Origin of the sequence: Myxococcus sp. MISCRS1 (assembly GCF_026626605.1) — a bacterium.
Taxonomy (GTDB): Bacteria; Myxococcota; Myxococcia; order Myxococcales; family Myxococcaceae; genus Myxococcus; species Myxococcus fulvus.
Map to the genome: position 1 here is coordinate 2,417,770 of NZ_JAPNKB010000001.1, position 57,671 is coordinate 2,475,440.

At 68.4% G+C, this 57,671-nt stretch carries 50 protein-coding genes, 1 tRNA gene and 1 pseudogene (1 of these 52 running past the window's edge); 28 read left to right on the plus strand and 24 right to left on the minus strand.

The features are described from left to right. A protein-coding gene (gene recR / locus OWM54_RS09210; protein WP_046712136.1) for a recombination mediator RecR crosses the window boundary here: on the plus strand, window positions 1–94 show its end. It extends 500 nt beyond the left edge of the window; 94 of the gene's 594 nt are visible here — the last part of the coding sequence; its start codon lies beyond the left edge, outside the window; the stop codon is at window positions 92–94. A gap of 43 nt (window positions 95–137) precedes the next feature. Here recR and OWM54_RS09215 read toward each other — a convergent pair whose 3' ends face one another. The 3 genes from OWM54_RS09215 to OWM54_RS09225 are packed head-to-tail and all read right to left on the minus strand — an operon-like array spanning window position 138 to window position 5,505. Then, the gene (locus OWM54_RS09215) at window positions 138–2,024 is read right to left on the minus strand and encodes a protein kinase domain-containing protein (protein ID WP_267697223.1); all 1,887 of its coding nucleotides are present in this window, start codon (window positions 2,022–2,024) and stop codon (window positions 138–140) included. 2 nt (window positions 2,025–2,026) lie between these two features. Next, the gene (locus tag OWM54_RS09220) at window positions 2,027–4,003 is read right to left on the minus strand and encodes a hypothetical protein (protein ID WP_267697224.1); all 1,977 of its coding nucleotides are present in this window, start codon (window positions 4,001–4,003) and stop codon (window positions 2,027–2,029) included. Then, window positions 4,000–5,505, minus strand: coding sequence for an MSCRAMM family protein (locus OWM54_RS09225; RefSeq protein WP_267701110.1), 1,506 nt, complete (start codon window positions 5,503–5,505; stop codon window positions 4,000–4,002). The genes OWM54_RS09220 and OWM54_RS09225 overlap by 4 nt, the downstream gene beginning before the upstream one ends. 351 nt (window positions 5,506–5,856) lie before the next feature. Between OWM54_RS09225 and mglB the strand changes: the two genes are divergently transcribed. The 15 genes from mglB (at window position 5,857) to OWM54_RS09300 (ending at window position 22,237) form a co-directional block, all read left to right on the plus strand. Continuing rightward, a complete protein-coding gene (gene mglB, locus OWM54_RS09230) occupies window positions 5,857–6,336 on the plus strand; it encodes a gliding-motility regulator GTPase-activating protein MglB (protein WP_002637270.1) in 480 nt (159 codons plus the stop codon). A gap of 11 nt (window positions 6,337–6,347) precedes the next feature. After that, window positions 6,348–6,935: a gliding-motility regulator Ras-like GTPase MglA gene (mglA, locus tag OWM54_RS09235; RefSeq protein WP_046712132.1), complete on the plus strand. Its 588-nt coding sequence runs from the start codon at window positions 6,348–6,350 to the stop codon at window positions 6,933–6,935. A 115-nt stretch (window positions 6,936–7,050) separates the two neighbouring features. Further along, window positions 7,051–7,779 (plus strand): dihydrolipoamide acetyltransferase, encoded by a 729-nt coding sequence (locus OWM54_RS09240; RefSeq protein ID WP_324289058.1) that lies wholly within the window; start codon window positions 7,051–7,053, stop codon window positions 7,777–7,779. 16 nt (window positions 7,780–7,795) lie between these two features. Next, window positions 7,796–10,204, plus strand: coding sequence for a tetratricopeptide repeat protein (locus tag OWM54_RS09245; protein ID WP_267697225.1), 2,409 nt, complete (start codon window positions 7,796–7,798; stop codon window positions 10,202–10,204). Beyond that, on the plus strand, window positions 10,204–13,590 hold the full coding sequence (locus OWM54_RS09250) for a tetratricopeptide repeat protein (RefSeq protein ID WP_267697226.1): 3,387 nt from the start codon (window positions 10,204–10,206) through the stop codon (window positions 13,588–13,590). Before OWM54_RS09245 ends, OWM54_RS09250 begins: the two co-directional genes overlap by 1 nt. Then, complete coding sequence (locus tag OWM54_RS09255; protein ID WP_267697227.1) at window positions 13,587–15,059, plus strand: tetratricopeptide repeat protein; 1,473 nt, start codon at window positions 13,587–13,589, stop codon at window positions 15,057–15,059. The genes OWM54_RS09250 and OWM54_RS09255 overlap by 4 nt, the downstream gene beginning before the upstream one ends. Before the next feature lie 7 nt (window positions 15,060–15,066). Next, a complete protein-coding gene (locus OWM54_RS09260) occupies window positions 15,067–15,366 on the plus strand; it encodes a hypothetical protein (protein ID WP_074957907.1) in 300 nt (99 codons plus the stop codon). Window positions 15,367–15,369: 3 nt separating this feature from the next. Further along, window positions 15,370–16,710: an AgmX/PglI C-terminal domain-containing protein gene (locus OWM54_RS09265; protein WP_267697228.1), complete on the plus strand. Its 1,341-nt coding sequence runs from the start codon at window positions 15,370–15,372 to the stop codon at window positions 16,708–16,710. Between the two features lie 34 nt (window positions 16,711–16,744). Beyond that, window positions 16,745–17,191 carry a cyclic nucleotide-binding domain-containing protein gene (locus OWM54_RS09270; protein ID WP_223750548.1) on the plus strand — a complete coding sequence of 149 codons (447 nt, stop codon included), beginning with the start codon at window positions 16,745–16,747 and terminating at the stop codon, window positions 17,189–17,191. A gap of 87 nt (window positions 17,192–17,278) precedes the next feature. Then, window positions 17,279–17,839, plus strand: coding sequence for a hypothetical protein (locus OWM54_RS09275; protein WP_141332047.1), 561 nt, complete (start codon window positions 17,279–17,281; stop codon window positions 17,837–17,839). Window positions 17,840–17,954: 115 nt separating this feature from the next. After that, window positions 17,955–19,220 (plus strand): hypothetical protein, encoded by a 1,266-nt coding sequence (locus OWM54_RS09280; protein WP_267697229.1) that lies wholly within the window; start codon window positions 17,955–17,957, stop codon window positions 19,218–19,220. Window positions 19,221–19,266: 46 nt separating this feature from the next. Continuing rightward, window positions 19,267–19,881: a polysaccharide biosynthesis/export family protein gene (locus OWM54_RS09285; protein WP_141332045.1), complete on the plus strand. Its 615-nt coding sequence runs from the start codon at window positions 19,267–19,269 to the stop codon at window positions 19,879–19,881. Between the two features lie 122 nt (window positions 19,882–20,003). Next, window positions 20,004–20,849, plus strand: a complete 846-nt coding sequence (locus OWM54_RS09290) for a hypothetical protein (RefSeq protein ID WP_223784979.1) — start codon at window positions 20,004–20,006, stop codon at window positions 20,847–20,849. Continuing rightward, window positions 20,846–21,790, plus strand: coding sequence for an ATP-grasp domain-containing protein (locus tag OWM54_RS09295; RefSeq protein WP_267697230.1), 945 nt, complete (start codon window positions 20,846–20,848; stop codon window positions 21,788–21,790). Before OWM54_RS09290 ends, OWM54_RS09295 begins: the two co-directional genes overlap by 4 nt. A 57-nt stretch (window positions 21,791–21,847) precedes the next feature. Next, the gene (locus tag OWM54_RS09300) at window positions 21,848–22,237 is read left to right on the plus strand and encodes a hypothetical protein (protein WP_223784981.1); all 390 of its coding nucleotides are present in this window, start codon (window positions 21,848–21,850) and stop codon (window positions 22,235–22,237) included. Window positions 22,238–22,240: 3 nt separating this feature from the next. Here OWM54_RS09300 and OWM54_RS09305 read toward each other — a convergent pair whose 3' ends face one another. From OWM54_RS09305 to OWM54_RS09330, 6 genes are all read right to left on the minus strand, one after another. After that, window positions 22,241–23,059 carry an inositol monophosphatase family protein gene (locus OWM54_RS09305; RefSeq protein ID WP_223750543.1) on the minus strand — a complete coding sequence of 273 codons (819 nt, stop codon included), beginning with the start codon at window positions 23,057–23,059 and terminating at the stop codon, window positions 22,241–22,243. Between the two features lie 15 nt (window positions 23,060–23,074). Continuing rightward, complete coding sequence (locus tag OWM54_RS09310) at window positions 23,075–23,632, minus strand: TlpA disulfide reductase family protein (protein ID WP_141332040.1); 558 nt, start codon at window positions 23,630–23,632, stop codon at window positions 23,075–23,077. A gap of 1 nt (window position 23,633) precedes the next feature. After that, window positions 23,634–25,106, minus strand: coding sequence for a UDP-N-acetylmuramate:L-alanyl-gamma-D-glutamyl-meso-diaminopimelate ligase (mpl, locus tag OWM54_RS09315; protein WP_267697231.1), 1,473 nt, complete (start codon window positions 25,104–25,106; stop codon window positions 23,634–23,636). Then, window positions 25,099–26,289: a serine hydrolase domain-containing protein gene (locus tag OWM54_RS09320; RefSeq protein WP_267697232.1), complete on the minus strand. Its 1,191-nt coding sequence runs from the start codon at window positions 26,287–26,289 to the stop codon at window positions 25,099–25,101. Before OWM54_RS09320 ends, mpl begins: the two co-directional genes overlap by 8 nt. Further along, entirely contained in the window at window positions 26,286–27,185 is a 900-nt protein-coding gene (locus OWM54_RS09325; protein ID WP_267697233.1) for a S66 peptidase family protein, read from the minus strand. Before OWM54_RS09325 ends, OWM54_RS09320 begins: the two co-directional genes overlap by 4 nt. 96 nt (window positions 27,186–27,281) lie before the next feature. Continuing rightward, a complete protein-coding gene (locus OWM54_RS09330) occupies window positions 27,282–28,361 on the minus strand; it encodes an RsmB/NOP family class I SAM-dependent RNA methyltransferase (protein ID WP_267701111.1) in 1,080 nt (359 codons plus the stop codon). On the opposite strand from OWM54_RS09330, the gene OWM54_RS09335 reads away from it, so the two are divergent. The 5 genes from OWM54_RS09335 (at window position 28,269) to OWM54_RS43365 (ending at window position 33,615) form a co-directional block, all read left to right on the plus strand. Beyond that, complete coding sequence (locus OWM54_RS09335) at window positions 28,269–28,553, plus strand: hypothetical protein (protein ID WP_267701225.1); 285 nt, start codon at window positions 28,269–28,271, stop codon at window positions 28,551–28,553. The genes OWM54_RS09330 and OWM54_RS09335 overlap by 93 nt on opposite strands. A gap of 67 nt (window positions 28,554–28,620) precedes the next feature. Further along, window positions 28,621–28,693, plus strand: a tRNA-Asn gene (locus tag OWM54_RS09340). Window positions 28,694–29,191: 498 nt separating this feature from the next. After that, window positions 29,192–30,544, plus strand: coding sequence for a DUF2079 domain-containing protein (locus OWM54_RS09345; protein WP_267697234.1), 1,353 nt, complete (start codon window positions 29,192–29,194; stop codon window positions 30,542–30,544). A 264-nt stretch (window positions 30,545–30,808) separates the two neighbouring features. Continuing rightward, window positions 30,809–32,962 (plus strand): hypothetical protein, encoded by a 2,154-nt coding sequence (locus OWM54_RS09350; RefSeq protein ID WP_267697235.1) that lies wholly within the window; start codon window positions 30,809–30,811, stop codon window positions 32,960–32,962. Between the two features lie 185 nt (window positions 32,963–33,147). Continuing rightward, on the plus strand, window positions 33,148–33,615 hold the full coding sequence (locus OWM54_RS43365; RefSeq protein WP_420715371.1) for a winged helix-turn-helix domain-containing protein: 468 nt from the start codon (window positions 33,148–33,150) through the stop codon (window positions 33,613–33,615). A 157-nt stretch (window positions 33,616–33,772) separates the two neighbouring features. Here OWM54_RS43365 and OWM54_RS09355 read toward each other — a convergent pair. The 3 genes and pseudogenes from OWM54_RS09355 to OWM54_RS09365 all read right to left on the minus strand — a co-directional run. After that, window positions 33,773–34,015, minus strand: a pseudogene (locus OWM54_RS09355) (transposase domain-containing protein); the annotation flags it as partial. A 10-nt stretch (window positions 34,016–34,025) separates the two neighbouring features. Further along, entirely contained in the window at window positions 34,026–36,128 is a 2,103-nt protein-coding gene (locus tag OWM54_RS09360; protein ID WP_267697236.1) for a recombinase family protein, read from the minus strand. After that, entirely contained in the window at window positions 36,115–36,303 is a 189-nt protein-coding gene (locus OWM54_RS09365) for a hypothetical protein (RefSeq protein ID WP_267697237.1), read from the minus strand. The genes OWM54_RS09360 and OWM54_RS09365 overlap by 14 nt, the downstream gene beginning before the upstream one ends. 180 nt (window positions 36,304–36,483) lie before the next feature. Between OWM54_RS09365 and OWM54_RS09370 the strand changes: the two genes are divergently transcribed. The 4 genes from OWM54_RS09370 to OWM54_RS09385 all read left to right on the plus strand — a co-directional run bounded on the left by OWM54_RS09370 (window position 36,484) and on the right by OWM54_RS09385 (window position 42,557). Beyond that, complete coding sequence (locus tag OWM54_RS09370; RefSeq protein WP_141332663.1) at window positions 36,484–36,876, plus strand: hypothetical protein; 393 nt, start codon at window positions 36,484–36,486, stop codon at window positions 36,874–36,876. Beyond that, the gene (tnpB, locus tag OWM54_RS09375; protein ID WP_267697238.1) at window positions 36,870–37,250 is read left to right on the plus strand and encodes an IS66 family insertion sequence element accessory protein TnpB; all 381 of its coding nucleotides are present in this window, start codon (window positions 36,870–36,872) and stop codon (window positions 37,248–37,250) included. Before OWM54_RS09370 ends, tnpB begins: the two co-directional genes overlap by 7 nt. 26 nt (window positions 37,251–37,276) lie before the next feature. Further along, on the plus strand, window positions 37,277–38,779 hold the full coding sequence (gene tnpC / locus OWM54_RS09380; protein WP_267697239.1) for an IS66 family transposase: 1,503 nt from the start codon (window positions 37,277–37,279) through the stop codon (window positions 38,777–38,779). 862 nt (window positions 38,780–39,641) lie between these two features. After that, complete coding sequence (locus tag OWM54_RS09385; RefSeq protein WP_267697240.1) at window positions 39,642–42,557, plus strand: cell wall anchor protein; 2,916 nt, start codon at window positions 39,642–39,644, stop codon at window positions 42,555–42,557. Window positions 42,558–42,675: 118 nt separating this feature from the next. On the opposite strand, the gene OWM54_RS09390 is transcribed toward OWM54_RS09385, so the two are convergent. From OWM54_RS09390 to OWM54_RS09410, 5 genes are all read right to left on the minus strand, one after another. After that, complete coding sequence (locus OWM54_RS09390; RefSeq protein ID WP_267697241.1) at window positions 42,676–44,154, minus strand: TIGR02996 domain-containing protein; 1,479 nt, start codon at window positions 44,152–44,154, stop codon at window positions 42,676–42,678. Window positions 44,155–44,361: 207 nt separating this feature from the next. Continuing rightward, window positions 44,362–44,988 (minus strand): hypothetical protein, encoded by a 627-nt coding sequence (locus OWM54_RS09395; protein ID WP_267697242.1) that lies wholly within the window; start codon window positions 44,986–44,988, stop codon window positions 44,362–44,364. Between the two features lie 59 nt (window positions 44,989–45,047). Next, the gene (locus OWM54_RS09400; protein WP_267697243.1) at window positions 45,048–45,875 is read right to left on the minus strand and encodes a hypothetical protein; all 828 of its coding nucleotides are present in this window, start codon (window positions 45,873–45,875) and stop codon (window positions 45,048–45,050) included. 657 nt (window positions 45,876–46,532) lie between these two features. Then, a complete protein-coding gene (locus OWM54_RS09405; RefSeq protein ID WP_248546929.1) occupies window positions 46,533–47,324 on the minus strand; it encodes an SDR family oxidoreductase in 792 nt (263 codons plus the stop codon). After that, window positions 47,321–47,626, minus strand: a complete 306-nt coding sequence (locus OWM54_RS09410) for a nuclear transport factor 2 family protein (RefSeq protein WP_223785975.1) — start codon at window positions 47,624–47,626, stop codon at window positions 47,321–47,323. Before OWM54_RS09410 ends, OWM54_RS09405 begins: the two co-directional genes overlap by 4 nt. A gap of 86 nt (window positions 47,627–47,712) precedes the next feature. Between OWM54_RS09410 and OWM54_RS09415 the strand changes: the two genes are divergently transcribed. Together OWM54_RS09415 and OWM54_RS09420 are read left to right on the plus strand one after the other, a co-directional pair. Continuing rightward, entirely contained in the window at window positions 47,713–48,615 is a 903-nt protein-coding gene (locus OWM54_RS09415; protein WP_267697244.1) for a LysR family transcriptional regulator, read from the plus strand. 343 nt (window positions 48,616–48,958) lie between these two features. After that, the gene (locus OWM54_RS09420; RefSeq protein ID WP_267697245.1) at window positions 48,959–49,735 is read left to right on the plus strand and encodes an alpha/beta hydrolase-fold protein; all 777 of its coding nucleotides are present in this window, start codon (window positions 48,959–48,961) and stop codon (window positions 49,733–49,735) included. A 69-nt stretch (window positions 49,736–49,804) separates the two neighbouring features. Here the strand turns inward: OWM54_RS09420 and OWM54_RS09425 are convergent, their stop codons facing one another. Then, window positions 49,805–50,989 (minus strand): hypothetical protein, encoded by a 1,185-nt coding sequence (locus OWM54_RS09425; RefSeq protein WP_267697246.1) that lies wholly within the window; start codon window positions 50,987–50,989, stop codon window positions 49,805–49,807. Between the two features lie 114 nt (window positions 50,990–51,103). Further along, window positions 51,104–51,949, minus strand: coding sequence for a helix-turn-helix transcriptional regulator (locus OWM54_RS09430; protein ID WP_267697247.1), 846 nt, complete (start codon window positions 51,947–51,949; stop codon window positions 51,104–51,106). Window positions 51,950–52,215: 266 nt separating this feature from the next. Between OWM54_RS09430 and OWM54_RS09435 the strand changes: the two genes are divergently transcribed. After that, window positions 52,216–53,352, plus strand: coding sequence for a serine hydrolase domain-containing protein (locus tag OWM54_RS09435; RefSeq protein ID WP_267697248.1), 1,137 nt, complete (start codon window positions 52,216–52,218; stop codon window positions 53,350–53,352). A 275-nt stretch (window positions 53,353–53,627) separates the two neighbouring features. On the opposite strand, the gene OWM54_RS09440 is transcribed toward OWM54_RS09435, so the two are convergent. From OWM54_RS09440 to OWM54_RS09460, 5 genes are all read right to left on the minus strand, one after another. After that, window positions 53,628–54,149, minus strand: coding sequence for a hypothetical protein (locus OWM54_RS09440; RefSeq protein ID WP_267697249.1), 522 nt, complete (start codon window positions 54,147–54,149; stop codon window positions 53,628–53,630). After that, window positions 54,146–54,703 (minus strand): hypothetical protein, encoded by a 558-nt coding sequence (locus tag OWM54_RS09445; RefSeq protein ID WP_267697250.1) that lies wholly within the window; start codon window positions 54,701–54,703, stop codon window positions 54,146–54,148. Before OWM54_RS09445 ends, OWM54_RS09440 begins: the two co-directional genes overlap by 4 nt. 74 nt (window positions 54,704–54,777) lie before the next feature. Then, complete coding sequence (locus OWM54_RS09450; protein WP_267697251.1) at window positions 54,778–55,149, minus strand: hypothetical protein; 372 nt, start codon at window positions 55,147–55,149, stop codon at window positions 54,778–54,780. 335 nt (window positions 55,150–55,484) lie between these two features. Next, on the minus strand, window positions 55,485–56,315 hold the full coding sequence (locus OWM54_RS09455; protein WP_267697252.1) for a hypothetical protein: 831 nt from the start codon (window positions 56,313–56,315) through the stop codon (window positions 55,485–55,487). Window positions 56,316–56,398: 83 nt separating this feature from the next. Beyond that, window positions 56,399–57,433 carry a DUF6345 domain-containing protein gene (locus OWM54_RS09460; protein ID WP_267697253.1) on the minus strand — a complete coding sequence of 345 codons (1,035 nt, stop codon included), beginning with the start codon at window positions 57,431–57,433 and terminating at the stop codon, window positions 56,399–56,401. Window positions 57,434–57,671 lie beyond the last annotated feature (238 nt).

Consider the following 57,671-nt stretch of genomic DNA (forward strand, 5'->3'; position numbering starts at 1 on the left):
CCGCATCGCCCAGGGCCTGCCCATGGGCGGTGACCTCGAGTACGCCGACCAGGCCACGCTGGCGAAGGCACTGTCCGCCCGCCGCGACCTCTAGTCGTACGAGCCGGCGCCGGAAGCTCCCGGCGCCGTGCTGCCGCCTACCGCGTCAGTCGCCAGGAGAACGGCACCACCACGTTCACCTCCTCGTCGAGGTGCGCCGGGAAGCGCAGTCGCTCCGCCTGCGCTTGGAGACAGCGGCCCACACCCGTCTGCGCGAGCGCCCCGCTCACGCCCGCCCGCACCTTCCCCGTCGAGGCGATGGAGAACTCCACCTGCACCTGGCCCTCGCTCGCCGGCAGGTCCGCGCGGTTCTTCTCGAAGCACGTGGTGATGCGCGAGCGCCCCTTCGCCACGACGCGGGAGATGTCATCCACGGTGAGCGACACCTTCTTCTTCGCCGTGCTCTTCACGGACTTGCCCTCCGCCACCTCCTCCACGGGCGGCGGTGGTGACAACGCGCTCCCCACCGCGCCCGCCTCACCGCCAGTCCCCTGCGCCGCCACACCCTCGGGAGGCTGCGTCCCGACAGGTGGCGGCGACACGGGCGACACGGCCTGCGGCGCGGGTTCGGCGACCCCTTCCGTCGAGGGAGCAGCGACCGGTGCCTCCACCGGCGAGGTTGCGACAGCCGCGAGGGGAGGAGCCACGACGCCCGCCGACACGGGAGCGACGAGCCGCGCGTAGCCCACGATGCCCACGCCCGCGAGCAACAACCCACCCGCGAGCCCCACGACGAGCGGACGCCATCCGCGAGCACGGGGCGCGGCGACGGGCGTCGGCGCCGACTCGGTGGCCGGAGTCTTCGTCGCCGCCGGCACCAACCCCGAGGACGACGCCGGCGAGCGCGCGCTCCAACCGCGCGCCGTGGCCACGTCGGTGGCGCCCGTCGCGGAGGAAGGCCCCCCCACCACGTCCGTCCCCATCTCCGCCACGCCCGTCGCCTGCGTCACCACGCCCAGCGCGGCGGAGAGCGAGGACAGCGTGGGGATGCGGGTGCGCTCGGTGAAGCGGTCCTCACCGAAGTGGCTGCGCAGGAACGCGCCGAGCTGCGGCGTGCCCGCGGCGCTCAGGTGCTCGCCGAGGAACGCCTCCAGGTCCTCGGCGAAGGCCTCCGCCGTGGCGTAGCGGTCCTGCGGCAGCGGCGCCATCGCCTTGAGGACGATGGCCTCCAGCTCCGCGGGAAGGTCCGGCCGCAGCTCGCGCGGACGCTTGAACTCGCCGTGCAGGAGCGCGTTGAGGACCGCCAGGTCGTTCTCCCGCGAGAAGGGCCGCACGTGCGTGAGCGCCTCGTACAGGCTGACGCCGAGCGCGAAGATGTCCGCGCGCCGGTCCACCCCCTGCCCCTTGGCCTGCTCCGGCGCCATGTACATGTACTTGCCCTTCACGACGCCGGTGCGCGTGTTGGCGAGCCTCGACTCGGCCTTGGCGATGCCGAAGTCCAGCACCTTCACCTGCCCCTGGTACGTCAGGTACAGGTTCGACGGGGAGATGTCGCGGTGCACCACGTTGAGCGGCTGCCCCAGCTCGTTGCAGAACTCGTGGGCGTAGTGCAGCCCTCGCGCCGAGTCGATGAGCACGCGCAGCACGATGGGGAACGGCAGGTACGCGCGTCGCCGTCCCGCCAGCCGCAGCGTCGTGGAGAAGTCCTCGCCCGCGAGGTACTCCATGCAGATGTAGTAGCAGCCCTCGGTGAAGCCGAGCTCCTGTATCTGCACGATGTTGGGGTGCGACAGCTTCGCGGCCAGCCGCGCCTCGTCCCGGAACATCTCCACGAAGTCGGGGATGTTCGACAGGTGCGGCAGCATCCGCTTGATGACCACGTTGCGCTCGAAGCCGTCGGCGCCGAGCAGCTTGGCGAGGAAGATCTCCGCCATGCCGCCCTCGGCCAGCTTGCGCACGAGGACATAGGGGCCGTACGGGCGAAGCAGCGGCGGAGGAGCCTCCTCGGTGCCGGAGCCGGGCTGTGTCGTCTGGGGGGGGGACATCCTCAGGGCCCTCGCTCTTTCAAGGTGCGCACCGTGTGGACATCCGGAGCACCCGGTCGCGTCATTCTAAACACCAGCAGCGGGGGCGAGCCCACCGGCTCCACCCACGTATCGAACCGATGCTTGCCGTCCAGGCTGGCGGGACGTCCATTGATGGACACGCGCGCGTTCACCGGCGCCACCCCCGTGGCCCTCACCTTCGCCGCGGAGCGTTGCCCCTGGCGCGGCTGCGACACGAGCAGCATCGGCACCGAGTTGTCGTACACCAGCTCCAGCTTGTTCATCCGGCCCCCCTTCAGCTGCTCACCCGACTCGGACAACGGCGTGACGGACCACAGGTAGCTGCCCTCGCTCAGCGCGCCCGCATCCAACGCCGCGCGCGCCTCCGTCACCGTGCGCTCCGCCACGGGCTTGTCCAACGCGCCCGCCCGGTACACCGCCACCCGGTAGCGCGCCGCCGACGTCTCCTCCGAATAGGTGAACGTCACGGCCGGCGGTTTGTCCTGGTAGAAGATGGTCGTCTTCTCCAGCCCCTCCGGCACCACGTTGCGCACCCGGTCCAAATCCCGACCGAGCCGCTCCGGCGCGAACACCGCGCTGCCCTTCGCCACCTCCTGACCGTCCTTGCCCTTCACCCGCCAGAAGAGCGTCCCGCGTGCGGGCGCCGGCACGTTGACGAAGGGCTGGAACACCGTGCCCGTCAGCAGGGGCCTGGTGAACTCCGCGTCCGTCGCCACCTCCACCGTCACCTCGCCCTCCTTCTCCCAGCCGAAGGCCACCTCGGGCATGTCCTGGTGGTACACCTCCGCGCCGTCTCCCGCGCCGAGCAGCAGGGGCGCGGGGCCGAGCGACTCGATGCGCGCCTCGCCCGTCTCACCCGAGACGACAGCCCGCTCTCCCGCCCGCAGCGGCTGTCGCGTCTCGCCGCGCACCAGCGTCACCCGCCCCGTCTGCGCGTCCACCAGATAACCCGACCCCGTGCGCCGCACCGCCAGCCGCGATGCGCCGTCCCCCTCCAAGGTAAGCCCCGGCAGCACCACGCGGCTCTCGCGGCCCTGCGCGAGCTGGAGCCCCAGTCGTCCCTGGCGCAGGTCCAGCCGCGCCTCATCGCTCGTGCCGCCCTGCCCCGCGCCCTCCAGCACCATCTCCGCCGAGGGGCCCAGGGTGAGCTGCGAGGACGAGTTCTTCAGCGCCAGGTCCACCGAGCCACCCGCGCGCGTGCGCACGCCGTCACCGGGCGCGAGCACCTCGCCGTCCGCGCGCACCGACCTCCAGCGCTTCGCGTCCTTCCCGCGCAGCTCCGCCCGGCCCGAGCCCACCCGCACCGTCACGTCGATGGGCTCCAGCTCCACCCGCCGCGAGCCCTTGAGCCTCAGCTCCGCCCGGCCCGCGGACACCTCCACCGAGTCGCCTTCGGAGGCGCGCAGCTGCTTGCCGTCCTTCGCGACGAACTCGATGGCGCCCAGCTTCACCTCCACGCGGCCGGCGTCCTTCGTCACCTGGACGGAGACCTCGCTGGGCTCGGAGCCCACGCGCGTGAGGCCGAAGGGCGTCAGCAGCGTGAGCGCCACCTTCTTCCCGGCCGGAGCCCCCGCGGGCTTCGCGGGCACGCGCGACAACACGATGCCGCGCTCCACCTTCAGCACCACGCCGCCTGCGTCCTGGCCCACGCCGACGCGCGCGTCCGCGCCCACCTCCACCGAGCGCCCGTCCGGGAAGCTGAGGGTCGCCGCGCCCGACGCCCCCGTCTCCACCGCGTCGCCCGAATACAGCGGGCCCGCCTGCGCGGGGACCTTCTTGCCGCCGCGCTCCACCTGCACGTCGCCGGACAGGCCCTCCAGTCGGGCCAGCTCCACGGCGGGGCCCGAGTCGGGGGCCGCGGCGGACTCGACGGGAGGAGGGGCTGGAGTGGCCGCCTCGTCGTCGCAACCCGACACGACGAGCAGGAGGGCCAGGAGCCAGGGACGCGTGTTGCTCACCGTTTCTGCCTCGGGAAGAGATCGACGTTGAAGATGGCCTGCTCGCCGTCCTTCAAGGTGACGAGCTTCGACTGCGTGAAGAACCCGCGCGCGGAGATGGTGATGCGGTAGGTGCCACCGCGGACCTTGAAGGTGAACGCCCCCTTCGCGTCCGTGCGCGCCTTCACCTTCGCCTGCGGAATCAGGAGCGTGGCGGCGATGGGCTTGCCACCGCGTGCGTTGCGCACCTGGCCGGTGAGCGTCGCGGGCTCGCCCTTGCGCTCGGAGGCGAGCGGCACCGAGAGCGCCGTCTCCTGCCCCGCCACGATGATGGCCGCCTCCTCCGCCGTGCGGTAACCCGAGGACGTCGCCACCACGGCCACGGGGCCCGGCGGCAACTCCTTCACGTGGACCTCACCGCGCAGGTCCGTGCGCGCCTCCACGCCGCCCACCATCAGCCGCACTCCGGGCAGCGGCACGCCATTACCCGCGCTCACCACCGAAATCTTGAGGCCCCCCGTGGGCGGCGGCAGCTTGCGCGCGCGCACCGCCAGCGCCACGCGGCCACCATCCTCCAACGTGACGCGGCCCTCGGCCGGCGCGTAGCCCTCCGCGCTCACCCGCGCCACGACATCTCCCGGAGGCAGCTCCACGCCCTCCACGTTGCCCTGGGCATCCGCCTCGCGAGGCGCGCCCTCCACGCCATTGGCGACGAGCACCACCTTCGCGGCAGGAAGCGGCGCGCCCGACTCCGCGTCCAGCAACTGGAGCACCAGCGTGCCCATCGGCACCCGAGGCGGCGGCGGTGGCGCTGCCGGAGCGGAGGGCGCGTCGTTCCACGCCACCTCCAGCGCCGCGCCCACCCGGCGCATCCGCTGCTCGGAGCGCGAGCCGTCCACGAGCGTCACGGTGTCCTGCACGTGCTGGAAGTCCAGGAGCACCGTCCCGGACCAGCTCCCCCCGCCCGTCAGCGGGAACAACAGCGCGCCGCCCGCCGCGAAGCCCTTGGCCTCCGCCTTCGCGCCCGCCGCGTCCTTGACCGACAGCGACACCGGCACCTCGCCCCGCGCCTCCACCGCCAGCCGGGTGAAGAGCGGCACCCGCACGCTCGCGCTCACCAGGGCCGCGTGCCGCACGCCCCGCGCCAGCACCGGCTCATCCGAGGTGCCGAAGACGGGCAGCTGCGCGTACCCGTAGCCCGCCCCCAGCTCCGCGCGCACCGGCCCCAGGAAGGCCCGGGCCCGGGGACCCACCGACGCCCTCAGGAGGCTGCCGCCGGTGATCCTCACCGAGTCCTCCTTCAGGTCGAACCCCTCCCGCTGCACCGACGCCCACCCGCCCAGCCACGCGCCCGCCCACGCCGTCCCCAGCACCGCCAGATCATTCGGTGTGAAGCCGTCATAGGTGAGCCCGGGCCCTACATCGGCCTGCTGTCCGTTTCGGAGGGCAATGCCGTAGCGAAGGCGCAGCGAGGCTCGCTCGCGCACCTCCTCCGCCCGGACGGACGGAGCGGCGACCAGCACCAACAGCAAGGGCGCCAGACGCGCCAGGATGGGGGCAAGGGGGCGTGGGGGCGTCAAAGCCCGGCGGAGTATAGAGAAACCCGCGAACACCCCCAAACCAGCACCCTCAGTCCACCTGGAAAGGCCCTGGAGGGGGTTGACCGGGGCTCGCCGGGGGTTCGAAGCGGGCGGACAAGCCCGGGACATCCTCGTTCTCACCGCCAGGAACGGATGGCTTCTTGCTGTGGTGGAGGGGCTTTGCTAAGCATCCTCACGGTCGGTAGCGCCTCGTCTAACCTCCGGGATTCACTCCAGAAACAACGGGGTGGCACCGTGAGAGGGACGAGCGAACGCTGAGGAGCGCATACGCCCATGGGCACGCAACTGGTGATGTACGAAGAGGAGTTCACCAAGATCAACGCCGTTTGCGACCGGCTCACCAAGGACGCGAACGCGAAGGTGGTCTTCCTCGTCGACAAGAACGGGCAGCTCATCTCCTCGGCTGGCCAGACGCAGAACATCGACACCACGTCCCTGGCCTCGCTGACGGCCGGCAACGTGGCGGCGATGGGCGGGCTCGCCAAGTTGATCGGTGAGAACGAGTTCCCCAACCAGTTCCACGAAGGGGCCAAGGACTCGCTCTACATGACGATTGTCGGCAGCCGGGTGGTGCTGGTCGTCATCTTCGACAACCGCACGAGCCTGGGCCTCGTCCGCCTGCGCATCAAGAAGGCCAGCGACGAGCTCACGAAGATCTTCGAGAGTCTGGTGAAGAAGACGGACAGCCCGGGTGCCGGGTCGCCGTTCGCCGAGATCTCCGACGACGATATCGACAACCTCTTCAGCGAGTAACCCGGGAAGCCATGTCCTTCATCAACTACTCATCCCGCGAAATCAACTGCAAGATTGTCTATTACGGGCCGGGTCTCTGCGGGAAGACGACCAACCTCCAGTACATCTACAACAAGACGGCGGCCGAGACGAAGGGCAAGCTCATCTCGCTCTCCACCGAGACGGACCGCACGCTCTTCTTCGACTTCCTGCCGCTGTCGCTCGGCGAGATCCGCGGCTTCAAGACGCGCTTCCACCTCTACACGGTGCCCGGTCAGGTGTTCTACGACGCCAGCCGCAAGCTCATCCTGAAGGGTGTCGACGGCGTCGTCTTCGTGGCCGACAGTCAGATCGAGCGCATGGAGGCGAACATGGAGTCGCTCGAGAACCTGCGCATCAACCTGGCCGAGCAGGGCTACGACCTGAACAAGATTCCGTACGTCATCCAGTACAACAAGCGCGACCTGCCCAACGCCGTCACCGTGGATGAGATGCAGAAGGCGCTCAACCCGCGCAACATCCCCAAGTACGAGGCGATTGCTCCGACGGGCGTGGGCGTGTTCGACACGCTCAAGGCGGTGGCGAAGCTGGTGCTCACCGAACTGAAGAAGGGCGGCTGACGAGGAAGCGGCCGGGCAACCGGCTCCCGTACCGCGGGTGACGAGACGCCCCGCGGTCAAGGGTGTTACAACCTGCTGCCGACGGGCCGGGCCGTCCGCCTCCTGAGGTCGCACAGTGCGTGTCGCAGCCACCCTCCGACTCCTCGCGCTCGTGAGCGCCACCCTCTGTGGGTCGGCGCTCGCGCAGGAGTCGCGCTCTCCCGCCCAGCCGCCAGTCGCCGCCGCCCAGGTCTCCGCGCCCGAGGGTGACAGCACCGCGGACGAGGCCTTCAACGCGCGCGTGAAGACGCTGGAGGAGCAGGTCGTCGACCTGAAGGAGAAGATCTACCGCTCCAAGGCGCGGCTCCTGCTGCTTCAGGAGACGGTGCTCGGCGGTGACGTCACCACGGGCGCGCGAGCGCACATCGTCCACAAGAACGAGATGGGCGGCTCCTTCATCCTGGAGTCGGTGACGTACGCGCTCGACGGCGCGCCCATCTTCACGCAGCTGGACCTGCAGGGCGAGCTCGCCAAGCGCGAGCAGTTCGAGGTCTTCAACGGGCGCATCGTCCCGGGCCAGCACCAGCTCGCGGTGCGCCTGGTGTACCGGGGCAACGGCTTCGGCGTGTTCAGCTACGTGGAGGGCTACAAGTTCAAGGTGCAATCCAGCTACACCTTCAACGCGGAGCCGGGGAAGGTGTCCACGGTGCGCGTGGTGGGCTTCGAGCAGGGCGGCGTGACCACGGACCACAAGGACCGGCCCGCGGTGCGCTACGACATCGAGCTGTCGCGCGACGCGGCGCCCCGCATCGACGGCGAAGCGGGGACGACTCCCCCGGCCACCACCTCCACTGAAGCGCGGTAGGGGCACGCCGGTGAACGTGTCGCTTCGCGCACTCGCCCTGGTGCTCGGCCTCGCGGGTGGCGCTGTCGCCCGGGCCGACACGCCCCCTCCCCCGCCCACGGCGCAGCAGCTGGAGCAGCGCCTGACGACGGTGGAGCGCCAGCTCCAGCTCGCCGAGGAGAGCCTCCGTCAGGTGGAGACGAAGTACAGCCAGCAGCCGGAGCCCGACGAGGCGCAGGCGCGCGTGCGCCGCTACTCCGACGCGGAGATTCAGTACCTCCTGGGCGACTGGACCGCGGCCTCCGTCCACTTCTACGACCTGGTGAGCGACCCGGAGTTCCGCGGCCACCCCCGGTACGCGGACGCGCTCTACTTCCTGGCGGACGCGCTGTACCAGCAGAAGAACGACGTGGGCGCGCGGCTGTACCTGCGCGAGCTGCTGTCGCTGCCCACGCCCTCGCCGCGCCACCGCGACGCGCTCACGCGCTACCTGGCCATCAGCGGCCGGCTGAACCTCTACGACGACGTGGACGCCTACGTGGAGCAGGCGCGCGGGCTGTTCGGCGGACAGCTCCCCGCGGACATCCAGTACGTCTACGCGAAGCGGTTGTTCCGTCGCACGGACCTGGCGCCTTCCGAGCGCATCGCCCACGCGAGGGCCGCCTTCGCGCCCCTGGCCCAGGCCCACGGCGGGCCCTACCAGTTGCAGGCGCGCTACCACATGGCGGTGCTGTCGATGCAGGCGGGTGAGCTGCCCATCGCCATCCTCCAGTTGCAGCAGCTGCTCACGCCCGTGGAGGGCGCGGCCGAGACGACGGCGCCGAAGACGAGGAACAAGCCCCAGGTCCGCGCCACCGCGGACACGGACACGGAGCGCATCCGTGAGCTGGCGCTGATGTCGCTGGGACGCCTCTTGTACGAGGCGGGCCGCTTCGACGAGGCGCTGGACTGGTACGGCCGGGTGCCGCAGGAGAGCGAGTCGTTCCCGGAGTCGCTCTACGAAATCGCGTGGACGCAGGTGCGCAAGGGCAACCACCAGGAGGCGAAGAACGCCGTCGACATCCTGCTGCTCGTGTCGCCCGACTCCAAGCTCGCGCCCGAGGCGAAGCTGCTGCGCGGACACCTGCTCCAGAAGCTCAAGCGGTACGAGGAGGCCATCGCGTCGTACGACGAGCTCATCGGCACCTTCCGTCCGGAGCGTGACAAGGTGGACGTGCTCCTGCGCGCCAACCGCGACCCGGTGGCGTACTTCGAGCGACTCCTGGCGCGCACCGACACCGTGCCGGACGTGCGCACGCTCCTGCCTCCGCTCGCGCTGAAGTACGCGTCGACGGAGCGCGAGGTGAGCAGCGCGATGAAGACGGTGGGCGACATCGACAGCGGGCGGAGGGACACGCTGGAGGCGCGGGAGCTGGCCGCGCGCATCCTCACGGCCCTGGACACGCGCAAGCTGCAGGCCTTCCCGGAGCTGCAGGAGGGCTTCACGCGCTCGGACTCCGTGGAGACGGCGAGCATCCAGGTCGAGGCCTCGCTGGTGGAGCTGGAGGGGCTGTCCTTGGAGCCCTCGCTCACCGCCGACGAGCGCGCCCGGCTCGCGCCGCTGCGTCGTGAGCGCGAGGCGCTGGCCGTCCGCTTCGCCTCGATGCCCGCCACGCAGCAGGACCTGGAGGAGCGGCTGCGGCGGATGCAGGCGCGCGTGGACGCGGTGGACCGAGAGGCCTTCCGGCTGGGCGCGGAGGTGCAGGGGCTGCACGCCATCGCCGCGGCGGTGCGCAAGTGGGTGGATGACACGCGGCTGCTCCGGCAGACGCCTCCCGAGGAGGAGCAGGAGTTCCTCGTGCAGCTCCAGGCAGAGGTCCAGACGCTCACGGATTTGCAGGGGGAGCTGGACCGCACGCGCGGGCGGCTCGCCGATGAGCGCAACGGCGCGGCGGCGGCCCTGGCCGGAGAGCAGGCCATCCGCGGCCGGTTCGCGCAGGCGCTGCGCGCGGAGCACGCGGTGCTCGAGGAGGCCGAACGACGACAGGCGCCCTCGGGCCTCATGACTCGCGCACATGCGGTGCGCCAGCGCGGCGAGGCCTTGCGAGGACGTGTCGCCCAGGCCCAGGGTGCGCTGCGCGGACGCGTGGAGCAGAAGGCCACGCGCATCCGGGCGAAGGTGCTGGCCGAGCAGCAGCTGCTCGAGCGCTACGAGGCCGAGGTGGCCGCGGTGGCCGGCAACGCGAAGCAGCTCGTGGGCCGCATCGCGTATGACAGCGTCCGGCGCGTGCGCCGACAGTTCTACGACCTGGTGCTCAAGGCGGACGTGGGTGTGGTGGACGTGGCCTTCACCGAGAAGCAGGACAAGACGACGTCCATCCAGAAGGTCTCCGCGCAGAAGGCCGAGGCCCTGCGCGCGCTCGACGCCGACTTCCGGGACGTGCTGTCGTCGGAGGAGAGCCGGTGATGCGGCGCGTTCTCGCGGTGCTGCTCTCGCTGGCCTCGCTGCCCGCCGCCGCCCAGGCGCCGGAGGCTCCCGCCCAGGCCACGAGCCCCTCCGACACGGAGGCCCCGAGCCCTTCGGGCACGCCCTCGCGCGACTACCTGAATGGGCTGGGTCGCTCGCCGGACGAGGAGCTGCTGCTCCAGGACGTCAGCCACGCCCTGCGCACGTACGACGAGGAGTCGCGCGAGTTCAGCCGCGACGTCCAGGGGCTGATGGAGCACAAGTACGAGCAGAAGCGGGACTCGCTCGCGTCCTCGTACGAGAAGGTCATCCGCGACTTCGAGGCCCAGGAGCGCAAGGAGCGGATGGAGGCCATCGTCCGCTTCGAGGAGTTCCTGCGCCGCTACCCCAGCGAGCCGCGCTACACGCCCGACGTGATGTTCCGCCTCGCGGAGCTCTATTACGAGCGCTCGCAGGACGAGCATCAGCTGGCGATGAAGGAGTACCGCGACCGGCTGGAGATCCACGACAAGAACCCCGACGGCACGGCGTTCCCCGTGGAGCCGAAGAAGGACTACGCGGACTCCATCGCGCTGTATCGCCGGCTGCTGAAGGAGTACCCGGACTACCGCTTCAACGACGGCGCGTCCTACCTGCTGGGCTACTGCCTGGAGGAACAGGAGCAGGTGGAGGAGAGCTTCCTCGCCTATCAACAGCTCATCGCGCGCTATCCGCGCAGCCGCTTCGCCACCGAGGCGTGGGTGCGCATCGGCGAGTACTGGTTCGAGAACTACAAGGACCCGCAGGCGCTGCCGCGCGCGGCCCAGGCCTTCGAGGCCGCCTCCCGCGACACGCTCCACCCGCTCTACGACAAGGCCCTCTACAAGCTGGGCTGGACGTACTACCGGATGGACCGCTTCGACGAGGGCGTGGAGTCCTTCCTCACGCTGGTGGACTTCTACCAGGCCCAGGCCGTGGCCCAGGGCAACACCGAGGTGGGCGGAGACCTGCGCGACGAGGCCCTGCAGTACGTGGCCATCTCGCTCGCGGACGAGTCGTGGGGCGGCCTGCCTCGCGCGAAGTCGCTGTTCGTCAAGCGCGCCGGGCGTCCGTACGAGGCGGACGTCTACCGTCGCCTCGGGCACGTGTACTTCGACCAGACGAACTACGCGTCCGCCATCGTGGCCTATCGCCAGGTGCTGGAGAAGGAGCCGCTGACGCCCGACGCGCCCGAGCTCCAGCAGCGCATCGTGCAGTCCTACGAGCGCGACCGGATGATGGCGGAGTCCTTCGCCGAGTCGGAGAAGCTGGCCACCCGTTATCAGCCCGGCACCGCATGGCACGCGAAGAACATGGGCGACCCGGACGCGGTCTCCCGCGCCAACGCGCTCGTCGAGAAGAGCCTCTACACCACCGCCACCTTCCACCATCAGCAGGCGCTGGTGTTCAAGAAGGAGGGCCGCTTCGAGCAGGCCCAGGCGGGCTTCGCCACCGCGGCCCGCTCGTATGGCACGTACCTGGAGCGCTTCCCGCGCAGCAAGAGCGCGGGCGAGATGCGCTTCTATTACGCCGAGTGCCTCTACTTCTCGTTCCAGTTCGCCGAGGCCGCGAAGGCCTACGAGCGCGTGCGAGACACGGGTGAGAGCGTGAAGCACCGCGACGACGCGGCGCACAGCGCGGTGCTCGCGTGGCAGCAACTCCTCGCCCAGGAGCAGCAGGCCGGCAAGGCGCCGAAGCTGGAGGTACTGCGCTCCAGTGAGCGTCCGGAGGGCTCCGCGGTGAAGCCCGCGCCGCTGACGCCCACCGAGGCGAAGCTGGTGTCCGCGTCGGACCGGTACGCCGCGCTGCTGCCTCGCGACGCGAAGGCGCCCGGCATCGCGTACAAGGCCGCGGAGCTGTATTACGCGCACGACGACTTCCCCGAGGCGCGCAAGCGCTTCGAGCGCATCATCCAGACGTGGCCGAAGAACGAGGTGGCCCGCTACGCCACCAACCTCACCGTCGAGTCCTTCCTCATCGACAAGGACTGGCGCAGCGTGGAGGAGGTCAGCGCCCGGCTGGCCGGCAACACGCAGGTCATCGAGCCGTCCAGCGAGCTGCATCAGCAGCTCGTGAAGTTCAAGCTCGCGGGCCGCTTCAAGCTGGCGGACCAGCTGCTGGCCGAGGGCAAGTACGAGGAGGCTGCGCGCAAGTACACGCAGCTCGTCGACGAGGCGCCCCGGCACGAGTTCGCCGACAAGGCGCTGAACAACGCGGCCGTCGCGCACGAGAACACACGGCGGTTCGACTCGGCGCTCAAGCTCTACGAGCGCATCTACCGCGAGTACCCGGCCTCTCCGCTCGCGGACGCGGCGCTGTTCCGCGTGGCCGTCAACGCGGAGAAGTCCTACGACTTCGACAAGGCCGTCATCAGCTACCAGAAGCTGGTGAAGGACTACCCCAAGTCGAAGGACCGCGAGGCGGCGCTCTTCAACACCGCGCGCCTGCTGGAGGGCCAGCAGCGTTATTCCGAGGCCGCGGCCACCTTCATCCGCTACGCGGAGCTGTTCCCCTCCGCCGAGGACGCGCCGAAGAACCAGTACCGCGCCGCCGTCCTGCTGGAGAAGCAGGGGGATGCTCGCGGCGAGGTGCGCGCGCTCCAGGAGTTCGTGCGCAAGTACGCGAACAAGTCCGCGCAGGTGGAGCTGGTGGTGGACGCGCACCGGCGCATGGGTGACGCGCACCAGAAGCTCGGCAACGAGAAGCAGGCGCAGAAGGACTACACGCAGGCGGCGAACGAGTTCGACCGGCGCAAGCTCAAGCCGGACACGCACCCGCTCGCGGCGAACGCGGCGGCGTATGGACGCTTCCAGTTGGCGGAGGCGCAGCTGCGCCAGTTCGACAAGCTGAAGATTGGCGGCTGGGGCAAGACGCTGGTGCGCAGCTTCGCTGTGAAGCGCGCGGGTGTGAAGACGGTGAAGGACGCGTACGCGCGTGTGTATCCGTACAAGCAGCTCGAGTGGTCGCTCGCGGCGGCCTATCGGTCCGGCTACGCGCTGGAGCGCTTCGCGAACACCATCATCGAGACGCCCGTGCCTCCGGACGTGAAGCGGCTGGGTGAAGAGGCGGTGGTGACGTACCAGGACCTGCTCGCGCAGAACACGGCGGAGCTGGAGGACGCCGCGGTGGAGAGCTACGCGGTGGCGCTGGCGGAGGCGCGGAAGAATCGCGTGTCCAACGAGTGGACCCGGCGCACGCTGGAGGCCCTCAACCGCTTCCGTCCGAAGGAGTACCCGGTGCTCAAGGAGCCCAAGCAGGCCCTCGCGTCCGAGGCCACCTATCCGGAAGGGCTCATCGGCCACGTGAGCGGCCCGCCCCAGCCCTCTCCCGAGGACGAGCGCCGCATCACCGGGGGGGCCAAGCCGTGAGCACCACGCCACGCACGCTCGGGGCCTCGGCCCTCACCGCGCTGTTCCTCTCATCGGGGCTGTGGTTGTCCGCGTGCGCCTCCGCACCGGAGACACGTCCCGCGCAGGACGCGCCCGCACCCGTCCCCCAGGACACGGCGGCGAAGGCGCCCCCCGTCGTCGAGCCACCTCGCCGCAGCGCGGCCGAGGACTTCGACCAGGCGGTGGCCATCGCGCGGACGGGCGAGCTGACAGCAGCCGAAGCTGCACTGCGCGCCCTGGTGACGCAGGAGCCGAAGCTCGACTACGCGTGGACCAACCTGGGCATCGTCCAGGAGCGCCTGGGCAAGCACGAGGACGCGGAGCGCTCGTACCGCCAGGCCCTCACCCTCGCGCCCGAGCAACAGTCCGCGTGGGACTGCCTGACGCGCCTGTACGGCCGCACGGGCCGCTCGGCGGCGCTGGAGACGGAGCTGCGCGGGCTCCTGGAGACGAAGCAGGACTCGGTGACGCTGCGCACGGCGCTGGCCGTCACGCTGCTCCAGCAGAAGAAGCTGGGGCCCGCGGCCACCGAGGCGAAGCGCGCGCTCAAGGGCGACGAGCGACACACGCACGCCATGCAGGTCCTCGCGCAGGTCTACTACCGCGAGGGCAAGCAGGAGCTGGCGCGCATGGTGCTCGAGAACGCGCGCGACATCGCGCCCTCGGACGCCGCCACGCGCAACGCGCTCGGGCTGGTGTACCTGGCGCTGAACGTCAGGCCGCAGGCGCTGGAGGAGTTCAAGGAGGCCGCGAAGCTGCGACCCGACTTCGCCGAGGCTCGCAACAACTTCGGCGCGATGCTCAACGAGGCACAGGACTACGCCGCCGCCGTGACGGAGCTGGAGGCCGCCGTGAGGTCCGCGCCGGACTTCGCCGCCGCGCGCCTCAACCTGGGCAATGCCTACCGCGGCACCGGTGACTTCGAGCGCTCCAAGGCCGAGTACGAGCGCGTGCTCGAACTGCGCCCGCAGCAGCCCGACCCGCTGTTCAACCTCGCCATCCTGTACCTCGACGTGGAGCCACCAGGCGGCGACCCCGTCGGGCGCTACAAGACGGCGCTCACCTACTTCGAGCGCTACGAGGCCCAGGGCGGCAAGGACGACCGCATCCCCCAATACACCAAGGACGCACGCAAGAGCATCGAGCGTGAAGAGCGGCGCCTCGAGCGCGAGCGCAAGGACCAGCTCCGCAAGGCCGCGGAGGCGGAGAAGGCCCAGAAGGAGGCCGCGAAGCAGGCCCCCGACGCCACCGTGTCGGCTCCCGCCTCGCCCCCGTCCGACCCACACGCCCCCACGGACACGTCCCGGTCACCCGTGACACCCGGAACCACCGCCCCCGGCGCGGTGTCCCAGCCTGGAACCCAGGCCGCCCCTCCTCCGGCCGAGAGCCCCCCTGCCCCCACGCCCGCGAAGGCCGGCTCGGGTAAGCTGGCCGACGACAGGAACTAGGACCTCCATGCGTGCCCCTCTCACCCTCTTCGTGCTGCTCGCCGCCGCGCCCGTGCTCGCGCAGGACAAGTCCACGTCCTCCGCCACGAGCACCGCCCAGCAGACCTCGGCCACCACCGAGGCCGCCGCCGCGAAGAAGGCACCTCGCAAGGTCATCCGCCTGGACGCGCTCACCGTCGAGGGACGCATCCAGAAGCCCCAGGCCTTCTACATCCTCCCCCGCTCCAACCTGAGCTTCGACGAGCTCAACCGCACGGAGAGCTTCGTGCCCAAGGTCGAGAAGAGCGTCGAGCAGGAGCCCTTCTAGTCCATGGCAGCCCCTTCGCCCGCCAAGCTGCTCCGCGTCGGCCTCATCCAGAACGGCCAGATCGTCGAGGAGCACCACGTCCGTCGTGAGACCGTCACCATCGGCCACGACGCGCGCAACACCATCGTCCTGCCCGCCTCGGACGACAGGCCCGCGCGCTTCAGCGTCTTCGAGAACCAGGGCCAGCAGTTCCAGCTCGTCATCAACGAGTCCATGAAGGGCCGCGTCAACCTGGGCTCGTCCGACGTGGACTTCGATGCGCTGCGCTCCCAGGGGCTCGCCTCGCGCCGCGGAGACCTCTACGTCCTACCCCTGCAGGAGACCGCCCGCGGCAAGGTGGAGCTGGGCGACGCCACCCTCTTCTTCCAGTTCGTCGCGCCCCCCGCCGAGGAGGAGCGTCCGCTGCTCCCCTCGGACGTGCGCGTCAGCCGCTGGAAGACGATGGACCGCGTCTTCTTCGGCATCCTCGCCATCTCGCTCCTGGTCCACTTCTCCGGCGCCGCCATCATCCTCTCCGCCGAGGCCCCCAAGGAGCAGGAGCTGGCGTTGGATCAGCTCGATGACCGCTTCGTGCGCGCCATCATCCCCCAGCGCCCCATCGAGCCGCCCAAGCCCACCGCGCCCGGCCCCGCCGAAGCCCCCAAGGAAGAGCCCAGGACGGCCGAGGCCGCCACCGACAAGCCCGCCGAACCGAAGCCCTCCACCCGCGCCGCCGCCGAGCGCCACGCGGAGATGGTGAAGAAGGTCTCCGACAAGGGCCTCTTGAAGATGCTCGGCTCGAAGGGCTCCGGCTCCGGCGCCTTCCAGGACGTGCTGGGCGGCGCCAGCGGCGGCAACGACATCGTCGCGGCCCTCCAGGGCGCCGGCGGCGTGGGCGTGGCCAACGAGGCCTCCGTGGGCAAGGGCAACGGCCCTCGCGGCGGCGGCACCGGCACCGTGACGGGCATCGGCGAATTGGGCACCCAGGGCGGCGGCAAGGTCGACCTGGGCACCAAGAAGGAAGTCGACGTGAAGGGCCGCGTGCAGGACGCCGCCCCGGAGGTCGACAGCTCCGAGGTGGACCGCGACGCGCTCGCCCGCTACGTGCGCGCGCGCAAGGGCGCCATCCAGAGCTGCTACGAGAAGGAGCTCAAGCGAAACCCCAGCCTCAAGGGCAAGGTGGTGGTGCGCTTCTCCATCACCCCCTCGGGGCGCGTGGGCGACTTCGACATCGACGAGAACACGCTCGGCAGCGAGGCCGTGGCCAGCTGCATCCGCGCCGCCATCCGCGCCTGGGTGTTCCCCTTCAAGCCCGACTCGGACGCCACCGTTTCCTACCCCTTCGTCTTCTCGCCGACGGGGTAGGCTGGCGCGTCCGAGCCCGGGCTCCGAGGGGACCATGGAGAAGCTGGCCGTCATCGCCGCCTCACCGCTGTTCGAGATGCTCGCCCCGGAGGAGCTGTCCCGCCTCGCCGAGCTGGCGCGGACGCTCCACTACACGGCCGGCGAGGTCATCTTCGAGGAGGGGGACCTGGGCGACAGCCTCTTCCTCCTCATCCGGGGTCAGGTGGAGGTCGCCCGCAGGGGCCCGGACGGGTCGCTGCATCCGCTCGCGCGGCTGTCTCCGCCCGAGTTCTTCGGGGAGATGGGCCTCATCGACAAGGACCACCGCTCCGCCACCGTGCGCGCGCACACGGACGCCCACCTGCTCCAGCTCACCGCCCAGGACCTGCGCGTCTTCCGCCAGAGCCACCCCGACGGGTTCACCTTCGTCGTCATCAACATCGCGCGAAGCCTGGCTGCCCGACTGCGGGACGCCAATGCCCGGCTCTCCGGTAACCACTGAATAACTGGGGGGTTGTTGGTTTGACACCCCCCTCCCCGCCTTCTACGCTTTGATCCAATGGCAAGGGCCGGGAGAGCCGTGAGGCGTATGCGCACTGTCGGAATGGTCGCCGTCGTCGTCGCCACAGGAGTGGCCGTCGCGCAGGGGCCGGTGCCGTCTCCCCGAGCCCCCGCCGCCACCGCCACGCTCGAGAAGGCCAGCGAGGTGCCGGACGCGCAGAAGCTGGAGCGCAGCACCCAGGCCCTCGGCGTCATGCGGGACGTGCTCCGCCAGGTCATCGGCAAGGTGGAGGAGGCGCGCCGCACCAAGGACGTGGTGAAGCTCAACTGCGCCAACGAGAAGCTGACCCAAATCAAGGGACTGCTGCGCATCTCCGAGCAGGCCGACGTGTCGCTCCAGGAGTCGCTCACCCGGCGCGAGGTCTCCACCAGCGAGCATGAATTCACCAAGGTGATGATCGCCCGGCAGAAGGTCGGACAGCTGCGCTCGGAGGCCGAGGAGTGTATCGGCCAGCTCGCCTTCCGCACCGACGAGAACCTCTTCATCGAGGTCGAGGAGCCGGAGAACCTGCCGGGTGGAGACCCCACCCGCCCGCCGCCTCCGGACGTCGTGCTCGTCCGTCCGCCACCAGCCAGCCCCGTCAATTAGCCCCCGTGTGCCCTCTGGCTCATCGGACGAGTGCCCGTCCTTTGTCGAACAATTCTTCGGACCCTGAAAACGCGCGTGCTATGACGCCCCGAGTCGCGGGAAGCCAATCCAAGTCATGACGCTGCGAGGGACATTCTGGGGCACGGTCTGCGGGCTGGCGCTGACAGCGCACGCCGGCGTGGCCTCCGCCCAGGAAGCGCTCTCCGCGCCCGCTGCGGGCGGCAATGGCATCAAGGTGGGCAACGGCCGGCTGCACCCGTACTTCGAGCTGGAGACGCGGGTGGACAGCGGCGTGGGCTACTTCGGCCGCACGCAAGGCGAGAACTATCCCGGAGGCGTGTCCCCCGACTTGTCCGGTGAGGTGGCGCTGCGCTTCCGGCCGGGCTTCAAGCTGGACATCCCGTCGCAGAAGCTCGCGTTCAACCTGAACGCCAACCTGGACTACGTGCTCTTCACCGGCTTGATGACGCCGGGCTCGAAGGCGGCCTCTCACATGGAGGGCGCGGCGGACCTGTCGGCGCGCCTCAACCCGGAGGCTCCGCTGTCGCTGGAGCTGTCGGACCAGTTCGTGCGCTCGGACCGCACGCGCACGGCGGCCATCGCGGCGGGAATCCTGAGCCTCTACAACGAGGCGCGCGTGAAGATGCCGTGGAAGCCGGGCGGCGGCGCGGTGGAGGTGACGCCCAACGTCGCCTACGCGGTGGAGTTCTTCGAGCCTTTGGCCGCCCAGGCCCCCGTGGACTGCGGCGACGGCGTCTGCGACCCCGTGCGCGCGGACCAATTCGACTACGGCAACCTGCACCTGGGGCTGGAGAGCCGCTGGCGCTTCCTGCCGAAGACGGCCTTCGTGCTCGACACGGGCGTGGACGTGCGCCGCTACTTCAACGACGGCGGTCCGGACGCCCAGGTGGCGCGAGCGATGGTGGGCGTGGCGGGCCTGGTCTCCCCCAAGGTCGCGGTGACGGCGAAGGCGGGCTGGGCGCAGACCTTCGGTGACGTGAGCGGCGGGACGGTGATTGCCCAGCTGGAGGGCACGTACCTGTACAGCCAGACGTTGACCTTCAAGGGCGGCTACCTGCGCATGCTGGAGCCGGTGGCGGCGTACGGCACGTTCCGGGACGACCGGGGCTACGCCGAGGCGCGGGCCCTGTGGGGCGGCAAGCTGACCGTGCGCGTGGCGGGCATGGTGGACTTCCTGAGCTTCGAGGGCAGCCGTGGGGACACGGTGGTGACGGTGGACGCGGGGCCCGAGTACCAGTTCCGTCCGTGGCTCACCGGCGCCTTCGGCTACACGCTGAGCAAGCGCTCCTCCAACGTGGAGGGCGGCGGCCTGAACTACACGCGGCACGAGGGGTATGCTCGCCTCGCCGTGACGTACTGAGCGCCCGAGCCACCGGGCACCCTCCCCTACCTGGGTCTCCTCCCGGATGAGAACGCTCCGCCTGTCCCTCGTCGTGCTGCTGTCCGGCGTGCTGTCCGCGTGCTTCGGCTCCGCGCAGCGCCCTCCTCCGCCCGTGCCCACGCCCGCCGCGGAGGCCGGTGAGGCCCGAACGGGAGGCGGCACGCTGGGGCCTGGTGACGTGGTGGAGGTGCGCGTGTTCCAGGAGCCCGAGCACTCGGGCACCTGGCGCCTGTCCCCCGAGGGCACCATCGACTATCCGCTGTGCGGCAAGGTGCCGCTGCGCGGGAAGACGCCCAGCACCGCGGCGGACGCGCTGCGCGAGTGCCTGTCGCGCTACGTGCGCAGGCCGCAGGTGTCGGTGCTGATCCGCGAGTACAACTCGCAGAAGGTGTTCGTCTTCGGCGAGGTGCAGAAGCCCGGCACCTTCCCCGTGGATGGTGAGATGTCCATCGTCCAGGCGATTACCCTCGCGGGTGGCTTCACCAAGCTGGCGGCGAAGAACAACACGCTGGTGACGCGCGTGGTGGATGGGCAGGAGCGCAAGATTCGCGTGCCCGTCGAGGACATCGGCGTGGGGCGGGAGAAGAACTTCATGCTCCAGCCCGGCGACATCGTCTTCGTGCCGGAGAGCTTCTTCTAGGCAAGACTCGACCCGCCGCGGTCTCGTTCAAGGAACTCGGCTCCGAGTTCCCGCGGACCTGCTCAGGTCGCTTCGCACCCGTCTCGTCGCGGTGTGCTCGCGCGGTGCAGACTGCGAGGTGCATGCGCCACCTCGTGCTCATCGGCTCCGAGTCGTTTCCCTTCGTGCGTGACGTGCTCCGCGCACAGGCCACTCACGCGGACGTGCGTGTCGTCGAAGTGTCGCTGGAGGAATGGGGCGGCGCTGTCACGCCGTGGGTGGAGGTGGTCGGCGGACGCTTCCACGCGGGGCTCATCGGCCCGTGGGGTGAGCTGGAGCTGGGGCCCGAGGATGTCCTCTGGTGCCTGTCCGAGGGCGCGCTGCCGCCAGCGGAGAGCGACTACCTGCGCTCGGAGCACGAGGCCCTGCGCGACGGCTTCCACACATGCTGTCCCGCGCGGGTCATCAACCGACGCGGTCTGCTCTCACCGCTGTGGACGACGGCGATGTGGCGGGTGATTGCACAGAAGCTGCCGTTGCCCGAGGCCACGAGTGTCCTCGCGCCACCCCACTTCCACCTGGGCACACCGCCCGAGGACGGACAGCGGTGGACCCGCTGGCCCGAGGAGGTGGGGACGCGGCAGGGTGAAGTGTGGTGGACGGTGCCCGAGCCCGGCCCGCTGAGGCAGGCCCTGGTGATGGGCTCGCACGTCACGCTCTGGCCGCTGGAGTTCGAGGAGTCGCCGCCCGTCCTCTCTCCCTCGCTGGAAGCGGACCTCACGCGACTGGCCGCGGACTGCGGCGCGGAGGTCCTCGAGGTCCTCCTGGTGACGTCGGGCACACCAGAGGCTCCGCGCTGGACGGCCCTCCAGTTGGGCACGTCGCCCGAGAGCCTGGAGCGCCTGCTGGCGCAGGAGGACGCCGCGGCCCTGGCGCAGGTGGAGCGATTCCTCGCCGAGCGGCTCACGAGCACGGAGGTCGCGCGATGATCCTCGTCATGGGGCCCGTGGACGAGCTGCTCACGGCGTTCTTCTTGAAGCACCTCACCGACACCGGACGCGAGTACCTCTTCGTGGACGAGCGCCACCTGGGCGTCGACGTTCGCCTCGAGCTGGAGCTGCCGCAGGGACCTCCGGGACTGGGCCGTCTGCGCGGCGCGGTGTGCTTCCCCACGTGGCGTGTCGGGCTGGAGCGCATCTCCGGCATCTACTCGCGGCTAGGGACGGGCAACCTCGAGCAGGCGCCCACGCCCCAAGTCCGTGCCGAGCAGGCCCACGCCGCGGCGCTCCTGGACCTGTTCCCCGGGCCCGTGGCCAACCGCGCCACCGCGATGCTCTCCAATGGCAGCAAGCCGTGTCAGTACGCCGCCATCCTCGCCTCGGGCCTGCGCGTGCCGGACACCCTGGCCGGAGGCACCTGGGAGCGCTGGGAGCACTTCGCGCGAGGACTGGACGGAGACCCCGTCATCAAGTCCGTCAGCGACGAGCGCTCCCTCGTGAAGCAGGTGTCGTGGGAGGCCACCCGCGCCTCGGCCCGACCCGGCAAGCCGCTGGCGCCGCACCAGTTCCAACAGCGCATCCCCGGCAACAATGTCCGCGCCCACGTCATCGGCGCACACCACGTGCTGGCCTGCCGCGCGGTGACGCAGGCCCTGGACTACCGCCACCCCGACATGACGGGCCACGCGGTGAGCCTGGACGCGGTGGAGCTGCCCGAGCCTGTCGCCCAGGCCTGTCGCAACCTCTCCCGCAGGCTCGGCCTGGACCTCGCCGGCATCGACCTCATCCAGCCTCCGGGTGGCTCCTCGCGGCCCGAGGACTGGGTCTGCCTGGAGGTGAATACCTGCCCGGGCTTCATGTGGTTCGAGCAGAACACGGGCCTGCCCATCTCCCGGCAACTTGCGGATTTCCTCGACGCTCCGTTAACCTGATGACGCTGTAATTTTCCTGGGTCATGGGAAACCCGGAAAGCAACGAGGGGGCATCACATGTCGAAGCTGTCGACCGAGGCAGGGCTGATTTCGTCGAGCGATCTTCCGAAGCTGGCCGAGGCGGGCCACGTCGCGGCGCCCACGGTGGGCCACAGCGCGGAGGAGCTGCGCCAGGCGGTGCAGGCGTCGCTCGCGGAGCAGTGGTCGCTGATGGGCGTGGTGGATTCGGCGAAGAAGGCGTCGGATTTGGGCAAGAAGGCGGCGGACGCGCTCACCGACAAGGGCAAGGACATCGAGGACAAGGCCACGCAGCAGGAGAAGGCCGCCCGCGATGAGGCCCACCGCAAGATGAACAACGACAAGTCGAAGAAGCACGGCAAGGAAGTGGGGGCGCAGGGGGCCACCACGAGCGCCTTCGCGCGGGCGCTGTCCGAGCTGCGCGGCTGAGCCTCAGGGGCGGGGCGTCCAGCCCAGCTCGTCGATGAAGTGCCTGGCCTCGGAGAGCAGCTCCGGGGCCAGGGCGGGCGCGGAGGCGATGACGTCTCCGCGCATCACGCTGAAGGGAGCCCCCGTGACGTGGCGGATGACGCCTCCGGACTCCTCCACCAGCAGCGAGCCCGCGGCGATGTCCCAGGGCTTGAGCCCGAACTCGAAGAACCCGTCGAAGCGGCCCGCGGCCACGTAGGCCAGGTCCATGGCGGCGCTGCCCGTGCGGCGCATGCCCTGGGCGCGCAGCACGAAGCGGGTGAAGAGCCCCACGGGGCCCTCGGGATTCTCGCGCACGTCGTAGGGAAAGCCCGTGCACAACAGCGCGCGGTCCAACCGGTCCACGGCGCTGGCGCGCAGGGGACGTCCGTTGAGCGTGGCGCCCTGCCCTCTCGCGGCGGAGAAGAGCTCGTCCAGCATCGGGTCGTACACGGCGCCCGCCACGACGCCGTCCTTCGACTCCACGGCGACGCTGACGCAGAAGTGCGGCACGCGGTGGGCGTAGTTGGTGGTGCCGTCGAGCGGGTCCACCAGCCACCGCAGTCCGTCCGAGCCCGCCGACGCGCCGCTCTCCTCCGCGAGGATGGCGTGCGTGGGGTGTCGCTCACGGATGAACGCGAGCAGCGCCTCCTCGGAGGCACGGTCCGCGTCCGTCACCAGGTCGATGCCACCCTTGAGCTCGATGACGCGCTCGCCGAGGAAGCGGTCGGCGAGGATTCGACCGGCGAGGCGCGCACCCTCCTCCGCGGTGCGGCGCAGCTCGGCGGGGCTGTCGTCAGACATTCGGGCTCCCACGGCTCACGGCGCGGGCTCGGCGAGCAGCGCCTCGAGCTCCGACTGGTACTTGGTGAGGAACTCCTCGTTGAAGCCCTCGTGGACGTGACGGACGACGCCGCGCCGGTCGATGAAGTACGTCGTGGGCATGCCGCGCACCTTGAGGGTGCGCTCGGCCACCTGGGCGTTCTCGTCGAGGAGGATGGGCAGGCCCACCTTCACCTCTTTCAGGAACGCGGGGATGGCGCGCGAGTCCTCGTCGATGTTGAGCGCGTAGACCTTGAGGCCCTTGTTCGCGTACTCGCGCTGGAGGTTCTCGTAGAAGGGCAGCGCGTCCTTGCAGGGCTCGCACCACGTGGCCCACACGTCGAGCAGCACCACGCTGCCCTTGTCGCTGGCCAGGTCATACGGCTCGCCGCCCGGGTAGCGCTTCACCTGGAAGACGAGCGGCGCGTTGCGGTCCTCCGCGCCCTTCGCGTCGACGCCCGAGGGCGCCGGCTGCGTGAGGGGCGGCATCGACGGAGCACGGGCACAGCCGGCGAGCGACAGGGCACCGAGGACGACGGGCAGGCACAGGCGCATGTCAGGTCCCCTCCCCGAAGCGGGCCTTCAACGCCACGAGCAGCTTCTCGATGAAGCCACCGAAGGCGCCGTTGCTCATGACCAGGAGGATGTCCCCGGGCTGCGACTCGCGGGCGACCAGGTCGACCATGGCCTGCACGTCGGTGGAGCCCTCGGCGGCGATGCCTTGCGCCTGCAGGTCGGCGACGAGCTTGCGCACGTCGAGCTCCTCGCCCACGGGCACCTTGTCGTGGCGCTCGGGCACCTTGAGGCTGGCGCGGGCGGCGCCGGTGAAGGCGTGGGCGTAGTCCTCCTGGTGGATGTTGCGGCGGCTGGTGTTGGAGCGGGGCTCGAAGATGGCCCACAGCCGGCGCGTGGGGTAGCGGTGGTGGATGGCGGCGATGGTCTCGCGCACTGCCGTCGGGTGGTGCGCGAAGTCGTCCACTACCAGGACTCCACCGGGCTCGCCGCGAGGCTCCTGCCGACGCTTCACGCCGCGGAACGTGGCCAGGCCGCTGGCGATTTCGTCGAAGGACAGGCCCAGCCCCCGCGCGGCGGCGATGACGCTGAGCGCGTTCTCCACGTTGTGCAGTCCGCCCATGGGCAGCGTCACGGTGCCGAGCACGGCGCCGCGCTCGACGACCTCGAACCGCGCGCCCTCGGGGCCGAAGGTGACGCTCTTGGGGACGTAGTCCGCGTCCGCGCCCTCCTTGGCGATGTACGTGACGACGCGGCCCTTGCAGCCCTCACGCGAGAGCTTCACCGCGTTGGGGTACGCGGCGCAGACGACGAGCTGGCCATCCTCGGGGATGAGGCGCACGAACTTCTCGAACGTGGCCTCGTAGTGGGGCAGGTCGCGGAAGATGTCCGCGTGGTCGAACTCCACGCTGGTGAGGATGGCGGTGCGCGGGCGGTAGTGGAGGAACTTGGAGCCCTTGTCCCAGTAGGCGGTGTCGTACTCGTCGCCCTCGACGACGAAGTGCGCGCCCTTCCCCACCCGGTAGTTGCCCGCGTAGTTCTGGGTGACGCCGCCCACGAGGAAGGACGGGTCCTTCCCCGCCTCGACGAGCACGTGGGCCATGAGGGACGACGTCGTGGTCTTCCCGTGGGTGCCGGCGACGACGATGGAGTGCGAGCGCTCGAGGAAGAGCGAGCCCAGCGCGGCGGGGAAGCTCATCTGCTGGAGGCCGCGCTCGCGGACGGCGGTGGCCTCGGGATTCACGCGGCGGATGACGTTGCCGATGATGACGAGGTCGGGGTTCGCCGCGTCCAGGTTCTCCGGACGGTAGGGCGAGGCGGCGGGGATGCCCCACGCCTTGAGCATGTCGCTCATGGGTGGGTAGACATTCTCGTCGCTGCCGGTGACTTCGTAGCCGGCGGCCTTGAGCATGCCGGCGAAGGAGCCCATGCCGGTGCCCGCCACGCCCACCAGGTGGACGCGGCGCACACTGCCGGGCTCGAGGGTGTCGAGGACGTTACCGTTGTCGTCAGCCATGCGTTCCCTGCGAGATGGCGGTGAGGCCGAGCGCCTCCACGACGAAGTCATGGAAGACGGGTCGGAAGTCGCGGATGCGCAGCTCCTGGCGGCCATTCGCCACGCGGTTGGTGACCAGCGCCACCACCAGCGAGCGGCGCAGGTCCACCCAGAGGCTCGTTCCAGTGAAGCCCAGGTGCCCGACGGCCCCCGGAGGTGAGTCGCCCACGAAGCGGCCCGCGCTGGAGCCCACTTGGGACGGCGAGTCGAAGCCCATCGAGCGCGTGCTGCCCGCCACCAGCGGGTCCGTGGCGAGCACGCGGTGCCACAAGGGCCCGGGAGCAATCACGGGGCTCGTCCCCGCGCAGCCCTCGAGCACCGCCTGGCCGAAGCGCGCCACGTCCACCGCGGTGCCGAACAGGCCCGCGTGTCCGGCGACGCCGTCCATCACCCAGGCGTTGTCGTCGTCCACTTCGCCCAGGCGCGTGGGCGCGGAGGGCACGTCCTTCCACAGCGTCTCCTGTCCCGGCGCGGGCTCGCGGGGGCGCGTCGCGCCCGTGGGAGCGGGCGTGGAGTCCGCGGGGAAGTCGGTGAGGCGGTGGAAGCGGGCCTGGAGGCCGAGGGGCTCGGCGACGTGGCGGGAGAAGAGCGTGTCGAGCGGGGCGTTGGCCGCGCGCGAGAGGATTTCGCCGAGGAGGATGAAGCCCACGTCGCTGTAGGCCGTGCGCGTGCGAGGCGGCGCGGCGAGCGGCGTGGCGGCGGCGGCCTGGAGGACCTCGTCACGCACCCGGGCGCGCGTGGCCGAGGGGCACGCGGCGTCGAGCAGCTCGGGGTGTTGGGTGAGGGCCTGGGCGAAGAACGGGACGAAGGGGGGCAGGCCGGAGCGGTGGTAGAGCAGGTCCGCGACGGTGGCGCCCGCGTCGCCCACGGGGGAGCCGGGGAAGAAGCGGGACACGAGGGTGTCGGGGCCCACCTTGCCTTCGGTCCACAGGCGCAGGAACAGGGCGGTGGTGCTGATGACCTTGGTGAGCGAGGCGAGGTCGAAGCGGGTGTCGCCCGAGGCCTTGCCGGCGACGCCGCCGAAGACCTGGATGCCGCGGTGGAGGACGACGGCCTGGGCGGCGGGGAAGACGCCGATGCCCACGGCCTCGTCCAGCAGCGTCTGGAGGACGGCGATGGGGTGCTGTTCGGGAGGGGCGCTCATGGGCGCACGGCTCCTTCGAGGAAGGTGAGGCGCGCGGCGTCCGCGTCCAGGTGGACCTGGGTGCCGAGAGCCACGGGGTAGTTGAGGGTGCCGTGGCCGATGGGGAAGCCCGCGGCGCAGGGCAGGCCCGCTTCCTGCGCGAGCCCCCGGAGGACATCGGCGCTGGAGTACTCCGCGTTGCGCTCCTCGCAGGCGGTGAAGTCACCGAGGACGATGCCGCGCACGCGGGAGAAGACGCCGGCGAGGCGCAGCTGGGTCCACATGCGGTCGAGGCGGTAGGGGCGCTCGGTGACGTCCTCGAGGAGGAGCACGGCGCCATCGAGGGGCGGCAGGTACGGGGTGCCCAGGAGGCAGGCGAGGACGGAGAGGTTGCCGCCGACGAGGTGGCCCTCGGCGGAGCCGGGGACGTAGGTGGCCGAGCCCGAGAGGGGTGGCGGGGGCTCGGGGGATTCGAGGAGGCGGAAGAAGTACTCGCGGACCTCGGGGGGCTGCTTGCCGAGCTGGGTGAGGACGGGCCCGTGGATGGAGACGCGGCCGAGGGCCTGGAGGGCGCCGTGGACGGAGGTCAGGTCCGAGAAGCCGGTGAAGAGGCTGGGGGCGGCGTCGGCGAGGGGCAGGTGCGGCAGAAGGCGGGCGCTGCCGTAGCCGCCGCGGGCGCAGAAGATGGCGCGGGCGGAGGGGTCCGTCAGGGCGTGGCCGAGCTCCTGGGCGCGGCGGGCGTCGTCACCGGCAAGGTAGCGGTGGACGGAGGAGATGTCCGGGCGGAGCGAGGGGGTGTAGCGCTCGGCGATGAAGGCGAGGCCGGCCTCGAACAGCGGGCGGTCGAAGGGGCCTGCGGGGGCGACGACGTGGACGGTGTCGCGGGGGCGGAGCGGGAGGGGCTTGAGCCAACGCACGGGCGCTTCATACCACCCGGGACGCGGGGGGCCTCGGGATTCGAGACCGGGTGTCCGTCGGAGCACGGACACCGAGGTCGCTCGAAGCCCCCTCCCCTACCCTGCCGAGCGTTCGAGGACGGCGGCGAAGAAGGCGTCGGTGCCGTGCAGGTGGGGGGCGACGAAGAGGAAGCCGTCGCGGACGCAGGCGTCGGGGAGCCAGCCCTGGCCGGGGCGGACGGAATGGAAGTCGGGGCGGGAGGCGAGGAAGGCGGCGACGACGTCCTGGTTCTCGGCGCGGTTGACGGTGCAGGTGGCGTAGACGAGCCGGCCGCCGGGGCGGAGCAGGTCCGCGGCGCGGTGGAGGAGCTCGAGTTGGAGGGGTGGGAAGCGCGAGAGGACGTCCGGGGAGGCGCGGAAGCGCAGGTCGGGGCCCCGGCGCAGGGGGCCGAGCTCGGAGCAGGGAGCGTCCACGAGGACGCGGTGGGCGTCGAGGCCCGGAGTGGGTGGGGAGCGGAGGACCTGAATGCGGGTGAGGCCGGCGCGGGAGGAGCGCTGGAGGAGGCGGTCGAGGCGCTCGGGGTCCGGGTCATGAGCGAGGAGCTTGCCGGAGTCGCGCATCTGGGCGCCGAGCAGGAGGGTCTTGCCGCCGGCGCCGGCGCACAGGTCGAGGACGGTCTCGCCGGGTTGGGCGTCGAGGAGGAGGCCGAGGAGCTGGCTGCCCTCGTCCTGGACCTCGAAGCGGCCTTCCTGGAGGGAGGACAGCGCGTAGAGGTTGGGGCGGGGTCCATCGACATGGAGGGCGAGGGGACTCCAGACGCCGGGGCGGGTGGAGACGCCTTCGGAGCGGAGGCGGGAGGCTAAGTCGTCCCGGGAATTGCGGAGCGGATTCGTACGCAGAGTGATGGGACCTGGGACGTTAAGGTGGGCGCAGAAGGCGTCTGCGTCCGGGCCGAATTCCTGGGAGAGGTGGTCCGCGAGCCAGTCCGGCAGGGAGTAGCGGAGGGCGAGCGAGGGGGGCGGAGTGGGGTTGAGGAAGGGCGTGGAGTCCTCCCCTACCCCGGCGAGGGAGGCGGACTCGGGGGCTGGGAGACGGGCGAGGCCGTGGAGGAAGGCGAAGAGGAGGAGCGGAGGTGGGGCGGCGGGCTGGTCGAGGAGGAAGTCGAGGCGGCGGCGCCAGAGGCCAACGTTGAAGATGACCTCCTTGAGCGCTTGGCGCTGGGGGCTGGAGAGGGAGCGGTGGGCGCGGAGTGTGCGGTCTACGACGCGCTCGGCGGGGCCGCCGGCGAGCACGAGGGAGAGGGCCTCGGAGGAAATGGGGGCGAGCCCGGCCAGGGCAGACCAGGGTTGGACCTGGAGCCGGGAGAGTGGATCAAACGGGACTGTTGACAGGGGAGGCTCCGTTCTTTAGAAAGCGCGTCATCGCTGCGGCGCCGTTACCACAGCGAGGACATATTCCCCGATAGCTCAGCCGGTAGAGCGGGTGACTGTTAATCACTAGGTCCGTGGTTCGAGTCCACGTCGGGGAGCTGAAAAAGAAGGCCCCGCCAGAAACTGGCGGGGCCTTTTTATTTGCTGTTTTGCACTGAGCATTGACCGGTTTGCGCAAGAAGCCCAAGGAGTTCCGCTTCACGGCCTAATCGAACTTGCTTACGCCGCTAGAGCGACTTCCGGTCAATGGACGTTCGTTTCGCGAGAACAGCAACTTCTGAACTCTCGACCAGCAGGTCCGGTGCAGAAGCGACAACGCTCAACCCAAAGACTGCTGTTCCTCAAAAAAGACCTGCCGAGGATGGAAGAGGAACAAGACCGCTCAGCGCGTTGCTGGCGGGCCCTTTCCATCAAGGCAGTGACACGACCCAAGGTACCTGACACCGTAGACGCACGATGAACGCACGAGTTAACGACCGTGCCCAACATCGCTTCGACACGGCACCATGGTTCCTTTCACAAGTGATTCAAGCCTTGGACGCGCACAGCACTGGCTATGGGCGCTGGCCCTTCCCTTCGTGGTCCTCCTCTGGCTGGTGCTTGTCGTCACTCCCGTCTGGTTTCAGGCCGCGCGGGCCTGCTTCCCGAACTTCGACCTGGGCATCTATTCCCAGGCGGTGGCGCGTCTGTCGTTGGCCCAGCCCAACCCGTGGATCAGCGCGCGCCAGGTGTTCATCTTCAATGACCACTTCGACCCCATCCTCTGGGTGGCGCATCCGCTGGCGCGGCTCGTCCCGCCGATGTGGGCCGCACTGCTCGTCGAAGCCCTCTTCGTGCTGCTCACTGTGGCGCCCCTGCTCTGGCTCCAGACAAAGGGGCTGCTGAGCCGCCGGACCCTCGTCCTGCCCGCAGCGATCCTACTATTGAGTCCCAGCGTGGTAGAGGCCCTGAAGTTCCCCGTCCACCCCACCACGTGGTCCGTGCTGCCCTGGGTGCTAACGGGCGTGGCCTTCCATCTGCGCCGCCCGGCGCTGCTGCTCACCTCGCTGGTCCTTCTGTTTTCCTGCAAGGAGGAGTTCGCGTTCGGCGGCATCATGTTGACGCTCGCGCTGCTCCTGCGGGGCGAGCGCGGCCTCGCCACAGGGGTGGGCGCGCTGTCACTCGCTTGGCTTACGGGCGTCTACGGGCTGCGCCCCTGGCTCCTTGGCCCCACCGTGGATTACGGCTTCCGGCTGGGACAGGGAATGGAAGGCGGCTGGCTGCACTACATCTCGCTCCGGCTGGCGCCACCGCATTTGTCACGAATGGGCACGTTGGTACTGCTGTTCGTCCCGCTGGGACTCTGGGCGTGGCGCGAGCGCGTGAGGCCGGACTGGGCCTGGCTGCTGGTACTCCTGCCGATGTTGGGCATCCGCTTCCTCGCCATGTCCTGGCGGTTCCACTACGGCCTGTCGCTCGTCGCCGCGGCGCTCATGGGCTTCCTGCCAGTGCTCCGCGCCCGGAGGCCACCCGCGTGGGTCCTCGCTTCCACCGGCGTCATCCTTCTCGCCAGCAACGAGCCGAACCTCCGGAAGCTCACGAGCTCCCTCACCTCCCCGCTGACCTCTCCGCGTCACTGCCCTGCGGAACCGGAGCGACTGGCGAGTCTGGCTCGAGGCCTGGACCTGCTCCACCAGCACCGCGAGGGCTCGGCACTGCTCGGCAGCAATCTCGTCGCGCCGCTGGCGGACCGCGACGACATCTACGCCGTGGGAGGTCCTCAGCCCGACGAGGGACGCGTCCACGAGTGGGTGCTCGTTGAGAAGCCTCCCCATGGCGACGTCTGGCCCCTGACATCCGAGCGGGTGAGCGAACTCATCGACGTGTGGCGCAAGGACGTAGGCACACAAGTTCTCATCGACGACAAGTATGTCTTCATGGCGAAAGGGCGATTCACCGCGCACTACTAAGCCCACGTCAACAACTCGAGCCCCATTCTTGGACTCGTCGTCCTCGAACAGCCATGGCTAGCCCGGACAAGAAACACCCCACCAATCTTTACGTGTCGAAATTCGCATCACGACAGATCAGTCACACATCTCCTCACGCGGGCGACACACAGCCAGACGAGTCAGGGCGACCACAGAGCATAACGAATGTGCGGTGAGCGTCGATCAGCATGCGTTAGGCCCTTATTTCCCCTTCGAGAATTTACACCCGACACTGTAACTCACATGCCCAGAAACCAATTCCGCATCACCGTCTTCCTTGCCACGCTACTCTGCACCACAATGGCACTCGCCGATTCGTTCGACAGGACTTTCGTTTACGAAGCAGAAACCGAACTTGCACACGAAATTGGATACCTCGACGCATCTGGCTGGGCCGCAAGCGTCTCGAACCAGAACTCCGGCTATCTTGTCTTCGGGCCTTACGCGACAAACTGGGGAACGGGTGCCGGCAAGGCCGTCTTTCGGCTCATGACCGACAACACAACCAGCAACAATCTCGCCATAGCCAAGCTAGAAATACACTGTCACAACAGCGACAGAACCATCGCATCCCACGACATACTAAGAGGAGACTTCTCATCCCCCCTTCAATACCAAGAATTCGAGCTCTGGTTCGACCTCGCACCATGCGTTTCAGAGCAAATGGAGGTTCGCCTGCGCTGGCTCGATCGAGCATTCATGAATATCGACAAAGTCACAGTCTACATCGACGATTTCAGCGCAGGCGAACCGGCGATCAAGAACCTCTCACTAAGCTCGATAACCCACGTCAGCACCTTGGTTCGCCGAGCAGTCGAAGGCCTTGGATTTGGAACATATGATCCCGTTGCATCCCAACTCAGGAGAGACGGACCCAATACCGGCGACCTCATTTTTGTAGGGCGTCACTACATGGCATGGATCGACCAAACAGGCTTCTATGGGAAAATGAATGCCCTTTGGCTCCTTAACGGGGCCACAGGAAACTCTCTAGAATTTCTCCATGCAGAGCCCTCCACAAATCGCCCGATAAACTTCCTCGGGGTGGCCGAAGATGGAAATGGGACCTGGCTACCAGGATACAGCGGCGCCGAGCATTTCGAGTTGCCACACGAAATTCCCGAGCCGGAGGAGGATCCCAATGGGAATGGACAGTGCGACACGGACGAATCTTGCCAAGGAACTTCCTGCGTACGACGCATCTGCAACTGGTACAGCATCAATGAAGCTGACGCCGTCACGGACAACGACATCCCACTCTGGACAGCATGCAACAACAACCGCATCGCATGGGCCAGAAAACTCGCCGCAACCGTGAACGAGCTGACCCCAAGCTCTCTCAAGTTGGCCTACAGAGCCCCCATCACTAAAGAGACTGACGCAGCACGCGATGGCATTCGTGATGGGGACCGGTGCCACCAAAACATGCTCTTCACTGACGGAGTACGTCGTCCCGTCTACCTTCATCTCGGCTACATTCTATACGGCGACCGAAACTACTTCGATCGTACATATCAGTTCGAGAATCCAGCGGGTAATCCGGGCTTTGGCGACGAAGTCTGGTCCGTCATTGGAGGCATAGTCTTATCAAAGCTCCCAGCAACGCAACCAACCAAAGCAACTCTGTTCCACACAGTCCGACCAGACGACATCACAATCACAGGCCCTGTTCTTCCATACACTTTTCCAGCCAACCAATGGACTGCTCGGATCCCGCCCGTTCTACCAGTCCAAGACGAGCCATGGAGTTGGGCTGGCACTTCACTTTCCTGGAGCGCTCGAGGAAGAGCTTCACGCGGGGACTCCATCAAGCTGGAATCTCTAGGACCTTCCGATAACGATGGCAATGGGTTCTGCGCATGTTATGCCCACGGAGGAATGGAGATTGGAGGAGGAGTTCTCAATCGAGGCATCTCAATCCCGATTGGGGGCGGGACCCGCTCCATAGAGACAACACGCCGCATCAGCTTTCCGTCCGACTTCATTCTCCCATTCGTCTATGAGGCCGAAGGAAGCCAACTCGCGAAAGCGATAGGGCGACAAGAAGCAGATGGATGGTCAGCAAATACAGCAACTGACAGCCAAGGCTACCTCATTTACGGTCCATATGCAGACTACTGGGGAGATGGCCCGATGACGGCGGTATTCCGTATGCTGATCGACGTCACGACTACTGGAGGAAACGTCGCGACGATCGAAGTCTACGACAGCACCTCCAACACTGTCATAGCATCCAGGACAATCGCCCGTTCCGCATTCATCCAGTCGTTCATGTACCAGAACTTCCCGTTGGATTTCTCACTGAATGGCCGGCTACGCCATCAAATCGAGACCCGCCTGAAGTGGCATGACACCTCGTACTTGAGGGTCGACCGAGTCTCGATTTTCGACCGGTAATCAGACTCGGCTTCGATCAAGCTCGACACCAATGGTGCTCCTAACCCCCTTCAGGGAAGTCGGGTAAGGGTCTGAGGGGTTACGTCATGGAGGGGGTGTCCATGGCGTGGCAGCCAAAGCACTGGACGGCCCAGCAGCTTGAGGAGCGGCGGCTTGCGGCCGGGCGACTCCTGTGACGGGGGCAGCTGTCGCAGGTGGAGGTAGCGCGCCGTGTGGGGGTCAGCGAGGCCTCCGTCAGCCGCTGGGCGCGGCGACTGTATGAAGCAGGCGGCAGTCCCCGCGGGTTGAAGGCGAGGCCGCGCACGGGCCGGCCGTCGAAGTTGAGCGCGGACGAATGGCGGCAGGTGGCAGGGCTGGTACAGACAGGGGCGCGCACCTGCGGTTTCCCGACTGAGCGCTGGACGCTCACGCGAGTGGCGCACCTCATCCACCGCACGTTCGGAGTGCTCTACCACCCCAATTACCTGGCCGAGCCCCTTCATCGGCTGGGTTTGAGTCCGCAGCAGCCCCGCACGCGGGCCAAGGAGCGTGATGATGCGTTGGTGGAAGCATGGCTCAAGCGCGACTGGCCCCGTATCAAAAGGGGGCTCGAAGAAGCGAGCGGGCCATTGCCTTCGTGGACGAGACGGGTAGTTCGTTTCGGGCCCGCGTAGCGTCTACCTGGGCGCCGTCGGGCACCCGCCCACCTTGCGCCGGCGTGACAAGCGGCGCGAAGTCTCCAGCATCGTATCCGTCCGGTCAGCGACGTGGCGTAAGCGGTTGAAGACGGACGAGGTCCGTGCCCGGTAGACGCCACGACCGGAGGGGTGTTCAGGGAATGGGTTGGAGGTGCGACTCGGGAGGACCTGTGGTCTGCCGACGCTTCCACTCGTGCGGCAGCAGCTCTGCGATGCGCGAGTTGGGATGCGTCTGGACGCGTAGCAGGACGTCGGCCAGGTACGCCTCGGGATTGACGCCGTTGGCCTCGCAGGTGGCCACCAGCGCGTAGAGGCCCGCAAGGTTCTCTCCGGCGGCTTCGTGCCCGACGAAGAGGAAGTTCTTCCGGCCCAGAGCAATGGGAGTTTCATTGTGCGTCACCTCTGCGGGGCGTTGTCGACCGCTTCACGCGACGGCGGGGCTTGCTCGCGCCGCGAGGGCTCCTACGTCGCTTGTGGACGGCCTCAAGCACGTGTGTCGCTCGCAGGTCCTCCGCTCGAATCTGCCACGGAGCATCCGGCATCACCTGCTTGGCGGGGAGAAGCCCACACTGGATGAGTTTTCGAATGGCTTGGTTCGGCACGCCGAGGGCTGCGGCAGCATCCCGCATGGTGAGCCAGCCGCTGTCCTGCCGGCCAGAGGCGTAGGCTGGAATTCGGGCCGTCCGTCGGTACGCAGCGACGCGCCTATGGGTCCACGCAAGGCCGTGGCCAGTTCGGTGGCCCGCCTGGTTGAGACGTACCGCCATGGCCGCGTCCGACTGCTCGCCAGCCATCGCACGAATCATCGCATCGGCGTCGGCGGAGGCACGCTTGCGGTGCTCTCCCGTGGCGGGCTTGCGTGCTCGCACCTCTGAGTGCTGCCCACCCCGCCAGTGAATGATGAGCACCAGCTCTCGGCGAGCATCGTCGATGTCGACGACTACCTCCTCAATCAGGGTACGCACCAGTCGCTGCTTCAAGGCGGCATCCGCCCCTGAGGCGTCCCATGCTGTGCGCAGGTCGCCTGCCAAACGTAACAGCGCTTCGCGGTCCGGGACGGAGGCAGACGAAGGCTCCCGCTCACTGACGCGCTGCTCGCATGCACGCAGTTGCGTGAGTGCCGCATTCCATCGCGCTTCCAACTCGGCGGCGACGAGTCGATTGTCCGGGTCAACGGCTTCGTAGCGACGCTGTGCGAGACGCACCTCGTAGTTCGCCTGCTCCTTCTCGAGTTCGAGGGCGCGCCGCCGCTCGGCGTGTTGCTGCTGGGCAAGGTCCATGGCGGCTATTGCTGCTTCCACGGCGACGGGAGCGACGGCTCGCAGCACCTCGGCCGCAACGAGGTCGTCCGGCCGAGAGGAGCCGAAGGAGATGCAGGGCGCGGTGCCGTGGGCCTCCCGGCCCCGGTGACAGAGGTAGCGCGCGCGGCGCGGCGGACGCCCGGTGTACGCCACGAGGAGCATGCGCCCACAGCGGCGGCAACGCAGCAGGCCCGAGAGCAGGGCTCCTCCGCCTCTTGCCGACTTCGCGCTGCCAGCAGGGCGGCGGTGCGCGTTGCGCCGCAGGCGTTCCTGGTTGCGCTCGAACTCTTCCCAGCAAATGTAGCCTGCATGATGGTCTCTCAGCAGCACCGTCCATAGGTGCATGGGACGGGGGTGCCCGTAGCTCTTCGTAAGGCGCCCCTCGACAAGCTGGGTGCGCTGGGTCGACTTCCCATACGCATACACGCCTGCGTAGACAGGATTCTGTAACACGCTGATGATGTTGCGGTAGGTCGGTGGCGTCCAGCACCTGGGTGCCCCCCACCGCTTGCCATCGCTCGGCCGTGGGAACAGGTGGCGCTCACGGCACATGGACAGATGCACCTGCCGTGCGCTCTCCAGGCGCGCGAAGAGTCGGAATACCGTACGGATGGCTTCCTGCACGCGCCGGTCCGGGTCTATTTCCAAGGCAGGCCCCTGGGCCCACAGGTAACCGACCGGCACGGGAATATGGAGTTCCCCGCGCCGTGCCTTGGCCTGCGCTCCGTCGATGAGCCGGCGGCGCATCAGGGTCAGCTCGAATTCACTGATGGTCCCCTTCAGCCCGAGGAGTAGCCGGTCATTCGGCACGCTCGGGTCATAGGCACCGTCGCCGTCGACAACGCGAGCATCCACAAGGCCACACAACTCCAGGAGGTGGTGCCACTCACGACCGTTGCGCGCCAGCCGGGAAGCCTCCAGGCAGAAGACGGCTCCAACGCGGCCCTGGCAAAGTTGTGCTACCAGCGCCTCGAAGCCCGGACGGGCGATCGTCCCGCTGGCCGAGCGGCCAAGGTCTTCATCGATGGTGACGACGTCACGGAATCCGTAGGCGCGCGCCAGGTCAGCGAGCGCATACTGGCGGCGCTGACTCTCCACGTTGTCCTGAACCTGCGCGACGGTGGATTGACGGACGTAGACGATGGCGCGCCGCTGCAGGACCGTCTCCGGCAACTCAGTACGGTTCATCGCCGGCCTCCGTCGCGGCGCCGTCGCCGCGGCTTGGCGGAGGCACCGTGCTCAGCAGGAACTGCGCGAGCAGCAGTACCACTTGGTGGTGCTGCTCTTCGGTGACCCGGGGACTCGGCGCCCTTCCGAGCGGGAGCGAGAGCTGTTTCGGCTTCCTTTCCTGGTGGTTGGCCATGCGCGACCTCCACCCTCAAGCCTGAGGTGGTTGCCGACGCGTGCTCGGATGCCTGCGCGTCGAGCAACCGGCGCAAATCGCGAAGTGCCTCCAACGAAACCGTAAGACCTCGCCGTGCCCCGTCGTGACGGACCGAGCCGCTCATGAGACCACCGTTGGCCACACGCCAGGAGGTGGTCCGTGGAGTTGGAGAAGGAGTTGGAGCAGTTCCGCCAGGAAGCGCAGCGGTTGAAGGCAGGGAGGCGCAGCGGCTCATTGCCGTTCCCCGAGGCGCTGCGCGCCTTCGCGGTGCGCTACGCCGAGCACACCGTGGCGGCGGGTGGGACAGTGACGGACGCGGGAAAGAAGCTGGGCGTGTCCGGACCGACGCTCTACGAGTGGCGCAAGGGCCGCTCCCGTCCGAAGCCCGTTGAGACAAGCGCGGCCCTGGTGCCGGTGCGAGTCAGCGCACGTCCCGCCGCAGCTGCGGGGCCGGGAGTGCAGCAGGTAGTGCTGGTGTCGCCGGGCGGCTGGCGAGTCGAAGGACTGAGCGTGGAGAGCGCCGCGCAGCTACTGGGGACGCTGGGGTGCTGACGCTCACGCGCGCGGTGCGCGTCTTCGCGTACGCGGCTCCGGTGGACATGCGCCGGGGCTTCGATGGATTGAGCGCGCTCGTCGAGCAGCAGTTGGGACAACAGTTGCTCAAGGGCGACGTCTTCCTCTTCGTCGGTCGGTGTCGGCGTCGAGCCAAGGTGCTGCACTTCGACGGCACGGGCCTGGTGCTGCTCACCAAGAGGCTCTTCCGGGGACGCTTCGCCAGGCCCTGGAGCGAGGAGGGCGCGCAGGCGGTGGAACTGACGGTGAGTGAGCTGTCCCTCTTCCTGGAAGGCTGCGAGCTGGCGGGGCGGTGGAAGCTGTCGCCTCCGGCCGTGGACGACAAAGTCCTTGCGATAGGCGGTGTGATGTAGCACCCAGCAGGGGAGTCATGACGCGCGTGGAGCAACTTCGAGACTTGGAGACGGCCAAGCAGGTGGCCAGCCTGCTGGAGGCGGAGAATGCCCGGCTGCACCAGCGCCTCGAAGCCCTCGCCCTCGAGAATGCCCGGCTCAAGGGCGAGGACGCGCAGGCGCGGCTGCAACTGGAGCTCGCGGGACTCAAGGAGCAGTTGGCCCTCTTGCAGAAGCGTCTATTCGGCGCCTCCAGCGAGAGGCACGGGGAGAAGCCCGCGAAGCCTCCGCGCACGAAGCCGCAGCGCGGCCACGGCCCCACGGCCCAGCCTGAGTTGAAGGTGCAAGAAGTCCTGCTGCCGCTGGACGAGGCGGACCGTCTCTGCGGCCTGTGCGGCGGAGGCCTGCACACGTGGGAGGGGCAGACGGAGGACTGCGAGGAAGTCACCGTCGTCGAGAGAAGCTTCGTGCTGCGTCGTGTGCGTCGGCAGAAGTACCGCTGCCACCAGGGCTGTGCGCCGGTGACGGCCCCGGCGCCTCCGCGGTCCATTCCCGGGGGGCGCTACTCGCTGGACTTCGCCGTCTATGTCGCCCTCATGAAGTACGGCTTCCACCTGCCGCTGGCCCGTCAGCAGCGGCTGTACCTGCGCGAGGGCCTGGTGGTGGAGGCGCAGACGCTCTGGGACCAATTGGACGCGCTGGCCGGCCACCTGCAGAAGTCCTACGAGGCGCTGCTGGCCGAAGTCTTCACCTCGCCCGTCATTCACGCGGACGAGACGTACTGGCTGCTCTTGGAAAAGGGGCCGGGCACCAAATGGTATGCCTGGACGGTGGCCTCACCGGACACCGTCTTCCACCGCATCCTCCCCAGCCGCTCCGGCGCGACGGCCAGGGCGGTGCTGGATGACTACGCCGGAGTCGTCCTGGTGGACGGGTACGCGGCATACCAGACGGCGACGAAGTCCGGCCCGGACGGGCCCGCCCCCGCGACGCTGGCCTTCTGCTGGGCGCACGTGCGCCGCAAATTCTTCGAGGCGAAGCAATTCGCGCCCGCTTGCGAAGAGGTGCTGAAACTCATCGGCGAGGTGTATGCCATTGAGGCGGATCTGCCCGGCTGGTACGCCCTCTCGGAAGAGATGCGCTCGGTCGCGCTCGCGCAGAGGCTCGCCGTGCGCCAGCAGCACTCCGCGCCAGTCGTCGAGCGCATCCGGCAGTGGGCCCTGGGGCAGCGAGCCGCCCCGGGCAGCGCGTTCCGCAAGGCCCTGGAGTACATGCTGAAGCTGTGGGACGGGTTGACCGTCTTCTTGCGCAACCCCGTGGTGCCCATCGACAACAACCACGTGGAGCGACAGATGCGCGACATGGTGATGGGCAGGAAGAATCACTACGGCAGCAAGTCCCAGCGAGGCACCGAGGTCGCAGCGATCTTCTACTCCCTCATCGAGACGGCACGCCTGCGGGGTGAGGACCCCGGGCACTATCTGCGGCGCGCTGCTCTCGCCTCCATCGAGAACCCAGGCACAGTCACACTTCCGAAGAGTCAGGACTGACACCCGCTCCCCCGCCGTCCCGAGCCGGTCAGCACGGCGCCGGGACGGGGCACGGCGAACAGTTACGAAGTTGTCGCCTCGGCGGCGAGGCCGAGCTGACGACGCCTTGGGGGCGATAGCAGACAGGACGCGGTGCCGTACACGGATGCAGTCAAGACGCAGCTGGTGAAGCGGATGGTGGGCCCGGGCGCTGTAAGCGCCGGGGCAGATCTCGCCTGATGGCCTATCCTCGCTCGGAGTTCCTGCGGACTAATGGTGGGCTTTGTCATCCCGCTCCCGCCTCGCTCCTTCTGCTCGGAATTCCTTCTGCAGGGGACGTCCTGCGGCCTTCGCGTAGTTGTGACGGCTCAGCCCCCGGAGGCATCATTTGACGGGGCCTCGACTGGGCGTCCACGCATCGTGACGGCCCGCGCACTCGCCCACCCCGCTGAAACAGGGCTTTGTCAGTGGGCTTCACCAGAGCGCTCTCCCCTGTCGGCGCCCCCAGTCGTGCGGCTTCGACCTGTTGCCGCTTCGGGACGCTCATCCGATGGGTCCGTGAGTTCCTCCAGGCATCACATGTCACGAGCCTGTCACCGCCACGGTCACGAGGCTTGCCTCAAGGCCCACCCCTCGGGGTGCAGACCGCCCTTCGCGCCCTTGCACCGCGCGCGGATATCCCTGGGCTTCTCGTTCTCCAAGGACTCAGCGTGACCGCATGGACAGGACTGCCACCATCTTTCGATGGCACCCGACGATTCCAACCATTTCACGGCAACTTTCCCGTGTCATGACAGTCGATTGCGCTTCGCACTTCGGGGTCCTTCACATGGCCAATTCCCGGACCTCCAGTCCGGTGTGTCGACACCCCGATTGAAACACCATGACTCCATTCCGAAGTCTGTGGCTCGCGGCCGCGCTGCTGATGGCCGCCTGCGAAACGACTGAGCTCGCGCCGCCCGACGACGTCCAGGAGGCGACGACGGCCCAGGGCCTCTCCACGCTCTCCGTGCGAGGAACCACCAGCGCGAGCGGCCTGGCCACCACCACCCTCTCCATCCCCACCCCCGTCGGTACGGCCGCCGGAGATGTGCTGGTGGTGCAGCTGAGCAATCGCGAGGCCGTCGCCGCCATCGCCACCCCACCCGCTGGCTGGACGCTGCTGCGCTCCGAGCAGAGCGCCTCGGCCATCAAGTCCTGGCTCTTCCTCCGCGTGGCCAGCGCGGCCGAGCCCAGCAGTCACACCTTCACCCTCGACCTCGCCAGCGCCATGGCGGCCACCCTGGTCGCGGTGTCGGGCGCGGATCCGCTCCAGCCAATCGACGTTCACGTGGGCCAGAAGAATGGCAACAGCGCGAGCCTCGAGCTGCCCGTCGCCACCACGTCGTCCGCGAATGGCCTCGCGGTGTGGTTCTCGGCCCAGGTCTGGGGAGGCACCGCGTGCCCCGCGGTCCACACCCCTCCGGCGGGCTTCACCGAGCAGCTCGACACCTGCCTCGTCTCGTCGACGCGCGGCGTGCTGCACAGCGCCGCCACCTCGCAGCTCGGGGCCGCGGGTGCCCAGCCCGCCTTCACCGGCAGCTCCACGCTCCCCAACACCAACATCACGCATGCAGTGGTGCTGCGTCCCCTCCAGCCACCGACCACCGGGGAGATCACCCTCGTCGGCACCGCGCACGCGAGCGGCAAGACGGTCACCAGCCTGACCCTCTCGACCCCCACGGGCGTCGCCGCCGGTCACGTGCTGCTGGCGCACCTTGCGAACCGTAACCAGATCGGCGCCGAGCTCACCCCACCCGCGGGTTGGACGCTGGTGCGCACCGACATGAGCAGTTGGAGCATCCGCGGCTGGGTCTTCGTCCGCGTCGCCACCGCCAGCGAGCCCGCGAGCCACACGTTCCAGAGCTCCCTCGCGAGCTACCTCGTCGGCAACCTCGTGGCGTATGCCGGCGTCAATCCGGTCAACCCGATCGACGCGCACGCCGGCAAGAGCACCAGCGGCTCGACGACCTTCACGACGCCGCAGCTAAGCACCTCGACCGCGGGCGGGGCCGCCGTCTGGTTCGGCGCGCAGGCGTGGACCGGCGCCGCGTGTCCGACCTCGGCGATCGAGCCCCCCGCGGGCTTCACCGAGACCTACGACACCTGCCTGGTGTCCTCGTCCCAGGGCCTCGTCTTCAACGCCGCCCTCATGCCTCTCACCGGTGCCGGCCTCCAGGGACCGTTCAACGGGAGCTCGACGTTCGCCGAGACCAACGTCGCGCAGGTCGTCGCCCTTCGCCGCGCCGAGGTCGCGCCGTCCTCGGGGGTCGCGTTGCGTGGGAGCTCGCGCAACAGCGGCCTGTCGCTCGCCTCACTGTCGATTCCCAAGCCGTCGGGGACGGCGCCCAACGACGCGCTCATCGCGCGGGTGATTGTGCGCAACAACATCTCCGCGACCGTCACGCCGCCCGCCGGCTGGACGTTCCTGCGCTCGGAGCAGAGCGCCTTTGCCATCCGCACCTGGATCTTCTACCGCGTCGCGGGCGCCTCCGAGCCCGCGAGCTACACGTTCGGACTGGACGCGACCACCCACATGGCGGGGAGCGTGGAGGCTTTCAGCGGCGTCGACCCGGTCCAGCCCATCGACGTGCACGCGGGCCAGAAGAACGGCGACTCCGCGTCGTTCACCGTGCCCGACGTGGTGACCGGCAGCGCGGGTGGGCTCGCCGTCTGGTACGGCTCACAGGTCTGGCCGGACGCCACCTGCCCTACCACCGGCATCGAGCCGCCGCTCGGCTTCACCGAGTCCTTCGACGCGTGCCTGGGTCACGCCAACGGACTGCTCTTCAATGCGGCCTACCGGTCGCTCACCGCGCCGGGCCTCCAGACGGGCCTCTCCGGCAGCTCCGCGTTCGCGCAGACCAACACCGCGCACGTCGTCGTCCTGCGCGCCGCCAACGCCCCCACCTGCGTGGTCGGCGACACGTACGCGACCACCTTCACGCTCCAGGGCACCGTGACCGCGCCGGAGATCGTGGAGCCCTCGGGCCTGGCCGCGAGCCGCGTGGTCGGCAACGCGCTCTACGTGCACAACGAGGACACAACCGCCATCGTCGCGATCAACACCCTCAACGCGAGCACCCTCGGCACGTTCAACGTGACCAACGTGACGCCGGCCGACTGGGAGGACCTCGCGACCGGGCCCTGCCCGAGCGGCTCGTGCATCTTCATCGGTGACATCGGGAAGTGGAGCGCCAACTTCCCTCCGGGTGGCACCCCCACGTCGTTCACCATCTACCGCGTGCCCGAGCCGGATCTCGCCAACGGCCAGACCTCGGGGGGGCTCGTCGCCGAGGCCTTCCCGTTCGTCTATCCGGACGGCGCGAAGGACGCGGAGTCGCTGATGGTGCACCCCACCACCGGGGACATCTACGTCGTCACCAAGGACGGAGGCACGGGGAAGAGCGGCGTGTACAAGTTCCCCCGGCCGCTGACCCCGGGCGTGCAGGCCACGCTGATCCACGTCCACACCATCCAACTGCCGCTGAACGGAGACGCCAACTTCTCGGCCGCGACCGCGGCGGCGATCCACCCATGCGCGGATCGCTTCCTCCTTCGCACCTACCGCACCGTCTACGAGTTCCGTGCGACGCCGGGGCTTGGCTTCGAGTCGGCCATCTTCGCGACGCCCGTCACGCTGACCGACACCGCCGAGGGCCAGGGTGAGGCGATGGAGTACGAGGCCAACGGCGCGAGCTACTTCACGATGAGCGAGAGCCCCTCGCCCTTCAGGCTCAAGCGCGTGCCCCTGCGGTAGGACCGCGTCCACACGCCAGGGAGCAAGGCCGGTCGTGGGGCACGTCCCCATGGCCGGCCTTGCGGTGCCGGGCAGGGAGCTCGCACCCGGCGCCCCCGAGGTCACCAACGTCGCGCTTCTAGCGCAAAGCGGACACGCTCACCCATTCGATGTGGGAGAAGCCAGACAAGGCCCACCGCTGGTCATGGAAGCTCGCGGCGTCGACCTCGCGATGACAGCGCACCCGCAGGCCCCGCTTCCCGAAGCCCTCCGCCGCGGAAAGGAGCCTCCAGAGCAACCCGGCAGCCCGGGCTTTCACCAACGTCACCTCGAGGGAGACTTCATCCCCCGGACGCACCGTGAGCGACCAGACGCCCGGACAGGTGACATCGAAGCGCTCCAGCTTCGTCGCCAACGTGGACCTCGCGCACAGGTGCACGTCATCCTCGTACTCGGTGCGCAACTCCAGCCAGGACAGGTTCGGCCACAGGGCCAGCCTGTCGAACACATCCCCCAGCGAGAGCGAGCCGAGCGATTGGGCCGTGACACGCCCCCAAAGCTCCAGCCGACTGATGGAGGGCAGCGGCCCCAACAACCGAGCCCAGCCCAGGTCCACCCGTCGCAACCGCGTCACGCTCCGAAGATGCGGATGCGCGAGCCACCGCGCCTGGACCGCCGGCCGGGCCACCGCCGCCCAGTCGATCTCTCGCACCGTGAGCCAGGCCGGTCCCGGCTGGGGGAGAATCCGAGTGGCCGCCTCCGCCATCCGCACCGCCACGGGAAAGCCCCGCTCGAAGCGGGTCGCCCCACTGTCGATGGCGTCACCCAGCGGCAGCTCCCAGCTCCGGAGGTGCGCCGCGAGCAACGCGTCGATGCGCTTCTCGTCCGGAGTGGGAGAGCACTGGAGCACGATGAACTCGCCCAGGGGGTCGCCCGTCTCCAGCAACTGGTCCGCCATCACCAGCCGCACGTCGTCGTCCTCGGGGTTGGCATAAACACGGGGCAACCACTGCGCCCGGATGCTGGCGCCTCGCGACTCCATCTCCGCGCGAGCACGCATGGACTCCCACAGCGCCGCGAGCAACTCCCGCGCCTTCGCGTCGAGTTCCTGCGGCACCCAGTCACGCCCCAGGCGGATGACGAAAGACAGCCGCGCGGCCGAGGCCCAAGCCTCTGGCCTCATCCGCTCAGACAGTGCCTCGAGGGGCTCGACGTCGAAGGGCGGCCCCACGTGCCGGAGCGCCGCGCACAGCCTCGACACCCGCTGAGGCTCCTCCGCCGAGGGCAGGCGCGCGATGGCGAGCAACCCGGGGATGAACCGGGGGTCGGGCAGGCAGTCGAGCAGGGCATCGAGCTGCGCCTCCACCTCGCGCGGCTGCCCCTGCGCCCCCAGCCTGCGAGCCAGGTCCCGCGCCGCGCGACGCGCCTCCGCGGACTGCCCCTCCCGCCCCGCATGCGTCGAGTCGAGTCGCGCCTCGAATTGGCGGGTGAAAAAGACCAGCTCACTCGCGCGACACTCGCGCCACGCATCCATCACCGCGCCGAAGGCCTCTTCCTCCTCCTGCCGCGTGAAGCACTCCACCGCGCGCTCCAAGTAGCTGTGCAGGGCCTCGTTCACGTCGCCAGCGTATACCGCCTGAAGCCTTCCCCTTCCGCTGAGGCCAGTCCAACTCCCACGCCGTCAACCCCAGGACTTTCTGGTGCTCTTCGTCGCAGTCTCGGGCGTACCCAGGTGCGCACCGTCGTGTCAGTGACGTGCAGCTCCTCGGCCAGGCGGGGCGTCGTCCGTCCCGCCTTCGCCAAACCGCCGATTCGCGCCCGGAGCTCAGGCCTCCGCATCCTCGAAGTGCGCCAGGAGCAGCCCGTCGCACTGATTGAGCGGCCGACCCAGGAACGCCTCGACCACCCGGTCCTCGACGGTGCCGATGTCGACCTCATCCTCTTCACCGACCACCATCGGCTCTCCCGGGAGGAGCTCACCTTCGTCTTCCTCCTCGCTGGTGGGGACGCTCGGCCCTCCTACACGGAGTCGGACCCGCTTGCCGTCTCGGAAGAGGGAGTAGGCATAGGTGCTCGTCCTGTCGTCGTAATAGAACACGAGCACGGGGCCATGCTGTCGCGAGCACTCCTTGAAGCCCTTGACCGTGAACTGCTGGTCGGCCCCGAGCATCCAGTTCAGGACGAGCGTCTTCCCGTCGACCACCCCGACGGCATAATCCATGAACGAGCTGACGGTCGCGTCGTCATAGGAGATGGGCGCGTCGAGCGGGATGCGCGCAGAGATGCCGAGCGCCCTCAACGCGACCATTCCCGCGTCCTTCAGCGCCTTGAGCTTTCGCGCCTCGGGCGTCTCGGTGCCGTCGATGGATTGTGGGGACTCGGGCTCGAGTGCCTCGTCGACGAGGGCATGGAAGTCGAAATCGATGATGGCGCCGCCATTGACAGAACCCACGTTGCGTCTCCTTGGGGGAGCTTCGAGGTGCGTTGAAGAGTGCTCGCGCTGGAGGCAGTTCAGCCCAGTGCCTGACGCCGCCACTCCGGCCATTCCGCCGGAAGCGCGACCGGCAGTGTCCACCCGCGGGCCTCCACGAGGCCCCTCATCAGGAAGGCGGGCATCGTCCCCGAAAGGTCGAGTCCGAGCTCATCCTCGAAGCGACGAAGCAAGGACAGTCGACGCTCCAAATCGACCCCGAGCAGCTCCAGCTCCCTGGCGGTCGCGGCCACGACATCGCCCACGAAGATGTAATGGTCGCGGAGGGCCGCGAGCGAGGCATCCAGGGACTCGAGGCGGGTGAGGAGCGCTCCGCGGTGCTGGTCCGACAGACGCACGGGTGGAGGTGAGCCCGCGGCGCAGGCTCGCCAATCGCGCTCCCACAAGAGGTGCTCCAGGGGGTCGTCGGCCTCGACGCTCCGAGCGAATCGCAGCTCGGCCTCGGGTGGCCTGTTCGCCGGGAGCACCAGTCCGTGCGAGCGCGCATGCGCGAGGAGATAGTCCACGGCGAAGCCGAGCCTGAACTCATAACGCCACCCCGGCCAACACGGGGCGAATGCGGTTTCGAGGTCCATCTCGTAGATCAGGTCCTTGCCTTCGCGTCGGACGACGCCGAAGTCCCCGCCGAGCAGGAGCAGCTTCCCATCGAAGTCGACACAGGCGGTGGACCTCGCGTCCTCGAGGACCTCCACCCTCCTCCACCCCAGCGTGCTGAGGATCCGCGGCGCGTTGACGTATTCCGGCCCACCGATGATGAGAGAAAGGGCCTGTTTTCCATCATGGCCATAGCGAAAGAGCTCGGCCTTCCCCTCCCGGATGATGACGATGTGGCACACGCGCACAGGCATGGGTGTCAGACCTCGTGATGGCGGGGCTCCGCCAGGGAGCGGCCCGGGATGGCAGACTACTGCGTGGATACGAATCCCAAGGACGGATGTCGCATCCGAAGTGACGCCACGCTCCGCTTCTGTCGTGAGCGGGGCGAGCCGAGGCCCTGGCCGAAGACGTTGGCCGGGCCGGGATAAGCCCTCCGAGGAGGCGGTGACGTCCAACCCGCGACAGCAGGGCGCCCGCGCCGGCACCCGCAATTACTGACATGGCGTGGACTTCCAGTTTCCGCCCTCCTGTGCCGGCCCAAGAGTCGGCCGCTGCGTCATGGGGGGCGTCAAGACGCGCGTCATAGGGCCGCGCTGATGCGCTTCGTCGAGGATGCGCGACTGCCTTTGGATGACAACCGCTCGGAGGCGGCGCCAAGAAAGGCAGCCCTTGGGAGACCTCAACACCCTGGTGGCGACCTGCGAGGCCAACGGCGTCAAACCCGAGGCGTCGTCAGTGAAGACTCCGCCAAGATGGAGAGACGAGCAGTCGAGTACGGAGGCGCAGGGGGTAGAACTGCACCCGAATTTGAGAGAGACAGCCTACGACGCTCCGCTCGCCTCGCCGCGAGAGGCAGCAGTGAGAGCCTGCCCTCGACACCGAGGGTGAATCTCAGTCCCTGAAGCTCATCAGCTCACGGGCACCGTCCCGCCGTCGATGACGTACTCCGCCCCGGTGATCGCGCTCGCTCGGTCCGAGACGAGAAACCCGATCAGCTCGGCGACCTCGGCCGGACGCGCGGGGCGCCCGAGAGGAATTCCGCCGAGCGAGCGCATCACGAGCTCCCTCGCGCCCGCTTCGTCGGTGCCGTTCTTCGCCGCGATCTCGCTCATGAACCCGACGGAGGCCTCGGTCTCGACCCAGCCCGGTGACACTCGATTCACGCGCACGCCCTGCGGCGCGACCTCCTTCGAGAGCGCCTTGCTGTAGTTCGAGAGCGCGGCCTTGGCCGAGGCGTACGCGGTCGTCGCTTCATGAAGCGGCAGCTGCCGCTGGATCGACGTCACGTGCACGACCGCGCCGGTCCGGCGCTCGCGCATTCCGGGGACCAAGGCCCGGTCGAGACGCACCGCCGCCATCAGGTTCAGGTCGATCGTCTTCTGCCACGCGTCGTCGTCGAGGACGGAGAAGCCTCCCGCCGGCGCCGACGTTCCCCCCACGACGTGGACCAGGATGTCCACGGCTCCGGCGGCCTTCACGACGCGCGCGCAGCCCTCCGCCGTGGAGACATCGGCGGCGATGAAGCCCTCGCCCGCTCCCTCCCGCGCGGTCGTCAGCACCGTCGCGCCGGCCTCGCGCAGCCATGCGACCACCGCCTTGCCGATGCCCTTCGTTCCGCCCGTCACGAGCGCACGCTTACCCTCTAGCCCTCTCATCACGTCATCTCCTTCCACTGGGTTGAAATGGGCATCACGGCTCACGCGCCGATGCTCAAAGACACAATCCGCTCGTCCTTCATCCGGAACGCAAAGGTGAGCGTGATGGGACTGCCGGGAAACCGGCCCGTCACTCTCGCGCGGACCTCGCAGGCATCGTCCTTCGCGTTCACCTCGAGCGGCTGCGCGACGGCCTGATACTTCGCCTGGGAGTCACGCCACCATTCGTCGATGGCCGCATGCCCGACATGCCGATGTCCCTCATCCTCGACAACGGCATCGGGCGCGAAGGCGTGGAGCGGCGTGGCACTGCCCGCGTCGAAATAGGCTCGAATGGATGGGTGCATGGTCATGACCCAAGAAGTAAGCCCGCACGATTGCCCACTCAATGGGGACAAAATAGGATGCGGCATCCCGAAACACAGGACTATCGATGTATCAACCCGGACTGAATGATCTCGATGCCGTCCTCGCCGTCGCTCGCAGGAGCTCGTTTCGCGGCGCGGCGCTCGATCTCGGGATGTCGACGACGGCGATGAGCAGCGCGATCGCGAAGCTCGAAGCCCATCTTGGCGTGCGCCTCTTCAACCGCACGACGCGCAGCGTCTCACTGACCGACGCCGGCAGGGCCTTCGTCGAACAGGTGGCTCCGGGACTCGCGGACATCCGCGGCGCGATGGACGCGGCTCGCTCCCAACAGGCAAAGCCGTCCGGCATGCTGCGCATCAACACCTTTGCGACCGCGGCGCGTGAGCTCCTCGCGCCCCTGGTGCTGGAGTACCTCCGCCGCCATCCAGACGTGCATGTCGACGTCGTGACCGAAGGCCGGCTGGTCGACGTCGTCGCCGAGGGGTTCGACTTCGGCGTGCGGATGGCGAACCTCGTGCCCACCGACATGATTGCCATTCCGCTGGGAGAGCCCCAACGCCACGCCATCGTCGCTTCGCCGACGTACCTGAAGAAGCACGGTCGGCCACGCGTCCCATCGGACCTCTTCCGTCATCGGTGTATCCGGGTGCGCTTGCCGAACGGCAGCCTCTTCCGGTGGGAGCTCCGTAAGCGGGGGCAGACGGCCCTGATCGATGTGACGGGGCCCATCACGCTGGACGAGGCCAGCCTCTCGCGAATCGCGGTCCTGGAGGGCATCGGACTGGGCTTCTTCATGGAGCCGGACGTGCGCGGCGACATCGAAGCGGGACGCCTCGTTCGCGTGCTCGAGGACTGGACACCGGAGCTCGCTCCGCTCTGCCTCTACTACCCTGGCCGGCGCAACGCCTCGGCCGCGCACACGGCGTTCGTCGCACTGGCCCGCGAAGTCGCGGCAGCTCGCAAATGAGCGCCGCGATGGCGGCCGCTGGCGAAGCGCTCGGGTCCGTCCACGCTCGTCCCGCTTCGCGACGAAGGTGGAGCGCCTGCACGCCGGACTTGAACCGCTGCGTCGATGGTCGTGCAGTGGAGCTGCACCAGCCTCACGTCTAGCTCGACTTTCCTATTTTCACAGAAAAACGCAGACTCTCGGTGAATCAACCACGGACCGGGAGGACACCCTGCGGACACAATGGATTGCGTTGACCCTCGTGATGGGCGCCGTCGCCTGCGGGGGCGGTTTCGAGGAGGCAGACGCCCAGGCGTGGGGTGAATCCAAGGCGGGGCTCACCCCAACCGCCGAGGACCAGGTCGTGGCCCGACTGCCCGCGAGCACCGGGGCGGTCTTCGCCTATGGAGAGTACCTGCCGCCCGGCTACCTGACGTCCACCACGAACTACCCGGTCGTCGTCCACCTGAACGGGATGGGGGAGTTCGGGACCTCGACGACGGAGGCGGACCTGCTGAGCGTGGTGACCCGCCACGGGGCGCTGAGGAACATCCACTTCACGAGCCAGGGCAAGGCGTACTTCGGGCAGCGACAGGTGATGGTCTTCACGCCGCGCGCCCCGACGAGCTGGCCGGCGGCGGACATCGAGACGTTCATCAACTTCCTCGTGGCCAACTACCGCGTGGACACGACGCGCATCTACCTGACGGGCATCAGCGCCGGAGGCCACGGAGCCTGGCGGTACGCGTATACCTACGGCAGCCGGCTGGCCGCGCTGGCACCCATGGCCACCAGCATCGGCGCGCCGGGCCCCACCATCACCCAACTGAAGAACGTGCCGGTGTGGGCGGTGCATTCGTACGGGGACAGCCTCTCGTACACCGCCGACCGCTCCTGGTTGACGGGCGTGACCAAGAACTACGGGCTGAGTCAATCGCTCCAGGTGCCAGCGCCGTCACAGACAGTGACGTACCTCTTCCCGGGCGCCAGCAGCCCCGCTTGGACGTCACAGCCCGGCGTGGTGGCCACCGGGAACGCCATCGCGCGCTTCACCGTGCTGCCCGGCACCGCGCACGACTGCTGGACCCAGCAGTATGACAACTACGCGTTCTGGGACTGGCTGCTCGCGCAGCATCGTTGACGCAGGGCGCAGTTCCCGCCGGGATGAGTCGGCTGCGCGCCTGTCTCATCGCGGCGCGCGCCCGAGGGCCTATTCCTTCAACGCCTTCACGGGATAGCTGCCGATGTAGGAACGGAATCGCTGCTCCAGCTTCCCGGGCACGAGCACGCCCGTGTCGAACAGCTTCAGCAGGAAGTCCTCGTACGTCGTCCACTGGGAGAAGTCCGCGCGCCGGAGTTCCTCGTAGAGCACGTAGGCCAGCACGTGCATTCCATCGTCGTGGTCGCGGAAGAAGGCCGCGCCCGTGAGCGGCTTGCCATCCTTCGCGCGGAGCAGGCCCTGGCGCTCGCTGACGAAGACGTCGATGGCCTCGGCGCAGTCCTCCTCCGTCAGCCCCTTGGCGGTGGTGTAGCCGAACGCGGGGTCGTGCTCGCGCACCAGTCGCTGGAAGTAGGGGTCCGCCTCCAGGGCCGTCAACCGCGCGTCGATGGCGCCCTCGCGCTTGAACGGCGGGTGGAGCAGTTCGTGGACGGCGGTCTTCACCGTGACGCTCAGCGGGTAGGTCAGGTCGGTGAGGAAGTTCCAGCCCGTCACCCGGATGCCGTGGGGCTTGGCGAACTTCAGCACGTGGGCGTTGAGCTCCTCCACGTGGAGCGCCCGGCCGAGGACGTCTTCGTCCCAGCCCACCACGTCATGGGGCGCCACCTGGACGCCGAGGCGCGCGATGGCCTGCTCGACCTGGGGCAGGTATTCCGCGCGCCAGATGCGCGAGAAGCCGATGCGCTGGAGGAAGGCGAACAGCACGCCCAGGTCCTGGCGCACGTCCTCCATCTCGGTGAAGTCGGAGTCCTCGGCGTAGCTCGTCGCCTCGAAGCCCCGGCGCATCGCCGTCCAGGCGGCATCGTCCGACACCGTCCTGGCCAGGCCTTCCACGGTGGTGGCGCCCGTGACGGAGAAGACGAGCGTCAGGTAGGGCCCCACCATCTTCCCGGCCTGCTTTCCCATCCGCTCGGTGAGGTGCGCGAGCGCGGCCTTCTCACCGGGCTCGAGCAGGGCGGAGAAGCGCTGAAACTCCTCGGGGTAGAACCGCGTGTAGAACGCGTCGCCACGGAGCAGGTTCAGCAGACAGAGGGCGTCGTAGGCCTCGGAGGGACGCAGCACCCAGTGCGTGCGTCCGGCCTCCACGCGGGTGACGGCCGGCGCGGGAGCTGTCGGGACCACCTGCCGTGATGCGCAGCCGGATGAGGCCAGCCACAGCGTGGCGACGAGGGCCACGGCGGGCAGTCCTCGTCTGGAGTCCGCGGCCGGGGAGGGAACGGGGGAAGCGAGCGGGTCCGGAATCATGGCGCTGAAGCTGCCCCGTCCGCGCGAGGACGTCTTGGACAGAACTCATTTCGTTGGACGAAACGAGCGGCCCCCGGGCAACCGCCGGTACTCGGCCGGGGTCAGGTGGAGGCGGCGGCTGAATTCGCGCGTCATGTGACTCTGGTCGCAGTAGCCCGCCTCCAGCGCGACGACGCTGAGGGGCCGCGCCGTCTCTCGCAGTGCCCGACTGGCGCGCTCCAGTCGGGAGCGGCGCAGGTGGTCGGCGGGAGTGCACTGGAAGAACTGGCGGAAGCCTCGGCCCAACTGCGTGGGGCTCACCCCCGCCTCGCGAGCCAGCTGCGCGAGCGTGGGAGGCGGCCCCCGGACCGCATCCAGCAACTCCCGCACGCGGACGAGCCACGCGGGAGGGGCCGACGCCTTCGGGGGCATCGTGGCGCGCACGGCCTCGGCCAGCAGCTCCAGCGCCAGCCCTTCGATGGCCAGCGCCGCCAGGTCATCCCCGCGGCGGAACTCCTGGTAGAGGCGCGCGGTCAACGAGAACAGTCGCGCCGACGCCAGCTCCCTCCGTCCGTCCAGCCGGGAGACGAGGGGGTAGCGCGACCGCCAGACCGACTCGGAGAAGTCGACGTTGAAGGTGCGGGTGAGTCGACCGGCGATGCGCTGCTCGTGGGCGACCTCGGGTTCCTGGAAGGCCACCGACCTGGGAGGACATTCCCGGGCACGTCCTTCCAACACGTCGGTGAAGCCGCCTTCCAGCGTGAGCCGGAAGCCCGCGTGACGGTGCCGGTGGAGGGGAAGGACGACGTCGGGAGCATAGGTGCTCTCCGTCAGGACGAGCCCTGCCACCTCCAGGCGCTGGAGCGGTGTGCCGAGATAGCGACCAAATCCAAGGACGGGTGCGGAGGACACGAAGTCCCTATGTACAGCCCGCGAGTCGATTGCAATCGCCAGGCTTCCTCCAGGAGCCCAGTTCCAGCGCGCCGCGCGAACCTGCTTTCGGGCGACAACCTGGTGCGGCAGGCCCGACAACGCCATGAGAGGCCGCGGACGTGGGCCCGGCCGGCGGTCCGTGTCCCCGCTTGCCCAGCGGCTCGTTCAAGTCCCCTCCCCCCGGCCAGCTGGCTCCACCCCGGGGGGCATGCGAGAGTGCCCACCCCCTCTTGACGATGCGCCTGATGAACAAACTCTCCGTAGCCATTGCTGGAATGATGTGGGTGCTGGCCGCTTGCAAGACGACGGGCCCTGCACCCGCCCGCGATATCCCCACGGCAATGAACCAGGCCGCGACGACCCTGCTGCAGTCACGACTGCTGCACGCAACGTCGATCGCGGTGGTCTATCGCGGCGAGGAGTTCATCCTGCATCGGGGTGAGCTGGAGACCGGCAAGTCCAATCCGCCCGATGATTCAACCCTCTATGAGATCGGCTCGGTGAGCAAGACCTTCGCCGGCCTGCTGCTGGCGAACGCTGTCCTCGAAGGCAAGGCGACCCTCGACGACCCGATACAAAAGTATCTGCCGTCCGCCTATCCGAACCTGCAGTCAGACGGCGAGCCCATCCGTCTGCGCCATCTGGTCACCCACACCAGCGGCATGCCGGGGATGCTGCCACTGCAAGTGAATGACGTATTGCGGGACTTCACCGCGCATGCCACCCCGGCAAAGCTCAATGCCGCCTATGCGGACTACGGGCAGCCGCGGTTCTGGCAGGACCTGCACACCGTCAGCATCGAGGGCCCGCTCGGAAAGGACTATGCCTACTCGAGCGCCGGCACCGAGCTGGTCGCGCACACCCTCGAGAAGATCTACGGGGCGCCCTACGAGTCGTTGCTCGCGGAGTTCCTGGCGCGGGAAGCCGGTATGCACGACACGTGGCTGAGCCTCCGGGCCCAGGACGCCCGCCGTCTGGCGCCTGGCTACCACAGCGACAACCCGGTCGGCACCACGCCGATGCCGCAGCTGCCCTGGGGCGCGGCGGGGGCCTTGAAGGCGACGATGCCGGAGATGGTCAAGTACCTGCGCTTGCAGCTGAGCAACCTTCCCGCGGTGACGGAGTCACACAAGCCGCTGGTGCGCTTCGCGGAGGACTTCAGCATCGGCTATTTCTGGAACATCGGCCAGAGCAGCCAGTTGGGCACCCACTACGTGCATCATGGCGGCGTGCCTCGCGCGCAATGCTATCTCTACCTCGTGCCGAAGTATCAGCTGGGGGTGTTCATCATCACCAACCAGAGCGGAGATACGACCGCCAACGCCATGGAACGCGCGCTGGCGCCCCTCTTCGACAGGGTCGAATCCATGCAGGGTCGCTAAGTAGGTCGCCACAAGTTCCGAGACAAATGCAGGGACCTTGCCCGTTCCCGCTCCGCCTCGGATTCGCTCAGGAACATTTGGCGACCTACTTAGCACGGCGAACAACAGGGGGAGTGCGCGTCGAGCCCCCGCAGACGTCTCTCCGTTCGACAAGTCGTCGGAGAGCATGAAGCGCGTGGCCAAGCCCACAGCCAACACAGCCCGACAATGTCTCCCGCCACGTCGCTCGCCGGACGGTTACCACTGGCCTTCACCGTGCCCGATGTCGCGTGCACTCAGTAGTTGATGTTGTGATGAATGAACGGCTCGGTGAGCGTTTCGAGCCTGTCGTAACGGAACCCCGTGAGGGACTCACAGACATCGACGAGGATCTCGAAACTGATGGGGTTGGAATCATCGTCGGGGGGCTGGGCGGCGAGTCGATTCTGGCGGATGGCCGCGAAGCACTCCGGCGGTGTTCCACTGACCCGGACATCTTCGTCGGAGTCAGGCCGGAGCTCCCAGCGCTTCGTGCCCGCATGGAATCCCTGGGCCAGGGGAAAGCCCCCCTCAGCCGAGACAAGGAATCTCACGACGTCACCCTCGGAGGAGAGCTCGGCGAACCATTCCTCGTTCGCAGGGAATACCACGTCATGCACGATGATGACGAGGTACCACCCGGATGGGAGCCTCGCGCATGAGATGTCAAATGCGTCAATGGCCTCCCAGTCCGCGCGCCCCGGGCCCACCCGCAGCTTCTTCATCAACTCCCGAGGGTGGATGCGCTTCGCGGCGATCCAGCCAGGGCTCTCCGTCATGACTTCCTCCTCGTGGGAAAGAGGGTGAGGCATGGATCGATAAGCTCAGGGATCATGTTGTAGCTGAAGCCCGAGAGGGCCTCGCAGACCTCGATGGGGACGGAGAAGACCGTGTCCACATCGAACGAGTTCTGGCGATGGTAGGCCTGGAGCTTCTCAAGGTTCGCCCGGAGAATGGCCGGGAGGCACTCCGGGGGAGTACCGTCCACCTCGAGGTGCTCACGACCTTCGGAAGGGTCGTGCCAGAGGGTCCAGCGCTGCTCGCCTCCGGAGAAGCCCCAAGCCTGCGAGTACATCGTGTGCTCTTCGACGAAGCAGCTCACGATGAGTTCCGCATGGGAGGAGGCCTCCGCCAGTATCTCCTCGTCCGAGACCTGGTAAGGGTGGTTCCGGAAGTAGATGATGAACCACCCGGAATCGAGTCGCGCGGCGGTGATGCCGGCCTCCTGGGTGTCGAGTTCCCAGGACATACCACTCAACGACAACCCCAGTTCCTCGAGCAGTTTTCGGGTGGAGATTCCCTTCGCTGCGAGCCAGCTGCGACTGACGCTCATCAACGCTTCCTTGTGATGTATCCAGCCCCGGAACGCCCAGAGGCATCGCTCCCGACTCGCCCGGGGTCACGTCCTCACGACATCGAACGTACCTGCCGGGAAGATGTCGCAAACGAACGCTCTGTTCCAGCCAGGTTGTCGGCGGCAGCCCCCATCATCCGCTGGAGCAGTTCGGGCCGGTTCCGCGTCTGCGCGAGGCACTGAGCGATGCCGATGAGCCCCTGGCCATAGCGCTGGAGCTGTGTGGGCTCCTTGCGGACGCTCTCGGGAACCGTCAACCACGCTGGGAAGTGCTCGAGGACCAGGGCTTCGTGCTCGGCACAGAGCCGGATGAGCGCGGCGTCATCCTGTGATTGCACAGCCTCGAAGAGGAGGTCGCGCACAGCCTCGGGCGAGGAGGCTGCCGGCCTGCCCACGCGACCGAAGAGGCGCTTGAAGAGGCCCATCAAGCAAGCATATGCGAGCGAGACCGCTTCCCGACACTCCGATGCACTTCTTTCCGACCCGTGCCACCCCAACCTCAGCCGCTGCGTCCCGAGCAGCTGTGCGTCAGTGCGAGTGAGCGCGCCACGGCCTTCTCGAGGCCCTGCTCCGCGAGGATGCCCTGACAGCACCTGACGAAAGTCAGGGTTGGACAGAAGGGGCATGGTCCCCGAACCCGCCCCGACGCCTGCTGGGAACAGGTGGCTCCCCCGCGGCGAGCCGTACCTCGAAGCCCCACAGGCCGAGCACCACGAGCATCTTCACTCGTGGCACCTCACGGCTCGCGGCCTTTGCCTCGTCACTTCAGCGAATCGGTGGTCGTCGCCCGCTCTTCGGACATCGTCACAGCGGCGCCCGTGTCGTCGAATCGGAGGATGCGGAACTTCCCCCCGTTCGGGCCACGCACCACCACGGAGTACACCGCCTTCACCTCGAAACCACCGTGGTACCCGGCCGAGGTGTGGACGATCTTGACCTCACCCGCAGCCTCTCGCACGCCAGCTTCGCCGGCCCCCACGCGCGCCAGGAATTCGGCGCGGTCGTTCGGCGAGGCCAATCGGCGTTGGAGCGCCTGGGCTCCCCGCACCACGTCCACGGGAATATCCGGCCAGTAGACGCCCTCGCTGATCACCCGGCGCGCATTGTCCAGCGCGGCATAGGCGAAGGAGCCCTCCACCGGGATGCCTCCCACCGAGCGCTCCAGATGGGTCGTGTACCAGAGGAGCTTTGATTGGGCTGGCGACACGCCGCCGCTCACCGGACCGCTCCCCGCCATCGTGGTCGTCACGTGGGTGCCACTCACCTGGGCCACCGGGACTCCCGCCTCCAGGAAGTACGCCTTGACCACCGCCGAGTGCTCCGCCGGGTTCTCGCTCAGCGGCCGGGGGTACTCGACGCCCAGGGTCCCCTTCGGGAGCCCCGGGGCCCCGAACGTCGGAACGACCATCGTCGCGCGGGTGACCGTGTCGACGAAGAAGACGCCCCTGCCTCCGACAACCCGCTCGTAGCTGCCTCCGGCCTCACGCCGCACACCGGCTCCCGCGTCGAAGCGGGACCTCGCGAGCGCGTGCTGATAGCCTGCGCCCTCCTCGTTGACCGTTGGCGTCACCGACTGCGGTTGCTTCGCCAAGGACGGCTCCTGCTCCGAGGAACAGGCAGCCAGGACCAGGAACAAACCAAGACTCATCGTTCGCGGATTCATGGCAGACCTCGCTACGGGAGAATGAAGGGGTGGCTGTTGCAGTCGTAATTGCAGGTGAAGATCCAAGCCATCCATTGGTTTCCGAAGCTGTCGTTCCCGGGGTCCCGGAGCTGTCCCCAGTTCTCGGTCCGGTTCGCCCATTCCGCCCGTGCCTGGTTGATTTCAACGGAGAGGGCGATGTTGGCGCCGCAGCCGACGATGCCGTGGCCGCCTCCACCAAACGCACAGCTGGTCCCGCCCGTCACCGAGTTGATGGATTCGGCCCAGGACGGGGCGACAGCCGAGTTGGGATTCGCGACGTAGCGGTCGGCGAAGGACTGGCCGCGATTGGCCACGTCGGCGGTGTCGTCTCCCACGCGCGTCGGCATGATGAGCGCAACCGTGGAGACTCCCGCGAAGGACCCCAGCACATTGGGGAAGAACAGGTCCGGCGTGATGCCACAACTGTTGTCGATGACGACGAGGTTGATTCCTCCATTCGTGCCGGCGCCGGCCCATCCACCCGCCGTGGGGCTCTCGCCCCAGGCCACCGGGCCGCTGGAGTAGTTGACGGACTGGCAGGCGCTACCAGTCCGGTCGACGACGATGCTCCGCGGGCGCGAATACACACAGCGCCCGGCCAGCGGATTCTCGGAGAACCGCAGGCAACGCTTGTCGGTCCCCGCGACATCCGGGCAGGACGCTCTCGAGGTGCAAGGGGTGTTGCTGTGATCGTCGCAGGTGCCGTGCCCGCTGAAATAGGAGATGGCGTCACCGGAACGGTCGAAGTAGAGGGTGTCGGACCCTCCGCTCACGCGTTGTGGGTCGGTGAAGTCGGTGGGCCATACCAGGCCATCCGTGTACCGGAGGCCGGCCGTGTAACCCGGTATCGACAGCATCCGGTTGCGAAAGTTGTCGACGTTCGCGATGTTGTTGAAGAGTGTTCCGCACGAGTATCGATTGACCGCCTCGATGGTGATCCCCGTCTGCGCGTGGGCGGAAAAGAGACTGAGGCACAGGGTAGCGGCAACAATGAATCGTCCGACGGTGGTTCTCGGCAACCTCATGGTCATCCTCCTCTTGGGTTGATACAGGCGGTCTTGGTTCTCTCCTGCTCGTCACAGCGCCATGTCCCGCCATCACAGACACACGTCCACCGGATCGCCGGACCGGGAGAGGCCGTCCCCGGACAAGAATCCTTCGTCCACACCGTGCACGCGGCCCGGGTCGAGCACGGGCCGTGCGGCAAATCACGCAACTGGTAGTGGTCCCACGGCCCCTTCGGGCTGGAGATCACACACATCG

Bases quoted from the DNA above. Each gene is read 5' to 3' on its own strand.
- OWM54_RS09250 (WP_267697226.1), top strand. From the start codon at position 10,204: ATGCGGCGCGTTCTCGCGGTGCTGCTCTCGCTGGCCTCGCTGCCCGCC.
- OWM54_RS09415 (WP_267697244.1), top strand. From the start codon at position 47,713: ATGTATCAACCCGGACTGAATGATCTCGATGCCGTCCTCGCCGTCGCT.
- OWM54_RS09260 (WP_074957907.1), top strand. From the start codon at position 15,067: ATGCGTGCCCCTCTCACCCTCTTCGTGCTGCTCGCCGCCGCGCCCGTG.
- OWM54_RS09410 (WP_223785975.1), bottom strand. From the start codon at position 47,626: ATGCACCCATCCATTCGAGCCTATTTCGACGCGGGCAGTGCCACGCCG.
- OWM54_RS09290 (WP_223784979.1), top strand. From the start codon at position 20,004: ATGCGCCACCTCGTGCTCATCGGCTCCGAGTCGTTTCCCTTCGTGCGT.
- OWM54_RS09400 (WP_267697243.1), bottom strand. From the start codon at position 45,875: ATGCCTGTGCGCGTGTGCCACATCGTCATCATCCGGGAGGGGAAGGCC.
- mglA (WP_046712132.1), top strand. From the start codon at position 6,348: ATGTCCTTCATCAACTACTCATCCCGCGAAATCAACTGCAAGATTGTC.
- OWM54_RS09460 (WP_267697253.1), bottom strand. From the start codon at position 57,433: ATGAGGTTGCCGAGAACCACCGTCGGACGATTCATTGTTGCCGCTACC.
- OWM54_RS09280 (WP_267697229.1), top strand. From the start codon at position 17,955: ATGACGCTGCGAGGGACATTCTGGGGCACGGTCTGCGGGCTGGCGCTG.
- OWM54_RS09435 (WP_267697248.1), top strand. From the start codon at position 52,216: ATGAACAAACTCTCCGTAGCCATTGCTGGAATGATGTGGGTGCTGGCC.
- OWM54_RS09275 (WP_141332047.1), top strand. From the start codon at position 17,279: ATGCGCACTGTCGGAATGGTCGCCGTCGTCGTCGCCACAGGAGTGGCC.
- OWM54_RS09365 (WP_267697237.1), bottom strand. From the start codon at position 36,303: ATGGCCAACCACCAGGAAAGGAAGCCGAAACAGCTCTCGCTCCCGCTC.
- OWM54_RS09270 (WP_223750548.1), top strand. From the start codon at position 16,745: ATGGAGAAGCTGGCCGTCATCGCCGCCTCACCGCTGTTCGAGATGCTC.
- OWM54_RS09295 (WP_267697230.1), top strand. From the start codon at position 20,846: ATGATCCTCGTCATGGGGCCCGTGGACGAGCTGCTCACGGCGTTCTTC.
- mglB (WP_002637270.1), top strand. From the start codon at position 5,857: ATGGGCACGCAACTGGTGATGTACGAAGAGGAGTTCACCAAGATCAAC.
- OWM54_RS09360 (WP_267697236.1), bottom strand. From the start codon at position 36,128: ATGAACCGTACTGAGTTGCCGGAGACGGTCCTGCAGCGGCGCGCCATC.
- OWM54_RS09285 (WP_141332045.1), top strand. From the start codon at position 19,267: ATGAGAACGCTCCGCCTGTCCCTCGTCGTGCTGCTGTCCGGCGTGCTG.
- OWM54_RS09300 (WP_223784981.1), top strand. From the start codon at position 21,848: ATGTCGAAGCTGTCGACCGAGGCAGGGCTGATTTCGTCGAGCGATCTT.
- OWM54_RS09385 (WP_267697240.1), top strand. From the start codon at position 39,642: ATGACTCCATTCCGAAGTCTGTGGCTCGCGGCCGCGCTGCTGATGGCC.
- mpl (WP_267697231.1), bottom strand. From the start codon at position 25,106: ATGGCTGACGACAACGGTAACGTCCTCGACACCCTCGAGCCCGGCAGT.
- OWM54_RS09350 (WP_267697235.1), top strand. From the start codon at position 30,809: ATGCCCAGAAACCAATTCCGCATCACCGTCTTCCTTGCCACGCTACTC.
- OWM54_RS09320 (WP_267697232.1), bottom strand. From the start codon at position 26,289: ATGAGCGCCCCTCCCGAACAGCACCCCATCGCCGTCCTCCAGACGCTG.
- OWM54_RS09450 (WP_267697251.1), bottom strand. From the start codon at position 55,149: ATGGGCCTCTTCAAGCGCCTCTTCGGTCGCGTGGGCAGGCCGGCAGCC.
- OWM54_RS09440 (WP_267697249.1), bottom strand. From the start codon at position 54,149: ATGACGGAGAGCCCTGGCTGGATCGCCGCGAAGCGCATCCACCCTCGG.
- OWM54_RS09305 (WP_223750543.1), bottom strand. From the start codon at position 23,059: ATGTCTGACGACAGCCCCGCCGAGCTGCGCCGCACCGCGGAGGAGGGT.
- OWM54_RS09265 (WP_267697228.1), top strand. From the start codon at position 15,370: ATGGCAGCCCCTTCGCCCGCCAAGCTGCTCCGCGTCGGCCTCATCCAG.
- OWM54_RS09445 (WP_267697250.1), bottom strand. From the start codon at position 54,703: ATGAGCGTCAGTCGCAGCTGGCTCGCAGCGAAGGGAATCTCCACCCGA.
- OWM54_RS09310 (WP_141332040.1), bottom strand. From the start codon at position 23,632: ATGCGCCTGTGCCTGCCCGTCGTCCTCGGTGCCCTGTCGCTCGCCGGC.
- OWM54_RS09215 (WP_267697223.1), bottom strand. From the start codon at position 2,024: ATGTCCCCCCCCCAGACGACACAGCCCGGCTCCGGCACCGAGGAGGCT.